The following is a 57,671-nucleotide window of genomic DNA, read 5'->3' on the forward strand; positions in this document are numbered from 1 at the left end:
TTCTTCAGTCGTTATGATTATTTCAAGGGAGGGATGCGGAATATCATTTGCATCCAATAATGCCAAAGCATACGCAACAGCAATTCCATTATCAGCCCCCAATGTTGTATCCGTCGCATACAACATGTCTCCCACAATCCTTAATTGAAGCGAATCTTTCTCGAAATCATGAAGCGTACCCTTGTTCTTTTCGCAAACCATATCCATATGCCCCTGGATAATGATGGTAGGGGCACTTTCATATCCAATTGTGGCAGGCTTTTTGATGATGACATTCAGCACTTCATCCTGGATCACCTCAAGGTCCCTATCCTTAGCAAAGTGAACCAGATAGTCACTGATCGCTTTTTCATTAGCCGATCCTCTCGGGATTTTGGAAATCGCTGCAAAATAATGAAACACCGGATGGCTCGATAATTCTTCTAAAGTGCTATACATGAAAAACATCCTTTCTTTTAAAATATTCTTACTGCCTCTCATCCTTTTACTTTTCCAGAACGGAACACTGCCACCCTCGTGAACAATGGATACAGAACGTACCCTAGATAAACACCAATCATATTCAGGATAAGGTCATCGACATCCAAACTTCCGCGTCGAAAAACGAACTGACAGATATCGATGCCCGAAATCGAAAGTAATGGATAAAGAAATTTCCTTTTATCGGAGGGCTCTTTCCCTTCTCTGGACAACAAATACAGCCCGAATGGAATGAACAGCCCCACATTGGCGCTAAGGTTATAAAATGACACAAGCCCGTTCATATCGTTCGATAAATATGAAAGAATCGTAGAAAAAGGAACTAAATTATACGAATATACCTGCCCTTCTGGTCGAAAGAACAGTAAAACCAATAATGATAAACTGTAGCCAAACAATACAGCCTGCCACAAAGGGCGCGGAATTCGGACCGTTTCACCTCGAAAAAAAAGTACCGCAAATGAAACGAAAAGAAGTATACAAAACCAGACAACGATGATTACCAAAGGATTCAAATATAATCGGAGCTGAAGGAAAAAAGGCAAACCGCACAAAAACAATGCTTGCGACAGCAAAAGGGAAAGCATGACCGATTTTAGAGACATATAACTCCCCGCTTCTATTTCTTTCCAAATCATTGCATATGCTTATATCCTAGGACAACTTTAAGAACCCGTCAACAAACTGCAGTCAGTAGAAAACCGTCGAGGGGGAGGCTTTTTCGAATAAATCAACCGATGGGAAGGATAATTCGGCCTTTTTCCGGTAAAACAAAAAAGCCGGTTCCCCATGTTCGGGAATCCTGCTTTTTTTGTTTAATGATAAGTTCATTTTAAAGTGCACGGTACTTTTTTAAACTAATAATATTGATGGTGATAAATACGGCTGCAAATGCAAGGAGAATGAGCAGATCCAGTAAGACCTCATTGAACGTGAAACCTTTGTACATAATGCCATTCATGGCATCCGATGCGTAATAGAGAGGCATGACCTTGCCGATTTTTTGGAGCCAGTCTGACATGCCATCCAAAGGGAAAATCCCTGTAAAGAAGACTTGCGGCACGATGACCAAAGGAATGAATTGTACCATTTGGAATTCGGATGTCGCAAAGCTCGAGAGTAATGTACCAAGGGATAATGCAACGAGCGCGACCAGTATATTCGTCAGTAAAACGAGCCAAATGGAGCCAACAAGGACGATATCCAATACATTGACAGCATATAGCACGACAATTATGGTTTGAATCAGAGCAAATAAGCCATATCCGATCACATAGCCCGCTACGATTTCGTATCTTTTGATCGGGGTGGCAAGCAGCCGTTCCAACGTACCACTTGTATGCTCCTTTAAAAGCGCAATCCCCGCTATTAAAAATACAAAGAAGAAAACGAAAAAGCTTACGAGCATCGGACTGAATGTATCAAAACCCTTTGTGTTGGCGTCTCCGTAAACATATTTCTCCTCAATTGAAGGAGTGTTTTTTTCATTCCCTTGCAAGCCTTGCATCATTTGCATTTGAACGGCCTTTGCCCGGGTCGGTTCGTCGTTCAAAAGTGTGAGTTTCATTTTGCCATTTTCAACATGCAGCCAGCCATCCGTATCCTTTTCAATCATCTTTTCCTGTGAGAATTCCTCAGCAGCTGTCACTTGAAAATCCGCTTTTTTCAATGCTTTAACGATCGTTTCATCACTGCCTGTAACAACGATTTTCAAATCACTTGCCTCTGTATCGAAAATAAAATACATGAGCGTTAAAATGAGCAATGGAGCCAGGAAAAATAAAGCGAGCGTCCTTCGATCCCGGCGCATCTGCTGGGTAATACGAGTAACAAGAGAGGCAATTCTCATTTTAGGCCGCCTCCAATCCTTAAAAAAACTTCATCAAGCGTTTCCGCGGCAAATTGAGTTTTTAAAGCTGCAGGGGTTCCTGCCGCGATGATTTCACCTTCACGCAGCATCGCCAGTTTATCGCATCGTTCCGCTTCATCCATCACATGCGTCGTGATGATGATCGTCTTATCATCTTCATTCCTTAAACGCTCAAGTTCCTCCCAAATCGATTGTTTCAGCAAAGGGTCTATTCCTACTGTCGGTTCATCCAATATGAGAATCTCCGGATTTTGGATGAGTGCAACCGCAAGTGAAAGACGGCGTTTCATTCCCCCTGAATAATGGGCAACCCGAACGTTCAAATCATTCGTCAGCTGTACGATTTCAGCTGCATATTGAATGCGTTCCCTTCGTTCCTTTTTCGAAAAACGGTATAGCTTCGCAAAAAATTCGAGGTTTTCAGCTCCCGTCAATTCTGTATATAAAGCATCGGACTGTGCCATATAGCCGACAACCATTAACAGGGATTCATTTGGCACTTCATGATCCAGAACCGTGACTTTACCCGCATCGGGTTTAATTAATCCGACAATCATTTTAATCAAGGTCGTCTTTCCGCATCCGGATGGACCTAGCAAACCAAAAATTCCGCTTTTTTCAATATTCAGGCTCATTGGCTGAATGACCTTCTTCTGCTGAAAACCCTTAGCAATTCCATCAATGGAAATCGCATTTTTCATTGCACACACATCCTCCCTCTTTAATTGACACGGTGTTGAGTGTATCATCATTCTAAGGTAGCATTCGGTCTAATACAATCAACACATTTGGAAAAATGTTCAGTGAAGGAGACATTCCATGGCATCGATTCATGAGGATATGGTACAAAAGACGAAAAAGCAGATACAACATCATTTTATAGCACTTATTGAAGCAGAGGGGTTCTCACATGTATCCGTGAAGAAAATCGCAGAGCGTGCCAATATTAATCGGGGCACATTCTATTTGCACTACACAGATAAATATGAATTGATGGATCACTTACAGCAGGAATTGTTACATGAACTTCAAACCCGCATTACTGCCATTTTGCCTAAAGAGGCTTTTTTGGCTCTTAATCAACAGCAACTTTATCCGCCTTTCATAGCGATTTTTCAATTCATCAGTGAACATGCTCACGCATTAAGGGCCATTCTTGGTGATCAGGGAGACCCTTCTTTTGCGAAAAAAATAAAACGGGTTTTCGGTGAAGTACTGTTGGAACGTTTGATCAGCCTGCATCCTGCAGCTAAAGATGAAGCATTCCGCATGTATATGCACGCCTTCCTGACATCGGCGATTTTAGGGGTGATTACTGAGTGGCTGGAGAACTGTGAGGAACAAACGGCGGAAGAAATGGCAAAAATCCATTTTAAAATCTTGAACTTCATCAGCCAATTGCGCACATTCATCCAATGAACGATTTTAGTTGGAGATACCTATTCCGCACAAAAGAATGGAAGGGTATTTCCAGGATACCAATGCATTTCTTAATGTCATCGCTTCTCCCCCTTTGACCATACATAAAAAACCTCGTCCCCAAGGAACGAGACCAATTTGCGATGCCCCCCATACATACCCAACAATCCTCGGCTGCTCTCGGAAAGTGGTCATTTCATTTTACTTTTCTCTTCTCTACGTCCACATTAGTAATTACTAAATTTTAACATTGATGGTTCAATACTGTAAATAACGCAAAAAAACTCATTAAATATAATGAGTTTAAAAGCAAAACAAGATATGGATTTTTCGCTCACCGTTCCTGGATAGAACACAGGGATTATAATAATTGAATACCGCTATGAATGTTGGAATCAGTTGATTTACCTTGGGGAAAACAGTTTTAAAAACGGATTCTTTTTCTTATCTGTTATCCTTAATTCATTCATGATGATTTGATCCTCATGATCGGCTATCCATTTCCTTAGTGCATCTTTATCCTGGCACTGTGTTAAATATGTTTGGCCACCCTTGCCTGTAGCATTAATAACATATCTATTGAACGTCTTCTCCATAATTGCCCGCCTTTTTAATAAAATGTATTGAATTTAACTAATAATGTACTGCTTTTCCCTTTATCTTTTACAAAAGAAACATAATATATCTATTACAAATTTTGATTGGCAATAGCATGTTCTGCTTGAAATTATTGAATAAAGTACATCGATGCCGGTTATCATAATTGGATTAATCGAACCTATCATAATGTGCTAACTAATATTTGTCAATACGTTTTTTTAATGTAAATAAAACGTAAATTTTCAGTTTTATTAAAGAAATATTTTTTTACGATTTAGGGGTTTACAACTGCTAAATGATGGGAGTAGAATACGTTTATCAATTTAATGCATTTCGGCCAAAACTCATGGTAAATGAGTACGGAGGACCCAATCATTTGGGGTTAATTCTGCCTTGCAGAAGGGATGAGATCAGCTCTTTCGCCATCCTACCCGTCAGCTAACTTCGTCGGCTAAAGCGAAGGAGGTCTTAAGACCGCCTATTTCGGAAGCTTTTTTTTGCTCGCTATTAGTGGCAATACAGCTATTCGATGATTTCGCAGGTCTTTTTATTATGCCTTTAAAAAGATTCGAAAAGCAGATTGTTGATTAAAAGTCATACAGTAGGGATGATCATTTGAGAATGACAAAAAATTTATTGGATCCGCCAAAAATACTTGTACTCGGCTTTGCCATCCTGATACTTATCGGGGCCTATTTATTGACCCTGCCGGTTTCCACCGAAAATGGCCATGGCCTTTCTTTTCTGGATGCTTTATTCACCTCGACTTCCGCTACATGTGTAACAGGGCTGGTCGTAGTGGATACGGGATCGACTTTCACCACTTTTGGTGAGTTGGTTATCTTAACACTGATTCAGATAGGCGGCTTAGGATTCATGTCATTTGCGACGTTTTTCTTTTTCCTTCTAGGCAAAAAGATTTCCTTAAAAGGCAGGTTACTCTTGCAGGAGTCCTTAAATAATCTATCCATGGCGGGTGTAGTCAGATTAGTGAAACGGCTGTTAATTTTCACGTCCATCATTGAAGGTGTGGGTGCCCTTATCTTATCGATTCGCTTTTCTTTTGACATGCCAACCGGCAAAGCGATCTATTACGGGGTTTTTCATTCCGTCTCGAATTTCAATAATGCCGGCTTTGATTTAATGGGGGAATTCAGGAGTTTGACCCCTTATGTATCGGATCCATTCGTAACCCTTACCGTCGCCTTCCTCATCACGTTTGGCGGGATAGGCTTTATCGTGATGAATGAACTATACGAATATCGTGACACCCATCGTTTATCCGTACATACGAAGGTGGTTCTGATGACTAGCTTGATCCTTACAATCACAGGTGCAATTTTAATCTTTTTATTCGAGTTCGGTAACGCTAAGACATTGCAGCCTTTATCTTTCATGGGTAAAATGCTGTCGTCCTTATTTCAATCGGTATCACCACGGACGGCAGGCTCCAACACGCTGAATATCCCTGATTTAACTCAGCCTACATTACTGCTCATCATTTTCTTGATGTTCGTTGGGGCATCACCCGGATCGACTGGCGGCGGGATTAAAACGACGACATTGGCGACGCTTGTAGGAACGGTTTGGTCACAGATCAAAGGTAAGGGTGATGTGGTCTTGTTCCGTCACCGCATCGTGAGTGAAACGATTTTTAAAGCATTATCCGTTACGTTCATTGGTGTATTCATGGTTTCCATCATCTCCATTCTGCTGACCATCACTGAAAGCGGAACTGATTTCTTGATGATTTTGTTCGAAGCCACTTCAGCATTCGCCACCGTGGGACTTTCAATGGGTTTGACCCCGGAATTATCACCGGTTGGCCGGATGCTCATCATTTTCACGATGTTTGCAGGCCGTGTCGGCCCTTTGACTTTGGCCTTTGCTATCGCCATGAGGCGCAAGCCAGATCCGTTCCGACGTCCAAAAGGGAAAATCATGATTGGTTAATAATGAATGAAGGAGTGTAAATGATGGGAAAACGACAATATGCCGTGATAGGTTTAGGCAGATTCGGAACCAGTGTGGCCCATAGATTATATACGGCAGGCCAAGAGGTTTTGGGTATTGATGTGAACGAGGAAAGAGTCGAGAATGCGGAACTGAACGTTACCCATGCAATCATGGCGGATACGACCGAAGAAGAGACATTGAAAGCAATCGGAATCCGTAATTTCGATTGTGTCATCGTAGCCATCGGAAATGACATGCAATCGAGCATTTTAACTACCTTGCTTTTAAAAGAGCTTGGGATCAAAAAGGTCATTGCCAAGGCACTTAATAAAAATCACGGTCAGGTGCTGACAAAAGTCGGTGCCGACTGGGTCATCTATCCTGAGAGGGATATGGGGGAACGGGTCGCGAACCAGCTCCTTTCCCCTAACATGCTGAACTATATCGAGCTTTCTAAAGAATACAATATCGAGGAAATCATCCTCCCCATGAGCATGAAGGGAAAAAGCCTCAGGGAGCTTGATTTACGGGCAAAATATAATATCAGCGTCATTGCCATCGTGAGTAATGGAGAAATTATCATAGCACCGTCACCGGATCAGGATATCCATGAAAAGGATATGCTTTTAGTGGTTGGCAATAAAGAAGATCTGGCCGTCTTTGCCAATATTGAATAAAATCCGGCAGGTTCCAGCTCTTGCTCCTTTTGAAGGCTAATACATACGAGAAGACCGCCATATGGAGGTCTTCTCGATGAAATTTATAACGAACATGCCCGAGCCCAGGGTATGTATGTATTATTTTATCGTACTGATCGCTTGGGCAAGAGTGGACTTTATCGTCACTTTATCAAAAGGCAGTTGAAGCTTAACGGCAGTCATGGCTATTTCCGGCCGAAGTCCTGAAAGGGTTGTTTGAATTCCGATCAAATGCAAGGATTCAATCAATTGAGACAGCTGGTGTGCGGATCCGCTATCTATTGAATGAACGCCGGATAGGTCAATGAAAAGTCTGGTGACATTTTTTTCAGCGCACTTTTGTAAGGTGTTTTCAAGCAAGGACATGCCCCTCGTCGTGTCAATATCGCCTATCAGGGGAAGCAATGCCGTGTTATCTTTAAGGGAAATGATGGGTGTGCTCAATTCATCGATCGTTGCCTGTTGGGCTTTCATGATTTTATTGGCATACCTATGATTCGCTTCCGTAAACCTCTCCATCACTTCACTGAACACCTTCACCACTATCCGATACCAGGAGTTTATTTCCTCCTGTGTATATTGATCTCCATGCAATTTCACAAACCGGTCAATATAATCCAGGTATTGCTCTTGCGTACGGAAAAACTCCCTCAATATAAAATAGATGGGTGTGTTTAAATGCTGCTCATCCTGACCGATCGCTTCAATCCAATCACCAAGCTGCTTAAAGAATTCCCTCTCCTCTGTATCAAAAACCTGAAAGAAACGTAAATGGAATTCATTATTTTGCTGCTTAAGTTTTTTAATCACTTTGGGATCGGTTGAGCAATATACACCAGTACTATCACTTTTATTCAAGGATGCGTACCAATCCTCAGTCAATTGTGCTGCCACACCCAATAAAAAGGCATATAATTCTTTATTTACGTGCATAAACTCCTCCTATTTAGTTTTTATAAAAAGCAATCGATAAATCTAATTTATCAACAAAGCAAGCATAGAAGACAACCTCTTCCATACTTAAAACCTTATGCTCTCTGATGCCTGATGGCTCCCTCTTTCCATATACCTTCCCAGCTGTTTTTGAAACCATGTTTTAAAAAAAAAGATCAGCAAAAGCCTTCATCTATCATTCTGGTAAATACCCGTTCCCAAAACTTTATAGTGTTGTTATAGTTTACCATTTTTATTTTTTGTTAACAATTTCCACGCAAAAAAGGACCTGATCCCAGATCCTTCGGTTTAAAACCATTTCTCCTTCTCATTTCATAAATAAAGCCGTCCATAAACCTTGCACCCCAAAGGTTTCATCCGATTGTTCCATTTTCCTCATTTTCCGTATTTCCACCACTTCGAATTCCTTGAAGATCATTCTGAGTTTTTCTTCAGTAAAACCTAAACCGCCTTTAAGGCTTCTTTGCCTATATACTTCCCAATCTGAAATATCGGCACCACCCAAAATGCCGCCTTCGACAAAACAAGTGATCGAATACAACCCCTTAGGCCTTAACGCGTTTTTCACCATCTCCAAATAATTCATCCTTCGATGTGGGGCAATATGGTGAAAACAACCTGAATCATATTACGAAGTCATATTGTCCTTTTGCAATATCCAAATCAAATATATTCCTTTGAATGAAGTTCACTTGGACATTTTTATCTCCTGCCCATTCTTTTCCCCATTCAACGGCTTCCTTCGAAAGGTCCACCGCATCAACAGAACAGCCCTTTTGAGCAAGGTAAATGGCATTTCTGCCAGGTCCGCATCCAAGCTCAAGAACCTTCCCTGGCCCAATTAACCCACCATCAAAATATGAAACCAAATTCTCATCAGGGAAATTTTCGAAAAGGGAATCCCTTTTGAGCGGTCTTCATAAAAACCATTCCAGAATCCAGTTGGTTCACGCAATAATGAGTCCAGCATGTTCAATAGATCTTCATAGGTTGTAATCGTCTCCGACAAAACCATCACCTCTTCCATTTTATCCCACGATTTAATTATACTGATTTCGCCCGATGCCTCTGTAACAGCCGCATAAAAAATTCGTTACATATGACGTTCAGACACCATTGGACCTTGTTGTTTATATAATATTCACTGGAATTTAAAGGTATCAATTATGCATGTAAACTGCCTTCTGATGGTATGATCCGTTCTTACTCAATAACCCGATGATCAGCTCATTAACCATGTTAGTGAAGACATGGGTTTTATACATGCATGTCAAATATTACATGCTCTTTACAGCGTATCCGGTTTAGCTTCCAAAAAGCAAAACTCAGCTCTATCTGGTATCCTGATGTCCTCATAACCGTTTACTGATGATTATCTTTCTATACATTCCATTCAGCATGATCGGCCGATCTTCTTCAATTTCCATAATATCCCCATGTCCACTGAACAAGTCTTCAAACCTCAAGCCAATATCCGTTCCTAAAAATTGAATGATCGGCCTCAGAAGCTTTTTGGGCACTGAAAGAATTTCATCTTTAGAAATAAACTTATCGAATAGTATTATTTTCCCCTCGCCTTTTACAACCCTGATCATTTCCCGAAGACATTCATTGGCATCAGGTACGACGGAAAGAACCAAACTTCCCACTACATAGTCAAACGATTCATTAGTGAATTCCATATGCTGTGCATCCATCTCGAGGAACTTGATCGATGCATCATCAAATTTCCCCATCGCTTTTTTTAACATATCCGCTGATAGGTCAATTGCCGTTATCTCAAGGTCAAGGTTTTTGATCAACTCCAAATCGGCCCCCGTACCTACGCCCACAAACAGGACCTTTGCATGATCATGAAAATCCAGCTCTTCAAACATACTTTTCCTGGCATCTAAAAAGAGATGAGAGTTGAAGATTTTGTCATAAACGGGCGACCAAAATTTATAAATCACTTTATTCCACGAATTATTCAACATGCCCACCCCCTTACATACTTCTTCCATGAAACATCATAAATCCCTTCCAAGCGGATGGAAAATTAGTACAATTAAAAAGTATGCGATGCAGTGATTCACGAAAATTGGCATGTTTCTTTTCATAAACCCTCCAAATCTGTATGATCCATAGTAACCAAACTACCTTGACTGTCATAGTAATATACTATAAGATATACCAAAGGAGGTGAGGATTTGGTTCAACGACAACTATCCTCTGACTTGCTTCGCGGACATGTAGATACGATGATTCTGAAACTCCTGCAAAGTGGCGATAAATATGGTTATGAAATCAGCAAACTGATATATACGAATTCCAACGAGCAATATGAAATTAAGGAAGCGACGATGTACTCCAGCCTAAAACGACTGGAAAAGGATGGATGCATCATCTCTTATTGGGGAGATGCCACACAAGGCGGAAGAAGGAAATATTACAAAATCACCCCAATCGGGGAAAACACATATATCCAAAATAAAAATGACTGGGAGCAGGCCAAGCGAATACTTGAGCGCCTTCTCTAAGAAGGGAAGATGAAAGGTGATTGAAAAACTGAATGCACATGTTCATAGCATTTTTGCTCCGTACAAAAGTGCAAAAACAGCAACGGAATTGGAAGAAGAACTGCTGCAAAACTTACTGGAAAAATACAATGACCATAGAAGGAATGGTGCCAGCGAGCAGGAAGCGTATAAACTGACTGTGGATTCGATTGGGGAGGTATCAGAGCTCATGGAATCACTCAATCTGCAATACAATGTGCTTGAGCAGGCGATAAACATGGACTATTCCAGGCAACGCTTATTGGATTCCGACTTCCGCTCGGTTTCGGTCCATGATGGGAAGTTTAATTTCTGCGATTTAAGCCGTTCTGACTTCAGCCATTCCGACCTGACGAACAGCACATTTAAAAACAGTAACTTAGATCATTGCATCTTTGAAAACGCCAATTTAACTGGCACCTTATTTAAAAGTGCAAATTTAAAAGGCGTAACTTTCAAGAACAGCATTTATAATAAAACCCATTTTAAAAGCTGTAATTTATCTGGTCTTATATTCGATGGGGAAACTTTCAAGTAAACCATTTTCGAAGGCTCTTCATTGAGAAAGGCATCATTCCGCGATGCCACCCTCATCAATGTTCAATTTCGGATGTCCGATTTAAAGAAAATCGACTTTACAGGAGCTTCGATGGATAAACTCACTTACAACTTTTTACATGGAGCAAAGGTTGATCTTAGCGGCGTGACCCTCATCTAAAGGACAGCGATTGGCGCTTCCACCCCGTGTTTCTGATTTACACGAAGCCGTGCTAAGACACGTAACGTCTTAGCACAGGTTTTTTTCAATATACTTTTTCAGGCTTGTATCTCATTATGTCTTTAGACTTCCACTTCAAATTCTTTAACGTAGACAGCATTCCCGGTGATTTCAATATCGTATGTGCCATCGTTCTTGGTAGCTGTAACGCGAACTCTGCCATCCTTTCCGATTTCATGTCCCTGTTCGATTAACAGATGCACCTCATCATCAAGATCATCCTTTATGTATTTTGCATAATAAGCGCCCATTACACCTGAAGCCGTTCCTGTAACCGGGTCTTCAAGCGTACCTGAAAAGGGCGAGGAAAAATGCCGGCCATGCATATGGGCATCATTATCGTACGCTTCCAGGCAAAAGGGATGAACGGAAGCTCTTGGCATTTCCTTTAATAATTGCGGAAACAGGCTATTGTTGGCCTTCATCCTTTTAAATGAACTTCTTTCCTTTACCGGAACCAGTAAAGTCCATAAACCTGTACTTCCATAAACAATAGGTAATTCACTTTCCAGATCTTCTATATCAAGGCCGAGGGAACTGGCTAAGCCAGCTTTATCTCCGTTAAACGCTTCAAACTGCGGCGCGGCCTGCTTCATCGTAATATATATATCAGGCCCCGCCGTCGCATGGATCTTGATTGGCAATATTCCCGCTCCTGTTTCAATCATCAGCTCATCTTTATCCAATAATCCCCTGGTCTTCAGTGCATGGATAGTAGCCATTGTCGCGTGTCCGCAAAGATTCATTTCGTGTCCCGGTGTAAAATAACGAATCCTAAGATCGGCAATATCGGATTCCATCGGAAAAGAGGTTTCATTGAACCCCACCTTCATCGCTATATCCTGCATTTCCTTTTCGGTCAGTCCATCCGCATCTAAAACCACACCTGCCGGATTTCCTTTATTCGGTTTACTGCTGAACGCATCGTAATGAAAAACCCTTACCGTTTTCAAATCTAACATCTCCTAATAAATGATGGTGCTTCACTTGAATAGTAATTCTATATCTCTATCCATATTCCCTTTTCGTCCTATAGTAAGTGAAACAACCATTGATTTTATTTTCTGACTATTATACAATTACTCAAATTCATCAAATGTAAAATTCCATGAAGGGAAGGAGTACGTTATCATTCTGTTCCAAAGAGAGCTGGTGCTTTGCTGAAAGCCAGTGTCCAGAATCTGACCGAATATCATCCCCGAGAAGTAAAGCCGAAGCTTCAGTAAGCTTTACCGGTTTCCCCCCGTTAAATGGGATGTGTGTTTAATTATTAAACAAGAGTGGTGCCGCGAGTTCAAATCTCGTCTCTTAATGAGACGGGATTTTTTGTATGTAAACCAATCAATGAAAATATCGGGAAAGCGGGTGCAGGAGTCATGCATACACTATTATTCGTAACGGATTTATACTATGAGGCAAAAGGAAGAAATTATTATGAGGAGGATTTGTTCCTTACCTCGAAGCTTAGGGAGGATTTTCAGTTACTGCTTTGCCATCCTGAAGACATTGAAACGTTTGAAAAGGATTTTGACTTGATCGTCTTTCGAAATGCCGGTCCAGTAGCCAATTTTAAAGACAAATATCTAGCATTCCGTAATAGAGTGGCTGCTGGCCATTTGAAAACATACAACTCATTTGTTGGAAAGGCTGATATGAACGGGAAGGAATACTTAATTGAACTGACGAATGCCCAATTCCCTGTCATTCCGACCATCGATACACTTGAATCTTTACATAAACTTCCCAATGTGGAAGCGTATATAGTGAAGCCTAAAGATGGAGCGGATTCCATCGGTTTGGAATTTGCCGCCAAAGAAGAATTGGGAGATAAAATGGATGCAAAATCAAAGAACACATTGGTACAGCCATTTATCAACTTTGAGTATGAAGTCTCTTTTTATTTTATCGATAAGGAATTTCAATACGCCCTTTATGCGCCTGATAAAGAGAAAAGATGGGAATTAAAAGAATATGTCCCTACTGAAGCAGACCTGGCTTTTGCTAAACGATTTATTGATTGGAACAATCTTGATTGGGGCATCCAACGAGTAGATGCCTGTCGGAATGAGCAAGGTGAACTTTTATTAGTAGAGCTGGAAGATTTAAATCCGTACCTTTCCCTATTGGAATTAGCCGAAGAAACACGTCAAAATTTTGTAAAAGCCCTGAAAAAATCAATCCGGAAAGCTCTTCAAGCTTAGAATGAAAACTGCCGTATTACTGGCTAGCCAAGACCCGAAACAGTTGGCGGAAAGGGGGCGGATTTCTGAAAACAGCTGGAACATTCTTCAAATAAAAAAACTGCAGGCAAACTCGTTTTTTTTCTTCGAGTTTGTCTACAGTCTGAAATGACTACCGAGCCCTAAGGGACCATTAATTCATTTGAGATTGATGCCATTTCCACGCACTTTCAATGATTTCTTCCAAATTTATCGATGCCTTCCAACCGAGTTCTTCATATATCTTGTCGGCCGAAGCAACCAGGCGGGCTGGATCTCCAGGGCGACGGTCTGCATACTCAACTGTCGGTTTAACTCCTGTGACTTTTTCGCAAGTGTCGATTACATCCTTAACCGAAAATCCTTTTCCATTCCCAAGGTTGTAGATGGCCGTATCCTTCTTCCCGGTTAATAGGGCTTGAAGCGCGATTATATGAGCTTGGGCTAGATCCGTTACATGGATATAATCACGAATGCATGTGCCATCTTCTGTGTCATAGTCCGTACCAAACACGGAAATCTTCTCACGTTGACCTAATAAATGCTGTAAAATGATTGGAATCAGGTGTGTTTCCGGATCATGGCTTTCACCGATTTCTGCTGACGCATGTGCTCCGGCCGCATTGAAGTAACGCAAGACGACATAATGAAGTCCATATGCCTTTGCAAAGTCCCCTAAGATCTGTTCCACCATCAATTTAGAGCGGCCATATGGGTTAATCGGATTCGTTGGCTGATCTTCATCAATCATATCCACATTTGGTATCCCGTACGTAGCTGCCGTTGATGAAAAAATGAAATTCTTAACATCATGCTTAAGCATGGTATTCAATAATGTAAGAGTTGCACCTACATTATTATCATAGTATTTATAAGGATCTTGAACAGACTCCCCGACCAAGCTATTAGCGGCAAAGTGCATGACCGCTTTAATCGGATACTTAAGGAAAATTTCATTCAAGACCGCTTCGTCCCCTAAATTCCCTTCCACCAAGGTGGCCTTCGAATCAACCAGCGAACGAAATCCAGTTGAGAGATTATCCAGAATGACAACCTCTTCAGTTTTCACTAACTCTTTTACAAGATGGCTTCCAATATACCCTGCACCGCCAACGACCAAAATCATATAGTATTACCCCTTTTACTTTAAGCTTGAATGAATCTTTAAATCTCGCATATGTCATTAGTGGGAGGTCTAATTATAAGGACCTCCCTCGTTTTATAAGCATTTATTGAAGGTTTCCATGGCCAATCCATTATATTGGGTGTAATCAAACTTCGCTAGTTCAGGATTATCATCACTAACGATGGTAGATAAGCCCTTTTCCAGTCCATCTATGCTATTTTCGACAAGCAAACCATATTTACCGTTTTCCAAAACGGTCCGGTTAGCCACTATATCAGTAGCCATGATTTTCATTCCTAAGGTCATTGCCTCCAATAATACCATAGGCTGGCCTTCATAATGTGAGGAAAGAACGAAGCAGTCACATTTTTCCATGAACGAAAATGGATTTTCAAGCTGACCCAAAAGATGAATGGAATGATTTAAGTCCAGCTCATCAATGATTGCCTGCAAATCTTCCTTTAAAGGTCCTTGTCCTAAAATATACAGTTTACTATTTTTATGTTTCCCATGAAAGCCTGCGAATGCACGAATCAAATTATCTTGCCCTTTTTCAGGGGATAACCTTCCCATATTGACAAAGTTAAAATCATTTTTATCAGGATATGGAACGAATTGATCATTCACTTCCAACCCATGGACCTCTTGTACGATTAACGCCTGTCTATCGATCCAGCCTATAGATACCCCATCCAATGATATATGGGCATACGTACCAAGTTGAGTAACCGCTTCTTTATCGAATTCAACGATCTGGCCATTAAAGGTTGGCCCATTCTCCAAGACCATGGCATCTTGCAGCCCATAAGGCTTATCCCATATATGATAATCGCCTAATTTAATTTCGGCAGTGCCGCGCACTTCCCGTTCCTTTAACACCATTGGCTCTTCTATCATTTCAAATGCTCCAGTATTTAGCCAGCCTATTATCTTATTGTCTATCTCAAAAAGGTAATAGCCGCCTTTGTTGGTTCTATTATACTTGATGATTCTGACGATTTGCCCTTCAAAATCGATTGCCTTGCTCACTCTTTTAGCCTTGTAGTTCGGATATGCCTTCGTCCAGATTGTATGATCTTCCGGGTTGGTTATTTTACCGTACTTCTGATTACCGGTGTTTATTTCCTTCAGCGTTCTATTCTCGATCTTATCGATGAACTTTTTATTGTTTTTATAGTTTCTCGATATTATATATTTTCTTTTCATCATGATTTGCAGCTTGTCATTATAGCTCATGTCTTCATTGATTGTACAATGTTCAAGCACGGATAAAGCCGAATTATCTATCCAGCCTATGATCTTGTCTTTTACTGATATTCTGCTATAAATCGAATGCTGGGTTTTTGCTTCCCTATCGACTTTTACAATGATCCCTTTAAAATCATGACTGCCGGAAACTTTATACGTTCCTTCAACTTTATATGGCAGGGACCAAATATAGTTCGATCGAGGTCTTACTAACCTTGCTATTTTATCCACTTCTTTTTCATAAATGATGCTGTCTGGCAGAAGCTCCACAGCTTCTTCACTAATCCAGCCTATTATTTGATTGTCATGACTGAATTTATAAAAGGTCTTTTGATCAGCATGGGTTTTCCTCGAAATCACGATTTCAGCACCTTCAAATCGTTCTTCCAATGGAAATTGAGCGGCATTCGAAATTCCCGGAAGGGTATTCCAAACAGGATGATCCTTGACATCCTTTAATATCGCCCTCGCTTTGAAGTTTTCTGTGATCATCGCCTTTTCATCATTTTCGCTACCTTCAGGCTCATTTGACTCGATTTGAAGGATTTTATCCGGGTTGATGGAATTCATTACATAATCAAATTTATCGAAGTCTGCATACTCCAATAGATTCTTTCGGTTTAATTCCATCGTTCCCTCAGACACGCTTACCAGTTTATCAAATCGATTGTATACCGAAAAAATCCCCCTTAGATTAATCCGGTGCGGTCTTTTTCCGTTAATGATGCGTTCACTATCAGAAAGCAAATCATTATGCATATAACAAACTTTCTTTTTTGCATCCGCCGCAAGCAGATATTTAGCCCAATAATGGCTATAACCGCTAAAATCGATAACAAAATCAAACTTTGTTTTGCCGAATAAACGTGCATGCTCTCTAATATAGGCATTTTCCGGGTAAAGCTTCTTCCCTAAGAAACCTCTTTCCCCTCTGTTATGGATGAATTTATCTTTATAGACTTCCAATATGTTATAAACAGGCAAGCCAGGTTTGAATAGAAAACGCACATTCTTATTAACCTTGCCCATATTTTTCAAAACCTCGTATGAGTGAGGAGTGCCCGTAAAACAGCTGACATCATATTTATCATAATCAATATTATTCATTAAGTTAAGGAAAGAGGATGTAATCCCGTTATCCCTCAAACCGCCCGGATAAATTAATATTTTTTCCTTTGCGGAATCCAGCCCGGTAATTGTGTTTAGTTGTTTCGTAGACTTATTGAATATATTTTTGACTATTCTCTCTGTTACTTTTCCATCTTCATGGTTCGTGAACTTTTCCTGCATTTTTTTATATTTATCGGAATATCTCAATTTCACATCTTTAATATCTTTAATGGCTAGCGCCAATTCTTTTGAGTTAAAAAGCATGGGTCCCGGAAGTTCGTCATTTTGGAGATATTGTCCCCTTTGCTCTGCATAAACGTCCGTATCCCAAGTGTAAAATAGAATGGGCTTATCGGTAACAAGGTAATCAAAGAAAATGCTGGAATAATCCGTGATAAGCAAATCGACTGCAGCAAGCAATTCATTTGTATCCACATGGTCTGGTATTAGCCGATCCTTGATTTCCGAATGCTTGGCCGCTTCTTTATATAGAAATGGATGCACCTTAATTAATAAGTTATATTGTTCACCGATTTGACTTTGTAAATAATGAATATCAGCAATGATTTGAAGAAGATCATTATCCACCTTGGCCAGGTTCGTCCCCTTCCAAGTCGGGGCATATAAAATATTTTCCTTAGCATCACTGATTTTCAAACCCAGGGTCCTTAAATAATCCTTATACTCCTCCGGATTCGTATTCAGCGTCAAATCGATCCTCGGATATCCTTCTTCTATTATTTCACCTTTATACAATCCATTTAACTTATAGCTATGTGTAAATATGTTGGTAGTATGGGCATTAGGGCTCAAAATGAAATCTGCACTCAAGAAGTTCCTGACCACGTTTTGAGAGACCGAAGGATTACCGGGTATATCAAAGCCCATATTCTTAAGGGGCGTTCCATGCCAGGTATTGATGTAAATCTGATCGCTTTTAGGGATGAAGAAAGACTGGAATGTGGAATTATTGATTAAATACTCACTTGTTGCCAACCACTTTAAATATTCCTTTGAATTACGTTGAACAAATTGAACATTCGGCATATCCTTATACTTCGCCATTACACCTGAGAGGACACTGAAATCCTGGATGGACCAAATGTGCACAAAATCTTGATAGTCCTGATTTTCCAGCATATATTTAAACATCGCGTATGGACTGTCGGTCATACTGTTTCCATCACGGCTCTCATATAGAATGGTGTTTTTTTGAATGCTTAATTTCTCATAATACTTTGCATATCTATTTACACGTTGATGATTTTCCTTTAATAGGAAATTAACAATAGGCTGTTTAAGGAAATCGACTTTTCTTTTTATTACCTTCTTATTCACTAAATAGGCATCCCCTTTTATGGATTTATATTCACCATTCAAAATTATGTTTGCATTTCAGTAACCAAAAATAACAACTATGAATGATCAATAGTTGGAGATTTTTTCTAAACTAATTACTCTATTAATTTAAAAGATCACTTATCCACTGCCTTGTGCATTTCGAGGATATTTTCCATTACTTTTAAAATGTCGTCTCTTAAATCGGGACGTTGCAGGGCAAATTCAATTGTCGTTTTCACAAAGCCATCGACAACTCCGACATCATAGCGTTTCCCTTCAAAATCATAAGCGAAGACACTTTGGATTTCATTCAGTTTTTGGATGGCATCCGTTAACTGGATTTCACCGCCAGCCCCTGTTTCCTGCTTGGCCAGGAAATCGAATATTTCCGGAGTCAGTATGTATCTTCCCATTATGGCTAAGTTGGATGGTGCCGTTCCTTGTTTTGGTTTTTCGACGAAACGGTTCACTTCGTATCTCCTGCCATCTTGCGTAAGCGGGTCGATGATGCCATATCTATGTGTTTCGTTCTCATTCACCGGCTGCACACCAATGATGGACGAACCTGTCGCATCATATTCGTTGATCAATTGACGCAGGGAGGGCACATCGCTTTCCACGATATCATCGCCTAAAAGGACGGCAAATGGCTCATCACCAATAAAGTTACGTGCACACCAAACAGCATGTCCGAGGCCTCTCGGTTCTTTTTGCCTAATGTAATGGATATTAGCCAAATTGGATGGGTATCGCACCTTCTCCAATAAATCGAATTTCCCTTTTTCACTTAAGTTATTCTCTAGTTCGTACGCATTATCAAAATGATCCTCTATCGCTCGTTTATTCTTTCCTGTGACAATGATTATATCTTCAATTCCCGCTTTCACGGCTTCTTCTATAATATATTGTATAGTTGGTTTATCGACTATTGGCAGCATTTCTTTAGGCATAGCCTTCGTTGCGGGCAAGAATCTGGTTCCCAATCCCGCTGCAGGTATAATGGCCTTTTTAACTTTTTTCATTCTTTGTAACTCCTTCATATTAGGATAAATCAACAAAACGACCCATTTTTTTCTGAGTCATCCTTTTTATAGTAACATAGACTCTCTTTTTGTAAATATATTAACAGAAAAAATTCCTTCATTTGTAAACGCAACCAAAATATTTAAGGCCTTTCCCCGATTTTAAGGAAAAGGCCTTATTTTCTTACTTACAACTCATAGATCTAAAGACTTATCAATTATTGATCATCTCACCCGCTTCAAATTTCCGCTTGGCTTCTTCCCTATCGGTGCCCACCGTCAGCTCTTTGATCGGCTTCCTTGGCGAGTATGGCGATTTCAGAAGTTACTATCGAAAAAAAAGACGTCACCCCAGAGGAGAGACGTCACTAAATTATTCAGCTTCGGCAACAACGGTAAAGCGCTGGTTGATGTGCTGCGGATTTTCAATTTCATCAAGTACTGCAAGGGCAAAATCGGCATAACTTACATAGCTTTCACCCTTTGAGTTTACAAGAAGGTTGTCTTTACCCAGTTTATACCTGCCTGTTCTATTTCCTTGCGGATCAAAGAAGGCGGAAGGGCTGATGAAGGTCCATTGTATATCAGTGGCGTTTTGCAGATCTCCAAGGTTCTTGGATTGATTAAACGCTGTTGCAAAGTATTCTTTAGGAAACTCAGGCGTATCCAGGACACGAATCGTTTTTGCTTCGTCAACAAAAAGGCTTCCAGCTCCGCCAACAACGATCAGTTTCGTTTGTGGAGCGCCTTTCATTGCTTCAATCAAGATTTTTCCTGCGTCCACATGCAGGTGTTCTTTCCCCGGAGCAGCGCCAAATGCATTCACTACAACATCGAATTCTATAATATCCTCTGCTTTCAGATCGAATATGTCTTTTTCCAATACGGAAGCTCCTTGAATTTGGACTCTAGCTTCATCCCTGACAATGGCCGTAACTTCATGTCCCCTAGTCAATGCTTCCTTTAAAATCAGACTTCCAGCTTTTCCGCTCGCACCAATAATACCGATTTTCATTTTACATTCCTCCTATATATTGTTTTTAAAATTAATTGTAACTAAATTACTTACATGTAATAATATAAGTTACAGGTTACCAATTTGTCAACTTTATTATTTAGAGATGTTTCGGAGATATATCCGAAGTTTCGGAGATATATCCGAAGTTTCGGAGATATATTGCTGATTTTCGTCGATATAGTCCGATTTTCGCTGATATATTGCAATTTTCGGAGATATATCCGCAGTTTCGTGGATATAATCCAGGTTTCGATGAATTATTGCTGTTTTTCGTCGATATAGTCCGAGTTTTGATGATATATTGCAATTTTCGGAGATATATCCGCAGTTCATCCAGGTTCCGCTGATATATTGCCGATTTTCGTCGATATAGTCCGAGTTTTGATGATATATCATGACTTTCGTCGATATTTTCATCCGATATAAATAAAAACGCACCATTCCTTTTAGAATGGTGCGCTTCATTACATGCTGATTTTCTTTTTCATTAGCAGTGCCATGCAGATTGTGATGAGCGTAAAGGCGATGAATGACAAAAACGGGATCGTGATGAATCCCAGCCAATTTATATACTCACCTGAGCAGGGAACACCGCTTTGGCACATTTCGAAATGCTGTAGTGCTGGAATTTTTTGCAGACTATAGTGATACCCTGACACCGCCATGCCCAAAATCGATAATGGGAGGATGTATCTATAGATTTTCAGGTCCTGTTCATAAAAGGCCCGGCCCAATAAGATGACGAGCGGGTACATCAGGATCCTTTGGTACCAACAAAAGGTGCAGGGTACATAATGGAGAACCTCACTAAAGTAGAGACTTCCGGCAGTGGCAATGATGGACAGGATCCAAGAAAATAATAGAGGCTTGTTCATCACTATTTCTCCTTCGCTGCATCATCAACCATTTTCACTAAATCATCGATTGTATTTCCTTCAAACTTCTTGCCATTGACAAATAAGGAAGGTGTTCCAGTAACGCCCAATTCGTCGGCCAACTCCATATCCTTGTTCCATTGGTCCTCGGACTTTTTGGCTTTAAACGAGGTAACGACTTTTTTCACATCTTTGTCATTTGCGATTTCTTTCAATGTATCTTCTAAGAACTTGTCCGTAAAGACATCTTCCTTTTCATATTTCAGGTCAGCTGGCTGCTTATCGAACAAAAGCTCATGAAATTCCCAAAAGGTCTCATTGCCTAATTCCTGATAAACACTTTCCGCGAATTTAGCGGATCTGGTTGAATCGACGTTAATGAACGAATAATTCATGAAATAAAATTGCGCTTTTCCTGTATCAATCAATTCACTTTGTATAGAAGGGAAGAATTGCTTCTCGAATGTCTTACAGACCGGACATTTATAGTCCCCAAATTCCACTATTTGGACAGGAGCCGATTTTTCTCCCAAATATGGTTGTGATTTATAATCGATTTCATTAACGGCTGTATCTTCGTCTTTTTTCCCATTTGCTAAAAATATAAAGCCAATAATGATTACAGCGATTAACCCGATGATCCAAAACGTGAATGCAGAAGATTGTTTTTGATTACCCTTTTTTTTATTAGCCATCATATACCTCCATCACTTGTAGTTGTGTCGATTCCTTATCCAGCCATGATGGCCGGTTTCAGTTCCCCCTTTCCTGTAACCTTTCACCTGTAACTGATTCATTTACACGTTATAATATAAGTTTCACCATGCTTGTTTGTCAATTACACATACCTTTTATTTTTGCCTTTGCAGCAACGGCGTGACTTGACAAGGACGGTTAATGGATAAATATTATTCTTGCAGGCCATTATAACTTGTAACCACTTGAATTACATGTTAAATAATTTATACTATATAGGAATAGAGATTTTAAAGGAGAGAAAAAAGAGATGTCCATCAGTACCCGCTTTTCCGTAGGAATCCATATATTATCTCTTTTAGAAATAAACAAAGAAGGCGTTAACACTTCCGATTTTATTGCAAAAAGTGTAAACACCAACCCAGCCTTAATCAGAAAAATCACTGGCATGCTGAAGAATGCAGGTTTAGTGAACGTTCGGCCGGGTATCGCAGGAGCGACATTGGCCAAGGAATTGTCTGATATCACTTTGCTCGATGTTTATCACGCTGTCAACATTGTCTCCGATAAAGAATTATTTGGAATTCACGAAAATCCTAATCCAGCATGCACCGTTGGAAGAAATATACAAGATACAATAGAACCCATCTTTTCCGTTGCTGAACTTGCCTTGGAAAAGGCGTTGGGAGCGGTGACGATCGAGGATGTCGTCAAGGGGATTCTGGAAAAGGATAAAACTGAGTAGCAAAAAAACACATGAGCCGGACTCATGTGTTTTTTTCCATTTCCTTATTTATACTTAGGAACCTCAATCGTCAATTTATACGAATCTAATAAACTATATAAATTATAAATCTGTTTCACTTGTTTTGTTGCCCAGCCAATATCAGTTGCATACTGGTGTGATGCATATCCATATTTCTCCGCAGCTGTAGGATTCCACCTCATTTTATAAAGCGTGTCCTGTCCAACAGAGATATATCCTTTGGCGATGAATTCAGCACCGCCTATGATGGCCGCTTCGGGAGTGAACCAGCCCGCATTATAGGCGTATTGAGCGCCGCTGCTTAGCGCCGTTCCGTCAAACGCCCCGACTCCATACATATTATAGACCGTTTTCCCGTTCACCTTTACGCCAGTCGCTAATGGAGAAGTGCCATTCCCGGTCTCAAGCAAAGCATGTGAAATCAGGTAGATTTCATTGACCCCGTATTTTTCCCCTGCCGCAGTGAAGGTTGCCGCTTTGCCTTGTAGTATCCCTTTGCCTGAAAGGATTCTATCATTCACTTCAGAAACGTTCATGTTGGTGACTTGGGAGAGCTTGACGAATTGGAATGAATGGACTGGATCATTCACGAAATTATTTGGGTTAAGATTATATTCTATATCTTCCGGACTGGCATTTACCCAAGTCTTGTTATAGTCCACCTCATACCAATAATATCCGTCAGAGCCCCTTACTTTTGATTTAATGGTCAATGATTGATAATTGCTTACAGGTCCGACTGCCCAATAATTCGATCCAGCTCCGCCCCTGACACGCCATCCGGTTCCTTTAACGGTACCTTTTGTTGAATTGATTAAAGTTAATCCATCTTCGCGTATGTAGGTTTTATACTTCTTATCCGTCTGACCGTTTACGGCCATTTGAATTTCAACCATCTTTTCCATCGTAAGATTATACTCTTTATCGATCCTGATTATCGATCCATTCGAGCTTCCCGGACCTTCCGGTACTTTGGCCGTTAAATATTGCGTACTGACATATCCGGTTTTTCCATTGGCCGTGACTCTTGACCAGCCATTAGACTCTGAATATACCGTTACGGTCGTATTATTTACGAGCTTGGCTATAATTGAAGCGGAAGCCGATGCTGCTGAACGCATATTTAGACTCGAGCCATCACTTACATTTACATATTTAACTAATGTGTTTGCTTCTCCATCTGGATTCAGTCCCGGTACAGAACCTGGCTTCGTTGCTGATAGATATTTCGTACTGACATAACCTTCTCCGCCATACGCTTTAATTTTTGACCAGCCATTTGATTCCGAGATGACTTCTACCTCTACACCCCTTGCCAATTTCACAATGACGGAAGCACTATCCGACGGCTTATTCCGCATATTCAGTGAACCCGAGCTGACATTTACATATTTGGTTGTCGTTATTTCAGGTATGGATGGTTTGGAGTCCGTTCCAGGCTTTGCCGTTGAGAGGTAGTCAGTACTGACATACCCATCCTTCCCATTTGCCTTGATTTTCGCCCAGCCTTTGGATTCCGAATACACCGTCACTTCCGTTCCTTTTGACAGCTTTGCGACTATGCTCGCACTTTCCGACCCGCTTTTTCTCATATTGAGCGTTCCAGAGCTTACGTTTACATATTTCGTCGTCGTTTTTTCAGGCGTGACTGCCGTTGATCCCGTTCCTGGTTTTGTTGTCGATAGATATTTGGTACTGACATGGCCGTCTTTTCCATTGGCTTTGATCTTCGCCCAGCCTTTAGATTCCGAATACACCGTCACTTTCGTTCCTTTTGACAGCTTTGCGACTATGCTAGCGCTTTCCGATCCGCTTTTTCTCATATTGAGCGTTCCAGAGCTCACGTTTACATATTTCGTCGTCGTTTTTTCAGGCGTGACTGCCGTTGATCCCGAGCCCGGCTTTGTAGTGGATAGATATTTCGTGCTGACATATCCGTCCTTTCCATTGGCTTTGATTTTCGCCCAGCCATTGGATTCCGAATACACCGTCACTTTCGTTCCTTTTGACAGCTTTGCGACTATGCTAGCGCTTTCCGATCCGCTTTTTCTCATATTGAGCGTTCCAGAGCTTACGTTTACATATTTCGTCGTCGTTTTTTCAGGCGTGGCTGCCGTTGATCCCGATCCCGGCTTAGAAGCAGACAGATATTTGGTGTTGACATATCCATCCTTTCCATTGGCTTTGATTTTCGCCCAGCCTTTGGATTCCGAGTACACCGTCACTTTCGTCCCTTTTGAAAGGATGGCAACTATGCTTGCGGTAGCTTTTCCACTTTTTCGCATATTGAGTGATCCCGTGCTCACATTCACATATTTCGCAGTCGTTTTAACCGTTGCCGCAGCTTTGGTCACTGTTCCAGGCTTCGTTGCCGATAGATACTTCGTGCTTACATATCCATCCTTTCCATTGGCTTTGATTTTCGCCCAGCCTTTGGATTCCGAATAGACCGTTACCTGTGTGCCTCTTGTCAGCTTTGCGACTATGCTGGTACTATCACTCCCGCTTTTTCGCATATTAAGTGAACCTGTGCTCACATTCACATATTTCGTTGTCGTTTTAACGGTCGCCGCAGCCTTTTTTACCGCTCCAGGCTTCGTTGCCGATAGATACTTGGTACTGACATATCCTTCTTTTCCATTTGCCTTGACCTTCGCCCAGCCTTTGGATTCCGAATACACCGTCACCTGTATACCCCTTGTCAGCTTAGCGACTATGCTGGCACTATCACTCCCGCTTTTTCGCATATTAAGTGAACCTGTGCTCACATTCACATATTTAGTTGCCGTTTTAATGGTTACTGCTGTTTTCGTTAAAGTCCCTGGCTTCGTTGCCGATAAATACTTGGTACTGACATATCCTTCTTTTCCATTGGCCTTGATCTTCGCCCAGCCTTTGGATTCCGAATACACCGTCACCTGTGTGCCATTTGCCAGCTTTGCGACTATGCTGGCACCTTCCGCCCCGGTTTTTCTCATATTGAGCGATCCGGAATTCACCTGCACAAACATGACGTCCTCAATATTGGCCTGTTCGGCATGTAGTGGAGCTGCAGATATTTTTTCTTCGAAAGCAACTGTGGACAACACTGCAAAACAGAAAGTTGGTATAATTAATTTCTTCATCCCATTCTCCCTACTAAAGAATTATATTTTTAACATTTATTTAAATATCGGTTAAAATCAGTATGATAATATAGGTAAATATGCTTATTCGTCTAAAATATAACATATTCCTTTAGATCTATAGGGAGATAAAAGTGATTGTAACACAATGGTAATCTAATAGAAATTTAAGTAATTATATAGAAACATTTGCAATGAAACTTATGCGACAGGCAAATGATGACTATTAAGTATATTGATATAATTACTTGCCGCTCAAATTAATGCTAATGAGACGAGCATCTTTCTGCCTAAATCGAATATATATAAAGGGTAGGCACACGATCCTTATATTTGACGGATCGAGGCAATGACCTATATAATTACTGTATATAACTTATAAGAATCCTTCTGTTAAGGGGAGTAGCTATACAATAAAGTCGTCAGTACAGGATTGAATCCTCGGCTTTATTGGCAACTGATTTTAGTTGTTTGCAAGACCTTGCCGATTATTTGGTGAGGTCTTTTAATTTAAGACGGTATAACCAATAATCGGTTATACCGTCTTTTTTGATTCGAAAAATTGCACAATAGAGGTGAAAAGTATGCAGAACTATAATGAATTAGCTCAAAGCGTTAAGATTTCCGATGATAAAAAGCATGTATTGCTCGATGCCGACCCATCTTTATCACTGATCGGAAAAGGCCGAAGCGCATATGTTTTCCGAATACATTCCACCAATAAAGCACTAAAAGTCTTTTTCCCGGATCATACTCACACCGCTAAAGTTGAAGCTGAAATATACAAAACCGTCCAATCCATCGAATACTATCCAACCCTATATGATGCGGGGGTAAATTACCTGGTTATAGATCACATTGAAGGCAACACTCTTTTTGAATGTTTAACATTGGGGATCCCAATAACGGAAGAAAACATTGCGGAGATAGACCATGCGCTGCAATTGGCAAGGAAAGAGGGATTGAACCCTTCGGATATCCACTTACGGAACATCTTCATCACTTCTGAAAAAAAGGTGAAGATCATTGACGTTGCAAGGTTTAAGCAAGTGAAATCCTGTAATCAGTGGCACGACTTGAAAAGTGCTTTTCACCTATTCTATTCGAAGTCGTTTTTTCCGAAGAAGATTCCCAGCTTCATACTCAATTCCATTGCAGCAATTTATAAAAAAAGATTTCTGCCCATCTGATCCTTACTATAAAAAAATCACATTGGAGGCACATATGAAAAAAATAATGACCATTGCTCTGCTGTCCATCCTTACATTAAGCGGATGCTCAGCTTTAGAAGAAGTCAATTCATCATTGGAGTATGCAGATGATGCGACGGAGTATGTAAATACCGTTCAGGATTTTGCCAATGAGGTTCCCGCCATGTCACAGGATGCCATCACGAATGCCGAAACAAGAGCAAATCTTGAAAAAGAACTGGAATTGATGAAAACGGAGATTGAAGAATTCAATGCAACTGAACCACCCCAAATCGCTGAAGGCATCCATGAGAAGATCGTCAGCTCAAATCAACAGCTGTCAGATGGAATTGAATTATATCTGAATAATATTGAAAAGGGCCAAATTGATCCTAAGGCATTGGAAGATTCAGAGATAATGAAATCAATCGATAATATAACGGGATTGGCAAAACAAATCGAAGAGTTGGGAAATTAAGCCTCCTGCAATGAATAAAAAGGAATCGCTTGAAACAAATTATTGACATGAAACCAAAAGGTTTTATATAATCAACAAAGCAAAACCAATTGGTTTCATATTTTCACTTACAAAGGAGAATCAGTATGGAAAATACATTACAGGATATCAAGAAGACGGTTATTCTTGAAGCACCTATCCAAAAAGTTTGGGATACAGTTTCCACTGCAGAGGGCATAGCTTCATGGTTCATGCCAAATGATTTTCAACCGAAAGTGGGACATGAGTTCCATGTGCAATCACCCTTTGGCCCATCTCCTTGTAAGGTAACGGAGTTAGATGCTCCTCATCGCCTTTCATTCAGTTGGGATACGGACGGTTGGTTCATTTCCTTCCTTTTAAAAGAAGTGGATGGCAAAACGGAGTTCACCCTTATTCATGGCGGCTGGAAAGAGCCTGATACGATTCTTACGAAACCGAACGAAAAAAGCTCAGTGATTCGCGATAGAATGAATCATGGCTGGGAACAGATCGTTAATCAAGGTCTTAAAAAGGCTGTTGAGGGCTAAGTGTCTGCATCAGAAAAACACGATGTATTCCAGGCTATCGCCGACCCAACCCGCCGAAAGGTCCTGCAATTGCTTGCTGAAGGGGATTTACCCATTTCAGAAATCACTTCTCACTTTTCCATGAGCCGTACGGCAATTGCCAAGCATCTTCATATCCTTTCTGAAGCTGAATTGGTCAGTGGCCGGAAGGTAGGAAGAGAGAAACGCTTTCGGCTTCAGCCGGAACCTTTAGCGGAATTGAAACAGTGGCTTTCTTTTTACGATCAATTCTGGGATAACAAATTATCCATCCTTAAACATGTGATTGAAAATTCAGGGGAAAATGGATTGAAAGTCATCGAAAAAGAAAAGGACACGACTGAACCATCATAATGAGAAAACCCCCGGCGCATTGCACCGGGGGTTTTTGTTTATGCATTCATCTCAATATTATGTGCTTTTCGCTTCTTGATGACCATCGTTAGCAATAGCAGCAGATTAAAGACAATGATGCATCCAGTAAGGAACACTATACTTGCTGTCAATGCATCCGCCCCAAGGCTCGTACTCATCGCCTGGCGGAAGCCCATGACAGAGTATGTCATCGGAATGAACGGGTGAACATGACTGAAGAAGTTATTTGTCAGTTCCACAGGGAACATTCCTCCGCTTGCACCTAGCTGTAATACAAGGAATATCATCGCCAATAAACGACCTGGATTTCCAAATCCTACGGTCAAGAAGGTAACGATGAACATGAACGTTAGGGAAGTCAGTATGGAAACCCCAATGAATTGCCCCATGTTCTCTACCTGTAAATCCATTCCCCAAATCATGATCGCATCCAACACTAATGCAGAAAGCGTCGCTTGGATGAATAGGACCGTAAATTTACTGAACCACCATGCCACTCCTGATGTTGGCCTAGTAGAAGGCAAGCCTGTCGGGAATCCCATATTGAAGGCAATGGCTCCAACAAATAACCCTAGAGACAAGACATAAGGAGCCAGTGCATGACCATAATTCGGCACGTCACTGCTTTTTTGTTCTTTGACCTGTGTCGGTTCAGCAATCATGCTGTAGTTATCATCGGTTGTTTTATTTTCACTAATTTCTTTTGCACCATCACTGAGTTTTTCCGAAAGCTCGACCGTTCCATCTTGAAGTGAGGAGATTCCCTCACCCAATTTACCGGAACCTTCAGCAAGTGCTGATGAACCTTCATTGATCTTACCCGCGCCATCAGCAAGCTGGATGACCCCATTGCTCAAAGTAGGCAGATTGCCTGCCAATTGTTCAGTTCCTTTAACAAGTGCTGATGAGCCCTCGTTCAAGGCCGCTGAGTTGGCATCCAGTTGATTGGCCCCATTAGCCAGTTTGCTTGCCCCTTCTCCAACTTGGCTAACACCAAATGCGTACTTCTCAAGACCACTCCCAAAGGAGGATGAACCTGCTTGCAGTTGTGAAACTCCATCAACCAATTGACCAGATCCCTCAGTTAGTTTTGAAAGGCCATTATTCAACGAGGAACCGCCTTGTGCTAACTGGTTGATCCCCTTCACTAATTCCGGTGTCCGTTCATTTAAACTTTGCGTTGCCGCCGTTAATTGATTGCTGCCTTCTACAGCTTCATTCAAGCCGCCATTTAATTGGGTCGCACCAGGAATCAATTGTTCTTCCAGTGCGTTCCTTATTGACGTATATCCGTTTAACGCTGAAACGGCGTTTGGATTGACTTTATTCACCGCATTATTTAAATGGGCCACTTGTTCCGGAAGCTGCCCTAATCCATTCAATACAGGCATTACCTTATCCGTTAATTGCGTTGATAAGTCTGATACACTTGCTGCAAGAGCCGATGCAATTCGTTTTTGTGCCTCCGCTTGGCTTTGAAGTTCATTTTGAATGGCTCCGATTACTTCTGATTGCTGTTCACTGGTCATGTTTTTGAAGGCTTCCGTGTTTTGAACGGCACTGATCGTGCTCTGACCATTATTCGCAATCGTTGATTGAAGTTCCGTTAACGCCGCTTGACTGTTATTGAGGTCTTCAGTAATGCCGGATACGGTACCGGACGCGCTGCTTCCTGCTGGAACCGCTTCTTGCAATTGATTTACACCGCTTTGAATGCTTGTCAGTCCTTGCTTAAGCTGATCCAGCTGTTCTTCTCCGGGCAATTGACCATCCATTTTTTTCAGCCCGTCATTTAGCGCCTGGCTTCCTCCTGCCAGTTTATTGATTCCATCATTTAAACTCTGCTGACCTGCTGCCAATTTTGGAATTCCTGTCGATTGATCCGTCAGCTGGCTTGCATTTTGTGATAATTGATTCAACCCATCATTCAAATTCGCACTGCCTGTTTGCGCTTGTGCCAATCCAGTATTCAAAGTTTGCGCTCCTGGAACCACTTTGGCCAGCCCAGTGGAAAGCTGGGAAGAACCTTCTATAAGTGCTTCACTATTATTAGTTAATTCCCCTGTGCCTGATGCGAGTTCGTTCGCACCCTTTTGCAACTGACCGACACCGGAGGTATATTGTGAAATACCCTTATTCAATTCCGACGCGCCACTTTCAAGCTTGTTGGCTCCTTCCAAAAACTCGCCAACGCCCACTTGGAGTTTATTCGCTCCATCTTTAAAAGTTAATGTGCTCGAAGCTAACTTATTCAGATTTTCCGTCACTTCTTTGTTTCCATCATGCAGTTTTTTTGCACCGTCATCCAGCTTGGATGCCCCATCTGCCGCATCGCCGAATCCTTCTCCGATTTCATCCAGTTGGGAGAAGATCGCTTCCGCATATTCTTTTGTGACACTTTCGGCAATTTCCGTTTTCAAATTATTCGTTGCCTGTTTCCCGACCGTTTCAGAAACGAAACTGCGTCCAGGATTCACATCATACGTCAGATTCATTTTTTTAGGCTCATCATCCATGACGGTAGAAGCATTTTTTGAAAAGTCCTCCGGAATGGTGACGACCATATAATATGTACCATCATCGAACCCTTTTTTCGCCGCTTTTTCCGTTACGAAATGCCATTCTAAATCATCATTGTCCTTTAATTGCTCGACTAGCTCATTACCGACTGTTAAGGTTTTCCCCTCATATTCCGCCTTTACATCCTTATTCACGACTGCAACAGGCAATTTGCCTGTTTTTCCGTATGGATTCCAAGCGGAACTAAGGAATAACCCCCCATAAATAATCGGGACGAACAGTAAAACGATTGCGACACCGACCAATTTTCGATTCGTAAGGAAAAGCTTCCATTCTTGTTTAAGCATATTCACTTCTTTTCACCTTTCTTTTCACGCAGTACATCACTCAATGACGCGGTATTCCAATTAAGGGTCGGTATGTCCGTGGTGCTAAAGCTTTCTTTAAGCAAATCCGCCACTGTTTGGCTGGAAAAGAACTCTATTAAAAGTTGATCCGCCCGAGAAAACATCCGACGAAGGACGTCCATTCCCTTCTCTGCATACTCTCCATCTTTAAACGCTTTTTCTATAAGTCCTGTATCCGGAAACATCGAAATGGGACCTTCCATCGCCTCAATAATTTCAAGGTTTTTAATCTTATCTACACTTTTGGCAAGAGTAAGGCCGCCGTTATTACCAGGAACAGAAGTGATTAACTGCTTTACGACCAATTTCCTTATGATTTTTTTCAAATAAGAAGGAGACACCTCTAATCGCCTGCTGATCTCATTTGACGAAAGCGGGACATTTTTATCCTGGGTAGAGAGTATAACGATGATGCATATAGCTTGCTCGACCCCTTTTGTTAATTGCAAATCATTTCACCTCTTTTAGCATCTATGTGGATATTATATATCCATAATGGATATTCGGTATCTATAATTAAACCCCGTTTCACCTTAGAAATCAAGTCATTTCCAGAAAAAATTTCTAAAAAAAAAGATGAACCCCTCATTACAGCACCATGGGGTTCACCTTTTCTTTTATAGGTCTTTTAAAAATTCATTGACCGCTTCTGGAGTTTTAGCATTTGCACTGTGCAGGTGCGCAACCTTTTCCCCATTTTTAAATACTAAAAGTGATGGAATTCCCATTACCGTTTGCTCTTCGGAAATCTCAGGGAACTCGTCACGATCGATTGTAAACCACTGTTTGTCTTGATGTTCTTGAGTGATCTCATCGATGAACATGTCTAAACGTTTGCAGTCCGGGCACCATGTAGTTGTAAAAATCCCGACCGTCAGTCCCTCTTGGTTGATTTGTTCACGATATTCTTGTTCAGTATTGATATTTTTCATGATTGTCTCCTCCGGGCTTTTCTTATCATCATACTTTAATCCATGAATTAATGTACTCAAGGATTAATATATAATTAATTCCTTCACAGCACAAACGGTTTATCCTAAAAGTATCTAACTCTTGCCCGGATATGATGCCTCGTTTTCTTTGTGTCCAAATCTCTCTTTAATGAAAGAAGAAATCCTCGAAATGAATTCCCTATTTTCATCAATGAAAAGATAGTGGCAGCTTTTTTCAAAAATGATCAATTCACTGTCAGGAATCTTTTCGACGATGTGAATCGATGCCTCTACAGTCTGAAAAAATATTCAGTTGATTTCAGAAATCCGCTCCCTTTCCGCCGACTGTCTGCCAAGCCTCCTCACCGCAAGCGGCTGTGGGGTCTTGGCTAGCCAGTTATTCGGCAGGAGTGTCGCAAATTTCTTCAATCTAGCGGGTGGATTCATAAAACACTAAAAAACATAATCAAGGTTCAGGATGAGGCCAGCCTACAGTTCTTTCTTAAAAAAACATTCCAGTTGATTGGAACGGAAGGTGCGAGACTCCTGCGGGAAAAACGTGTCCAAGGGAGACCCCGCAGGCGCAAAGAGCGCCGAGGAGGCTCCCAGACCGCCCGCGGAAAGCGAGTGCCTGGAGTGGAAATCATATAGTTATAACCAGGTCTTGTTTATGTTTTTTCGTTGTTAACGCACTTTTTTCGATCCGTCCGCTCCTCATGGTTCGGGGTGTCACTTACGGACCCCCTTTGGTCAATGAAATGAAAAAGCCACTATCCAGTGGCCTTTTCATTTCATTCATATTGGGAGAGTAAGCTGCCAGGAAACACCAAACTTATCGGATACCCAGCCGAACTTCTTACTAAAGAAATAGTCACCCAATGGCATCATCACTTGTCCTCCATCAGTTAAGCTCGAATAAAGCCTGTCAATTTCCTCTTCACTATCACATGTAAGGAAAATTGAAAACGATGGTGTAAATGTAAATTGATGCTTAACATTGCTATCGATGCACATGAATTCCTGATCCTTCAAGGTAAAGGTAGCCTGCATGCTACTCCCTCTGTACCTGATTCATTTGCACCATACCGGACAATGCTGTTTATTTTCAATCCTTCGATTAAAGATGTGTAATAATTCATCGCTTCCTCCGCATTACCTTCGAACATCAAGAAAGGTGTGACCTTCATCATCCTCATCAAACTCCTTTTCATCTTTAATTGGTTTCTTCCATTGAATCATGGCGCCCACCAGTTACCCGAAGCCACGATCATTGTCTGTAATTTTATCGTATTGGCAAAATAGTCATCATCATCTTGTTCCTGTATCGTCCGGTTCCATAAGCGGTTAATCCATTGCTGATTGGAGGAATCCACCATGGCACCCACCATGAATGGAGCGACGAAGCTTGTACTATTCCCTTCTTCCACGGCTTTTCCGCTTAGCGTATAACCGGATTGGATATTTTCAGGGTTGCCATCCGTTTCCGCTTTAATCCAATCATTCATCTTCTTTAATTGCGGCAGCGCTCTTTCATCACCAGTCAGTAAGTAATCGATCGTATAGCGCCATGGGATCCTGCTGCTGTTCCAGCTATAATTGCCGTCATTCTCCCCTTCTAAAAAGTCTGCTTCTGCCGGCTGATATTCTCCCTTGGATTGTACAATGAAGTCCGGGATGAGGCCAGTATTGCCGCTTTTCTCCTTATAAATAGATAGAATGACCTTATAGGCCTTATCTCTTACATCTTTCCATTCGTCATTCCCAGTCGCCGCCTCAAATGTCTTAAAATGATTGAGAAGAAGGTCAGAGGAACGAGTCGATTGTCCGTATACGTCATCTTCATCTTCCGCCCAGTCCCCTAGTTTAACAAGGGACTGCGACCGATTTATTTCATTCGACATGATCGCATCCAAGATGTCCTTTGCACTTGCAAGATAGTCGATCTCCCCTTCACTTCCCCACTGGCGGTGAGCCAATAATAATGAATAGGCGATATCCATATCGCCATCAGTTGCTGAATCGGCATCCCCTGGCGTATTGATGATTTTACCCGATTTATCCTTTACTTGCTGCCACGCCATCAATGAAGGGTCATGATCACTTCCATGCGCCTTATAAAAACGATAAAGCCCATCAAAGTACCTCTTGTCCTCGCTGCCTGCCATGATTGCCGTTATCATCATCCCATAACCATGCGCTTCAGAAACGGTCACTGCATTCTTGGGCTCTGCATATCCTTTATCATTGTAAAAAATATAATATTCATCATTTTTATCGGCAGGCTGCTTAAGATAGTTATCTTTCCAGGTTTCATAAAAAGTCGTCACGGCAGCATCCATTTCCTTCTGTGACGGATTGTCAGGTTTTATCGTCCCCGCTTGATAGACTGTATGCTGGGGAAATGCCCTCTTACCGGCGACCTCTTTCTTTTTGGTTTGAGAAACCAATGCTATCGAGGCAATGATCCCAAAAACGATCACGCCCATCGCTATCAATAAACTTCTTTTTTTCATGGCTTTGCTCCTTGGGTTATGTAATTCAAAAAGCCAAAAGGACTTTTGGAAATTTATGTTAAAATAAATCGAATTGTGGTATTCCTACTTAAGTAATTTTTAAATGAAAAAGGAGTGTTTTTTAATGAAAAGAATTTGTAATCAGTGCCAAACTAAAATGATAGATGATTGCAAAGTAAATGTACAAGGCGGTATGAATGGAATTAAGATTAGCCAAAAGAAAGGACTTTTCAATAGTGTTTCTGCAAACCCTAAAGTATCTGTATGCCCAAATTGCGGTTATGTAGCTTTCTATATTGATAATTTTAGAGAATTTATTAAGTAATAATATAAATATATACAGCTAATCGACATTTGTAAGCAGAAGACTGGCAGAATGAATGCTGGTTTGGAAATACGTCAATGACAGGCAGCCCTGCTTCTGCTTTATTGCCAAAATATAAATTTACATCATTCCCCCTTTTTCATTTCCATAAATCCTTCGCCATCCAATGAAATTTCCAGATGCTGATTTATGACTAGCGAAAGCGGAAAGGTTTCCGACTCTTTATCCGAGAAAATCCAACGCCGTTTCCTTGGACCTAAAAGTAAAAACGAACCTGCTTCATGTTCACCCATGAAATTCAATCCATCTTCTCTTATCGCTTCACCATTCCTTACAGGCACACCATTGCTGATCAACCGATTTCCCAAAGCCCTGACTTCATCTGTCGTAATGTTTATTTCACTGATGCACAGGACGTTGTGAGCCGAAAAAGAATCAGCCGCGGATTCGGGCGATACGGAATATCTCGATATGAACTCGACAATGTTGCCTGAAGGGTCTAAAAAATAAAAAGACCGTGCGTCTAAAAAGCTGAAATAAACTTCGTCATCATCCTCTTCCCTGGTCAATTCCACTTTTGATTTCGCCCATGCTTTTGCCGAAGTAAATAAATTGGTCGGAATGTTCATGGCAAAATGGTAAAAGGGCTTATCTTTGTAATGATATTTTTTGATTTCAAGCACACTTTCCCCTGCCTTAATTTCAAAACCTTCATCCGTTTGCGATAGTAACTCAAATCCTAACACATCAACATAAAAATTCCGCATTTCATTCCAGGCATGACCATACAAAGTGACCTTATTGATAATCAACATTCAATCCCCCTTTCACTTAACAAATATTGTAAAGTAATACTGCATTTGTGCAAAGATTCCGTACTTTTCTATACATATCATTTTATTCACTCTGCCTATATTCACCAAAAATAACTCAAAAAAGACCGCCAAATTCGGCGGTCCCTCGCTTCAGCCTTATTGAAAGGTTCACTCTTTAATTTTCAGTCCGAGCATGGCTGCAAAGACTATCGCTTGGTCCGGGGAAACTTCGCATCCTTTTAAATCTTCCGGGGATACGGTAATCCTTTGAAATGCAGAACTGCTAATATCAATTCCCTTGAGCGGTGTCCGGGAAAAGTTCACTTCATTTAATCTGCATGTTTCGAACTTCACTTTAATGAATTTACACTCATAATAATCAGCACTTTCCAATGAGCAATGATCGAACCTCACTTGCTTTAAACTGGAATAACCAAAGGCACTTAAATTCAGGTTGCAATTCTCAAAGAAGACATTCCCTAAGCTTGCGTCAGAAAGGTTAATGCCTAAAAGTTTGGACTCTTTGAATTCCACACGATGAATCGAGCCGCCCATGAAATCGGCATTCGTTAAATCGCAATGATCAAAGATGACATCCGTCAGCTCGATATTCCTGAATGATACATCACTGAATGTCACATTTTTAAAAACAACCTGTGATAATACGATTTTGTCCATTTTTTCTCTATCGATCGTGCAGTTGGTTATGATACAGGACTCAAGATAAGGCTCATCTTGATAATATATTTCCTGAAAGTTCGCTTGTGTTAAGTCTTGGGGGATCTTTGGCTGTTCAATTTTGATTTTGCCTGACATATTATCACCTTTTCGCTTTAGTCTTCAATCACTGGTTTATCCAATCGATAGGGGTTCATCGCCGGTATTATAACAACTGGTCTACTAAATTTCGACTTAACTATAAACTACATTACAGTGAAGTTCAATCTAAGAATTTCGCGAAAATGACTATTATTTTTCGTTATTTTGTGTCAACAATTTGCACAAAAAAAAGCTGCCTCATCGGCAGCTTGTTTACTTCATGAGCGTATTGAATCCTCTTGGCATCCGATAATAATAGAGAGCTGCAGCCATTATCGCTATCATTCCGCCTATCAGAAAAAATGCTTGAAAGATATTTCCTCCAACAGTTGGGGAATTGGATACATAACCGCTAGAAAACAGAAAAATGACTCCAAATCCCAATAAGAATAGGGCCATCTTTTTAATCCTTCTTTGGAACAGGATATATCCCATAAGAATGATTAAGTACGATGCGGCTAGGACCATAAGAAATGGAAATAACGGTTTGAATTTTGCGGCATACACGAAATGATCGAAATTCGAAATATCATCTGCCTCTATCGCCTGTTCATCATTTATGTGTGTGAAATGCGTGGAATGCTTCCATTCCCAAGGTCTATCCAGAATTTCGCTTCCTTCATACCAGGTACAAAAGGTAAAAACCATAAAGAAAAGTGCTGCGATAATCATTTGCAAAAAATTGTTAAAAGTCAATATCATCTCCTCCAGCTGTCATTATACCAATAAATGGGTAACTTACAACCTGAGCCCAAAGTGATAAAGCATTAAGTAAACAAACACTGTTTCCTGAATAATATAATCTAACCACTTATAAGGAGCGTTTAAGATATGATCACTCATGGAAATGGAGATGACCTCCTTATTTCAGCAGCATGGTTACTTGGCATCGGCACTCTTGTTGGTGCAATCGGGCAAACCCGGCAAACTTTAACGAGCACTAATCTCGGAAAAGATCTCATCCTCAAAGGGAATGGCATTGAAGCCGTTGCAAATTCCCTGCAAGCGATCGGCCGTTCAAAAATGCTGAACCCGGAAAACGAACGTTCGGAATCTTACTTTATATTCGGCAATTGGCTTGAGGCCATTGGCAATACCGCAAATGTAGTTGGAATAGATATGCAGTTGAGTGGTTCAGAGAAGGAAGGCACGAGAACCGATGCAATCGGCAGTGGAATCCAAGGCCTGGGTGCCGCTTTTGAAACATTCGGTGCAACGCTGACTGATGAGGCCATTTCACCTTTTGAGATCAAGGGAAATGGCCTCATTGCAGCCGGTTCATTTTTGGAATCGGTCGGAAATATTTTCATTTTAAATGAAAAAGTACGGATGGGAGAACAAATTCTTTTACTAGGCAGCTGGACCCAGGTTTTCGGTGCATTCATATTGATCGAGGCCTTTTCACTTGGCCCAGAGCCCGAACCTGAGAATGGGAAAGATGGAAATAATGGTTATAGCTATGCCAACTATTGTTAAGGGGCCGCGAGTTCGACCTTCATCGGATCTGGATCTTCGAAATATACCGCATAATGATCCTTTCCGCCGGCAAAAGGATGCTTGTCGGCATAAAGGATTGTAACTCCTCTGCCCCTTAACTTTCTGGTGATCTCATCAACCTGTTGCCGGGAAGTGGCGTGAAAGGCTAAATGGTTAAGACCCACTCGTCCCCTATGATAGGGAATGTCAAGAAACCTTGTTTCCGCTTGTACAAAAACAATGTACACCTCACCCAATCTCCAACTCCTCCCGCTTTCCCACTTCTGAAATGGCTCATAGCCCATCTCGTCCAAAAACCAGCCCCAAAAATCAATGCTCCTCTTTAAATTTGAAACATACAGCTCAATATGATGAAGAAATCCCTTTGACACCTGTAATCCTCCTCTTATGATCACTTTTTGGAGCGTTTACTCGTGAATTGGCACCTTTCTCGTGAGTTTGGTGCTTTTACTCGTGAGTTTAGGCATTTTACTCGTGAATTTGGGCGTTTTACTCGTGAGTTTCCGACTTTTACTCGTGAATTGGCGCCTTTCTCGTGAGATTGGGCCTTTTACTCGTGAATTGGGTGCTTTTACTCGTGAGTTTCCGACTTTTACTCGTGAATTGGCGCCTTTCTCGTGAGTTTGGGCCTTTTACTCGTGAATTTGGTGCTTTTACTCGTGAGTTTGGGCCTTTTACTCGTGAATTTGGTGCTTTTACTCGTGAATTGGCGCCTTACTCGTGAGTTTTGGCATTTTACTCGTGAGTTTTCGACTTTTACTCGTGAATTTGGTGCTTTTACTCGTGATTTCTGCCGTTCTCTCCCTTATTTTTTTATCAAAATAACAACACAAATCCGAGTGGACAGAATGGATTTATTTTGGTATTATAGTTACTCAGGGTAACGATTACTCATGATAACTATATATTGATAAGAGGTGTTTCTCATAAAGACTTTCCAAAAATTCTTTCAGCAATTATTGCTGCTGTACCGGCCTTTTGAAAATAATCTTAATATCCAGCTGAACAAGCATGATTTACACAGGGCGCAATGGTCCATTTTGTATTACTTGAACAATTATGGTTCGGCTACGCTTGTAGAGCTTGCCAATTACCAAAGCGTGGAGAAACCCACGATTACGAGGACCATTGCCCGCTTGGAAGAGCTGGGGTATGTCGAGCATGTGCCAAGCAAAGATAAACGCGAGAAAAGGATGCGGCTTACGGAGCTTGGCAAAAAAGTCTACAGCGAAGTCCGCGTGACAATCGATCAATATGAACAGGAAATCTTGAAAGGGATCACGGAAGAGGAACAACTCGCTGCCATACGCATCATGGGCGAAATTAGAAATAACATTATAAAGTAAGGAGATAATAACATGGATCAATCCAGAACCAGACTGTGGACGAAGGACTTTGTCATCGTTTCGTCCATCAATTTTTTCATAACATTAATCTTTTATTTACTGATGGTGACACTTGCCATCTATGCTGTTAATGAATTGGATGCTTCTACAAGCGAAGCCGGACTCATTTCGGGAATTTTTATTATCGGGACGTTGATCGGACGTCTGTTCATTGGCCGTTTCATTGATTCAATCGGCCGCAAGAAAACGTTATTCATAGGTTTGATCTTTTTCACTTTAACAACAATTCTTTATTTCGTGGACCTTGGAATCGGCTTCCTGCTTGTTAACCGCCTGATCCATGGGATGGCAATGGGGATGGCAAGTACTGCGACAGGCACAATCGTCGCGCAGATCATTCCGCCGACACGAAAGGGTGAAGGCATCGGCTATTACAGCATGAGCGCAACACTTGCGACGGCTATCGGTCCTTTCATCGGTCTGTTTATGGCCCAACATACAAGCTTCCAAATCATTTTCAGTTTCTGCCTGGCTTTAGGTGTGATCTCCCTGATTACAGCATTCTTCCTGTATGTCCCGGCATTGAAAGTGACGGCAAAAGTTACGGAAAGCAAAGGATTCAAGCTTTCCAATTTCATTGAACCTAAGGCACTGCCCATTTCAATCATCACTCTGTTATTGGCTTTCTGTTATTCCAGTGTCCTTTCTTTCATCAGTTTCTATGCCATCGAAATCGATCTGGTCAATACGGCAAGCTTCTTCTTTGTAGTGTACGCAGTAGCCGTATTGATATCACGGCCTTTCTCAGGACCATTGATGGACCGGAAAGGATCGAACTTCATTATGTATCCGGCTTTCATTATTTTCGGAGTCGGCTTGCTGCTTCTAAGTATGACAACCAATAGTTTCACTTTACTGGCAGCTGGTTTCCTCATTGGCCTCGGATTCGGTAATATGCAATCAAGCTCGCAGGCGATTGCCGTTAAACTGACACCGCCTCACCGAATGGGGATGGCAACGTCCACCTTCTTTATCATGCTTGATGCAGGACTTGGATTCGGCCCTTATATTCTGGGATTCATCATTCCGATAACAGGTTACAGCACACTTTATGTCATCCTTGGCGTTGTGGTCATCGCAACCTCTGTCCTTTACTACTTCTTGCACGGCAAGAAGGAACGTGCAGCCAGAACGAACTTGGCTTCCATTTAAATGAAAAAGGGATATCCTATTGGAGGATATCCCTTTTCATTTAACAGCTTCTAGCTATAGTAAATCCTTATTTTATTTCCAGGTCATCGAAATAAAGTTGATAACTTTTGCTATTCTTTTTATTAATGACTGTTTCACCTTTATATAAAGTCTTTCCAGTCTTTAGATCTGCAATCAGAAGTTTGGCAGGCTTGTTTGATTTGCCCTCTTGATTCATTCCATTTAATAGGAAGTACACACGCCCGTTTTTAAAGGCAGCGGTATATTGTTCTTCCTCATTAGCAGCTATATCAAGCTCCGTATCATTCCTTAACGTTTGACTGCTGAGGTCAAATGTTTTAATGCGATATTTACCTGACTTCATTTCAACTGCATAAAGGTTTTTACCGTCTGCATATCCTGATCTAGCCATGTCCAGGCTAAGTGATCCTTTTTTAACCGTTTCTAATTTTTCCGTTTCATAATTATAAGATAAAAGCTTGCTTTCCTTTAGTTTTTCCTTAAAGCCATCCTCATGATTTACCCCTTTATTTACCGAAATGAATACTATGTTGTTTGGCTGTGAGGGGGCAACATCGATTGGCATCTCAAAATCAACTTGATTAGGGTCAGTAAAGGTTTCAGATACAAGGGTTTTATCGCTCAAGACTTTTTTATTGGCTACATCGATCGTATACAGATGAACCTCTTTTGTCTGCTTCTCATTGTTGGAATTCACATCATTCATCGTTAAAACCTGTAGTTTTGAATGGACCAACTGCACATCCCTGACATCAGCATTCATGATTCTCTCTTGATTCGGAAGTTCAATTTGGAATGAAGTTTCCTCTTCGTCCTTCTTCTCCAGTAAACCGATATCAAACTCTGCATCCATATTCCCGCTCTTTGTATATTTGCTATTCACCCAAGCGTAAGCAAGAAAATCATCGTCTTCATATAAAGAACTAATGGAATCCTTGCCACGCATGAATGAACGATGTTCTTTTACCAATCTTTCAATTAGATGATCTTGTCTTCCAGTTAAGTTCTCCAAGTAAGACCTTTCGCTGGCATATGTCGTTGTATTGGATTCAATTGTTAATGGTTCATAAAATGTACTGTCGCTTTGAAGCGTAGCATTTATGATAACCGGTTCAAGCTCTTTATCGCTGCCCTCCAGTGTCTTGAACGTATACTTTGGAAGGCTGGAAGCGGAAGAAGCTACTTTGACATAATAGGTCCCGATGCTTAAGATGACAACCATTCCAATAATGATGCTGCATAAATAACGTTTCACCTTGCTCACTCCTTTAAAGTTGTTGTTATACGGTCACGCGATTTTTTAATAACCAAGCACCAAGCCAAACTGATAATCCTGTCAAAATGATTCCTAATGCGAGCAGCAGGCCAAATAATTCATTAGGATAAAAATAGAAATTCCCGATTTCCATTAAAACTGGGGCTAAAAATAACACAGCAGCGATTCCGCAATATAACAAGCCCATTATGATTCCTTTTATGCGGAAACTTCTTTCAAACATGATCGCCGTGAATAATATCGACATGATCATAAGACCGATGCCATAGGAAAGCAGGAATTGCGTGAATGTGCTTGGGATGATCAATGACAAAATCGGATTGGCTATCGTGATAGTAGAAATTGACATTTCATTCAAGAGCGCTTCCGGCACATTCGAATTAAATAGTGCATTTTCCATAGGTAAAATGATGATTTGGAAAGCAATCAACCCTAATACCATCAGGAAGATGGACGTAGCTTTTGAAAGGTAGATCGATAATCTCGATGTCGGTAACATCAATAGACGATAAATGAACGTATTCTTTCCAAACCAATCACGATACCAAATAAGGAAAATGTAAAAAATTAGGGCAACCGCACTCAGCGCTATCGGTCCTACAAACAAGAGGCTATTGGCGATATGGTTAAAATCAATGGCTCCATAATTGGTAATATAAGCGGCTTCAGATAGTCTTTCTTCTTTCATGATATCCCTGGCATCATTAAGAAGGCTCTTCGTTACGATGATCACTCCGGCAAATTGCGAAACCAAGGTGATCAACAATAAGCTAAGATAGATTTTACTGAAACGATTGATTTCAAAGTTCACTAGTTTTATATATCGCATCATGATTGATACACCTCTCTCATTACGTCGACTACCGATTTCCCTTCCTCTTCCCGCATTTCTTCTGTATTGAACTCTTTAAGCACCGAACCGTTATCCAATAAAATGACCTTATCGATCAAATGTTCAATATCACCGATTTCATGGGTCGTGATGATGACTCCTCTATCTTCAATCAGGTGGCTCGCAAAGACATCGGCAATTTGCTCGCGGCTAAACATATCGATTCCCGAAAATGGTTCGTCCATCAGTACATAATCGACGTCAAGGGACAAACCAAGCATAAGGTTGAGCTTAGCTGTATTCCCTTTTGACAATTCCGAAATGCGATTCTCCTCTTTAAGCTTGAAAAACCCCATTAGCTGGTTAGCTCTTTCCGGATTCCATGACGTATAGAAATCCGACATGAAAACCATGGCCTGTTTAATGGTCATTTGCGGAAGCATGGTTGGTGCGTCCGGAATGAAGGTGATTTTTTCATAACTGTCCTTTGTCATCTTTTGATCATCGATCAGGATTTCACCTTTATATGGCGTCAATCCCATGATCGCTTTGAGTGTAGTCGTTTTACCGACACCATTTATCCCGATCAGACAAGTGACTTCTCCTTTATTGGCTGTAAATGAAACATCATCCAAGATCTTTTTCCGTCCATAATTCTTGGAGATCTTTTTTACTTCTATCATTTTTCTTCCTCCTCCCTTATTTCTTCCGAGTATTTTTCTTTAACCACACGAAGCAGTTCATCAACCGGTACATTAATCGGACGAATCGCATCGACAAATGTATCAACGGCCGCCAAAATCAATTCCTGCCTTACAGCCTGTAAAATCGTTTCATTCGTCGTGATTTGACTGGGGAAATTTCGTTCTGTATGAATCAAGCCCTGTTCCTCCATTTCTTTATACGCTTTTTGAGCGGTATTGGGATTTATATTGAGTGAAGCCGCCAGTTCTCTTCGTGAGGGAATTTCCTGCCCCGCCACGAAATTACCAATGGCTATTTGTTCTTTGAAATGCCTAACGACTTGCAGATATACCGGTTCCCGGGTATTTACGTTCATTAAAACCACCCCCTATTTATTTAAAAAAGTCTGATATGCGTGTATGTACTAAGTGGTTCATACACCTTATAGATGTACTATACCCGTAATACACCTAAGCTGTCAACAACCAATTCCAAAAAAATGAAAACCCCGAATGCGCAGTGCAGACGGGGTTTTTCGTTGGAGATGCTAAAATCTCATTGAAACAGATGATGAAGCAGCCGATCTTTATCCTCGAAAAACTGTTTCATTAACAAATAGTGATTGGACTCCTCTAATGCCACCTCACTCATTCCCTCATCTGAAATTTGGAGGATTTTAGCATCCGGGTAGGCCATGATGATCGGGGAATGGGTGGAAATGATGAATTGGGATCCTTGTTGAACAAGCTCATTTATCCTGGCCAACATCGATATTTGTCTCAATGGGGATAAAGCAGCTTCAGGCTCATCGAGAATATACAATCCATCGCCTTGAAATCGTTCTACAAAAGCAGAAAAAAACGATTCCCCATGAGATTGCTGGTGTAGCGATTTTCCACCGAAGGAATCGATGATTTTCGACCCAAACGATGACTCCCTGTCCAATTCCTCTATATTCGTAGCTAAATTATAAAAGGTTTCCGCCCTAAAGAAGAAATGATCCTTCGGTTTGTATACGCCTTTTTTCAAACGGAGGTATTCGTCCAAATTGGAATGTGAATCATAATTGGAAAAATTGAAATTCAACGTTCCGCCTTCTGGATTGAAGCCATACGCTATCGCAATACCTTCAAGCAAGGTGGACTTCCCCATTCCATTTTCCCCGATGACATAGGTAACACTGGGATGAAAAGCCACTTCCTGAAGGTGCCTGATAACCGGAAGATCAAGAGGGAAATGGTCATACGAAGATATGCGGTCTCTATTGAGGTAGATGCCCCTGATATACTGTGAATCATAATCTAGTTTCATTTGTTATCCCCTTCTGTAAAAAATGTATTTAGTGCCATTCCATTAAGAAAGCAACAATCCAAGACGCCATAGATTATTCAAATTGATAGATTGATAATGTTTGATTCTAAATGAACATCCACTTTGGATGCAATTCAATTAAACTTACTGAAATTCGCTGGGTTGAATCTTTCACTCCCGATTCTTTTATCAATGCAGGCAATTCCTTATCCGCATACCGTTGATGTGAATATGCATTGTCCCATATGATGCAGCCAGATATCTGCCGTTTTGCCTTTTACCGAATGCGCCTGACAGCATGCCCGGTATCATCCCCCTGTTCCCTGCATCTTTTAGCACCTGCTCAAAACGGGCTTGTTTAACATTTTCAACAGAACATTCAGCCACTCGAAGTAATTTTCCCTTGTCAACAAAATCCGTAATGTCCGTTCTTCCCATATTGGATATGCTTTCGAATATACGACAGAAATATTTGTATACGTACTCCCCTGGTCACTCTTGGCGCATGCTGATGCAGCATGAAACGTTGATAACAATGGAGATCTTTCCAAACGGAGAGAATGCCTGCTTCACAGGGTTCATTTCTATTCCACCTTCCGATTTGACCGATGAAGCCATCACAATGGCGCATCTGTCCCCATCTCTCTTGTGCTTTTGAAAATGAACGCTTGTTTTCCTCATTCACTTGGCATTTGATCCACTTCATTAACATGATGACCACCACGCTTCGCCCAATGTTTCGCTTTTTCATCGACCTTTTTGATAAAATCATTTTTCCCGTTTACATATCCTTTAATATCATCTGGAAATTCCGCTGCCAAGCGTTGCTTCAGCCTACTATACTCTTGTGCTTCATCAGGGTGTGATAGCAAATAATCCCGAAAAGCGAGGTGTCGGGCAATTTCTTCATGTCCTTTTTGGAACATGTGAATATGGTGCGTCCTCTCATCCCCGCCTTTTCGAAAAAACCGTCGTCCAGCGATTCCGTTCTCCCCCTTGGCATCATACCCCAGCTCTTCCATCTCTTTATTAAAGTCAGCGACACATTCCACATCTTTCACCACTGCCAAAATATCTATTACAGGCTTGGCATGGATGGCCGGGATGGCCGTACTGCCAATATGGTATACATTCATCATTTCTGGCCCGAAAATATCCTCTAATTTTTGGCATTCATCATGAAATAGCTTGGACCATTCTTTCTTATATGGTACGACCTCTACCTTTCTCATGAAAGCCTCCTTGATAGGAATTCGCGTTTACACATTCCGTTTTACCATTTCCTAATTTTAACACCAATGTGCATGCATCACAAAAAAGCAGCCGGGATAATAACCCAGTTGCTTTTTGGATAACGCTTACATTTCATTTGTTTTACTTCGCTTTTTGTATGGAAGCCACATTTTAATCTTTCCCCCCAACCCCATGAAGGATGTACTTCCAATATGCTCAACACAAAGGGAATCGTTCTTTAAAATCTCCATTATCCTCGCTTTTTCCTGATGGAATTCACTGACCCAATCAGGGTTATATTCCTCGATTTTCACTGTTTTTTCCATTTAATCACTCAACTTTACATGAAATCGTATGACCGCCATCATTTTTCATCACGCGACCATTTTACGATGGGATCTTGCGTGCTCGGCTCATAGTAAGTTCCGGCATACACCTTTTCTTTTCCCGTTATTTTATTCGTTCGGATGACTGTATATCTTCCTTTATCATAATTTTTGGTAAGATGATATGTCCGGTATGAAAACCCCTTTTCGGGCCCGGTTAACTTTTCTTTAGTTTTATACACTTGGGGTTTATTCAAGTGCTCTTTCACTACACTTTTAATATTCAGCGGCGTGCCCTCAAGCTTGACATCACTTCGGAAATCGGCATCCCTGGTCTCTGTTTTCCCTGAAGGAACGGATGCCATTTCGATCGTATCATGGGTTTGTTCCGAGAATGTTTTTGTGACACTGTATGAATAAAGGATATTCATGGAACTTATATTATGCTTCATTTTGCCAGCAAACTCAGGCATGGCAACATTCAATAGAAAAGTGATCGAAATACATGCGATTAATATGATAAGTGAAATTTTCTTCATATTTCCTCTTTCTCAACTATGTATTCTTGTAATTCAACTTGTTCATTTTCCTTAGGAATAATCCCAAATTTGGCGATTAATAGAATGGCAAGAAAACTGAAACTGCAAAAACTTGTATTATCACTTGTAACTAATGAAGCCTGTATAATTCGTGATGCCAATAATGAATTCAAAATATAAGAAAAAAGAAACCCTGAATAGGATAGGCAAACCAGATAGTTTCCAACCAATGCCCTCTTGTAATGTACATACTCCGACTTATTTCCCTTCCTGATACTGACACAATGTCTAAATTGCCTAATGAGACCGTATGTGAAACCAATAATTAATATGACCGAAATGACAAAATCAATTATTGCTTCCTCCACTGTTTTACCCCTCCTTGGTAATTCGAACAAAAAATATAGTAAATTATTACATTAAACTCATCATATACCATTTATGATAAAATGATAAATATTTCCCACTTTAATATTGGAGTTGTATCATGAAAATTTTTGTGGAAATAGTATTATCGTTATTTATGTTTCTGTATCTATTAATCCTTACAAAGCTCATTTTATTTAAAACCTTCTCGATAACCGAAATGAATGGTCATATAAGTTTTTCCCATGGCCGCTATTGGGGGTCCCATAACTTCATCCCTTTTAAAACCATTGCCCATTACCTGTTCTTAGCGGATGTTAACCCATCGATCCGGATTGAAAATATAGCGGGGAATATCATCGGCTTTGTACCTTTCGGCTTGATGCTTCCCTTACTGTCAAAAAGGTTTTCCCAACTCAAATCGATCTTGATTGCAACATTCTGTCTTAGTTTCACCTATGAGATTCTTCAGCTTTTATTTGAATTAGGAAGTTTTGATACCGATGATTTGATCCTGAATACTCTCGGCGGGGTTATAGGATACCTGCCTATTAAACTGTTTTACATCGTTTTCAAAAAGAATGGTACCATTCGCAGTCAAGCCAAAGGACAGTAATGTGCTGTCCTCCTTTTGTCCCAAGGTCCATATTACGCAGCGATTTAAAAACGATTACATGCATGTCCTTATTCTTACGTGTAAGGCAAGAAGAGGTTTTAATATAAAAGAAAATATACCTAATATTACTGCGGATGAATAAAAAAAAGACCACCAGATTGGTGGTTAGAGTTTGTGGACAAAAGGATTTCGCCTAAAGTTTAAAAACAAATTGAAGATTGGAACGAAAGGTGCGAGACTCCTACGGGAAAAGCGTGTCGAGGGGAGACCCCGCAGGCGCAGGGCGCCGAGGGCCGACCGCCCGCGGAAAGCGAGTGCCTGTAGTGGAAATCAACGTTCATTGTACAAGTCCTAGTTAAACTGTTGACAAAAGGATTTCGCCTAAAGTTTAAAAACAAATTGAAGATTGGAACGAAAGGTGCGAGACTCCTGCGGGAAAAGCGCGTCTAGGGAGACCCCGCAGGCGCAAGCCGAGGAGGCTCCCTGACCGCCCGCGGAAAGCGAGTACCTGTAGTGAAAATCGACGTCCATTGTACAAGTCCTAGTTAAACTGTAAGCCACCGGATTGGCGGTTATTTCAAATTCTTAAATCCGTATTTTTCAAAGATTTTCATGGAGGCTTCCGTTTGGAGATAGTCATAGAATAGCTTGGCTTCCTTGGCATGATCCAGGTTATTGATCATTCCCACGGGATATATGATCGGATCATGTAAATCTCCCTGGGCTGCTGCAATGACCTCAACTTTTGATGAGTTGAGCGCATCCGTTTTATAAACGAGGCCTGCGTCCACATTTCCCGTTTCCACATATGTAAGCACTTGCCGCACATCCTTGGCATATACCAACCGATCTTCCATCTCTTTGAAAAGGTTCATGTTTTCCAAAGTTTGTTTCGCATATTGCCCTGCCGGTACAGACTCTGGAGTGCCAATCGAAATTTTATCGGCCTTTGTGAGGTCTTCCAGTGATCCGATTTCCTTTTTGGAATCCTTTGGCACCACCAGCACCAGGTCATTGCCGACTAAATCGATTCCATTCTTCTCTTCAATAAGATCTTCCTCTATTAATTTATCAAACTTATCTTCTGCTGCTGAGAAAAACAGGTCAACAGGTGCGCCTTGAGATATCTGTTGCTGAAGAGCTCCAGAGGCCCCAAAGTTATAATGAACTTCCACATTTGCATTCTCTTTTTCAAAAGACTTCTTTATATCATTCAAGGCATCTTGTAAACTTACAGCTGCGGAAACCGTCAATTCCACTTTTCCTCCGGCTTGCGGCTTCATTTCCGTTTCATCACTTGAACACCCTGCCCCCGCCATCACAAGCATCATCATCAAAAAAATCATAAGGTATGTTTTTTTCAAAGTCACTCTTCCTTCCGACCTTTCATTATAGGATGGCTGCTAATTCAGCAGCCTTCCGTATCCATTCTGGAACACCATGCATTTAGCTATAAAGAAGTTTGGGCTGTCGGGCTAGATAGGAAGGCGTACCATTTTGATTAAGATCAAGGATCAATTTCATGACCTCCACTATTCCCTCGGGTTTCTCCAACTCTATTTCCTTATGATAGGACTCTATGGATGTGTTCCATTTTTTCATTTTTTTCTGATCCTTCAATATACTCAGCAATTGTTTTTCAAATGGCGTTTTCTGATTAAGTTTAAATACAAGGCCTTGCTGTTTTAGATACTGCAGATTGATTTCCTCCTGCCCCGGAAGTCTGGAATGAACAAAGATCGGAAGCCTTTTTCGCAATGATTCACTGATCGTGACACCGCCCGGTTTTGTAACGATTGCGTCAACTTCTTCATAAAGCTTATTCATTTCAGACCTTGATGAGATATAGGGCAATGGTTTGATATGAGGTAAGTTCCATGTATTGATTTCTTCATAAAGCTTGTTGTTATTTCCGCAAAGAACTAAATAATCAAAGTCGGTTGAGTTCTTTAACTCATCACCTAAGTTCAAAATCCCTCCCAGACCGCTATTTCCTCCGGATATCAAAATTTTTGGCCGTTCTGTGTTTCTTTGGACACGGGCATTTTTTGTGATTTCCTCGTGCACGGGAATGCCAGTGACCATCATCGTTTGTTTTGGTATTTGGCGCTTACTCATCAGCTTTTCTTTCACTTCTTGACTAGGAAGAAAGTGGGCATCTATCCCTTCGCTTCCCCACACATTATTAATAAAAAAGTCCGTGTACACGTTTATTACCGGTGTGCTGCACTTCCCTTTCATCTTTAACTGACTCAAAAGATATGAAGGGAAACCGTGTGTACACACAATTAAATCAGGATTTTCTTCCGCTATCAATCGTTCCATCTTATTCATGAATAATTGCTGATACCATTTACATACACTTTCCTTTTGCGAGTGAACATAAAACAGGTTCTTGTAGGCAAGATTATAGGTTTCCGGCGCATAACGGATCCATGTCAGATAACTATTTGCAATGAATTTTTCTAGAGAGGTATTGGTATAGCTGATTAAATCTATTTTTTTATAAGTAATCCCATTCGAATGCTTTTTTAACATATCCATCAATGCCTCTGCAACTTGATGATGTCCCGACTGCATTCGAAAGAGAGGTAAAAACAAAATCTTCTTCATATGTGTCATCTCCTAAGAAATCATTCTGAAAATACAAAATATATAGTTCATGATATCTTTCTCTTACAATATCGTTGAACAAATTCCTTAAATCGATTTTTTATTTCCGACGTTTTTTAATAAGGAGCCGACTCAACTTTTGGATCTTTGTTTTCTCTTTTTAATGTATTTGATAGTAACATAGAGTACAAAAATAACTAAAAATACAACACCTAAATATGGAACATATTTGGGATTAACATTAAAAGCATCCCCCACATAATAACCGGCCACTATAAAAGGGACGGTCCATAGTATAGTGCCTAATAGGGAAAAGAGGAAGTATTTCCGAAAGGGTATAGAAGAGATTCCTGCAAAATATGGACTTATTTGCCTCATCCCCGGAATATAAAATCCCAACACTAACGTTTTACGTACATTATCCATATAGTTTCTCTTTGCTTTCTCCCAGCGTTCAGCCGTAATCCCAATGAATCTTCCATATTTATTTATAAATGGATACCCCACATATTTTCCGCATGCATAAGCTGCAAGCATTCCGATAAAGGCGCCGAGAATTGCACACAGCATCGCTAAACCCATAGAGAGCTTACCTTGGACAACCAGCACCCCAATTAGAAATAGAAGTGATTCTTCTGGAGCAGGCACGCCCACGATGCCGAAGAATAAAAAAAGAAAAATGATCAGGTATCCATATGAATCAATAAAATGTATAAGCGTATCTATATCCATAATACCCCCAGAATTAGTTATAAGTCTTTTAAAGAAATAAAGTGTGTTCCTTTTTCCTTACTCTCCTGCAGGTAAATTTTTAACATTTCAATCATATAGCCTGGTGCCTCTTTATCCGCACCCAAGGTTTCGCCACAGTCATGAAGCAACAGGATGGAACCTTCTGTCGAAGTGCTTTGAAGCTGATCAAGCAGAGTACTTTTGCAATGTTCGACTTTCCAATCCCCAAAGATGCCGGACCACATAATCACTTTATATTTCCTACTGAATAGTGGGGTGAAGATATTGAAATGGCCCCATGGCGGTCTATAAAATATCACCTTTTCATTCGTGCATTCCGTTATCGCCTTTTCAGTCATTTCCAACTGTTTTCGCAGATGAATTGGTGATAGGACCCAACTTGAAACATGATGAAAATGATGGATACCTATCGTATGTCCCTCTTCATGCATTCTTTTAATGATCCCAGGATTACTTTTCACTTTACTGCCCACAACAAAAAATGTGGCCTTTATCTCATATTCTTTTAAAAGATCAAGTAATTTTATGGTATATTCAGGGTTTGGGCCATCATCGAAAGTTAGCGCAATCCCATTATTCGAATTGATTTTTTTGGTTATTCCCAAGCTGCATACACGAATTAGCACCGTTGGGATAATAGTATAAAATATTAATAGCAATAATAAAATAATAAAACTAATCAGCCATATATGCATCACACAAAACTATCCTCTCATTATTGATATTACCAATACTGATCCTTTCCCTATATCATGATCATTTACTACAATGCAGCAAATGTTATAGTATTCAGGTAATTCATTATAAAACCTCACTAACAATTTAGCATTTTTTTTTCATTATTTTCACTTATCATTATTTTTTTATTTTTGTAAAGGTTGAAGGACATTAGTTCTATTACTGCAATGTCTGCAGTTTTTTTCTTTGAAAACCGTTCCAGTTGATTCCAGAAATCCGCTCCCTTTCCGCCGACTGTCTGCCAAGCCTCCTCGCCGGTAAACGGCTGTGGGGTCTCGACTAGCCAGTTATTCGGCAGGAGTCTCGCAAATTTCTTCCATCCTTTAAGGATTACTGTAAAAAACTATGAAGAATCCCCTATCTTAAGCTTGCTTCGGGATGTGTCCGAGCCTTCAGTTTTTTCTTGAAACTACATTCCAGTTGATTTCAGAAATCCGCTCCCTTTCCGCCGACTGCCTGCCAAGCCTCCTCGCCGCAAGCGCCTGTGGGGTCTCCGCTAGCCAGTTATTCGGCAGGAGTCTCGCAAATTTCTTGCACCCTTTTAGGATTACTGTAAAAACATGAAGTATTCCCTATCTTTAAACTTGCTTCGGGATGTATCCGAGCCTTCAGTTTTTTCTTGAAATTACATTCCAGTTGATTCCAGAAATCCGCCCCCTTTCCGCCGACTGCCTGCCGAGCCTCCTCGCCGGTAAACGGCTGTGGGGTCTCGACTAGCCAGTTATTCGGCAGGAGTCTCGCAAATTTCTTCCATCCTTTTAGGATTACTGTAAAAAACTATGAAGATCCCCTATCTTAAGCTTGCTTCGGGATGTGTCCGAGCCTTCAGTTTTTTCTTGAAATTACGTTCCAGTTGATTCCAGAAATCCGCTCCCTTTCCGCCGACTGTCTGCAAAGCCTCCTCGCCGGTAAACGGCTGTGGGGTCTCGACTAGCCAGTTATTCGGCAGGAGTCTCGCAAATTTCTTCCATCCTTTTAGGATTACTGTAAAAACATGAAGGATCCCCTATCTTAAGCTTGCTTCGGGATATGGCCGAGCCTACAGTTTTTTCTTAAAATTACATTCCAGTTGATTTCAAAAATCCGCTCCCTTTCCGCCGACTGTCTGCCAAGCCTCCTCGCCGCAAGCGCCTGTGGGGTCTCGGCTAGCCAGTTATTCGGCAGGAGTCCCGCAAATTTCTTCCATCCTTTAAGGATTACTGTAAAAAACTCTGAAGGATAAACTAGTTATGTTTAAGATTATGGTTCGGGGTGGGACCAGACCCCCCCTTTAGTCGACAAACTAAAAAAACACCCTAAGGGTGTTTTTTTTAGTTTCTCTCAATAATCTTCTTTATCAATTAAAGGGCACATTCTTCAATTTCAAATCCCAGGTCTTCAATGATTCCCCAATCCGCTGTGGGTTCTTGACCAGCTGTCGTTAAATAATCGCCGACGAAGATGGAATTGGCAGCATAAAGTGCCATGGGCTGCATGGAACGGAGATTGACCTCCCGGCCCCCGGCCAGGCGGATTTCTTTACTAGGATTAACGAATCTCATCATCGAAATCAATTTCAGGCATTTAGTGGGGGTCAGCTCGGAAGTTCCCTCTAGCGGCGTTCCGTCAATTGCATTGAGAAAATTACAAGGAATGGAATCTGCATCAAGGCTGCGTAAGGATAGAGCGACTTCCACCGCTTCCGCCTCAGATTCACCCATTCCGAAAATGGCTCCAGAGCATGGGGACATTCCGGCTTCTTTCACAGCTTCCACTGTATCTACCCGGTCTTCATATGTATGTGTCGATGTAATTTTACTGTAGTTTTCCTGTGATGTATTCAAGTTGTGGTTATAGCGATGAACGCCTGCTTCCGCTAGTTTACCGGCATGTTCCTCATTCAGGAAACCTAAACAGCAGCAGATTTTAAGATCCGTCGTTTCGCGGATTTCTTTTACCGCTTCAATGACATGATCGATTTCCCTGTTGGTCGGACGACGGCCAGAAGCGACAATGCAATAAGTACCCGCTTTCCGGCGAATTGATTCTTGCGCTCCCTCGACAATCTTTTCTTTAGTCAGCCAAGCATATTTATCGATCGGGGCTTCCGAGACGATCGACTGCGAGCAGTAGCCGCAATCTTCGGGACATAATCCTGATTTCGTATTGATGATCATATTCAATTTTACCTTTTTCCCATAATGATGTTTACGTATGAGATAGGCTGCATTCAGAATTTCCAAAACCTCTTCGTCTGGGGCTTGGACGATGGATAATGCCTCTTCCTCCGTCACTTTATATCCTTTGATAACGTTCTCCGCTAACATCTTCCAATCCCTTACCAATGTTTCCAAACCTATCCCTCTTTTCTTTTATTTTGTGCCGAATCGCCATTCCTTGAAAAAGAACATATCCTGTTCCGGTTCTCCGCACATAAAACGGAAGATATCCAGTAATAGACCCGCTTCCTGCAACCTGCTGCTCCAGCCGCGAGTTTACCTAAATCACTTTCCCCTCCAACCAACCGGTTGCATGTGCACCATCAGCCTCAATGGGCAATTAACATTTAGCAGTATCAATGGAGCGATAATATTTGTTAACCTAAATTACAACAAGTTAACATATCGTTAGAATAATAACATACATACAAAATATTATTCAATGGCCTTTTTTCAATATTTTCCTAGTTGTCCTTTAAATCCTAAGAAAACTGGCACTTTATATGTTAACCAAATAACAAATTAGTTGACATATAAAATAGGAATCAGGCAAACTAATAGTGGGCATTCTGCCAACACTTTCAAAAAAAGGGGGGGTAAAAACTTGAAAGCAAGGACGATTTCTTATGTGGCCCTTTTTACCGCGCTAACTGCCATTGGCGCCTTTATTAAGATACCTATCCCTTACATACCATTCACGCTGCAAATTCTGGCAGTCTATTTGGCAGGCGCATTGTTGGGGCCCCGGCTTGGGATGCTCAGTCAGTTATGCTACGTCCTGATCGGACTTATCGGGGTGCCCGTGTTTGCTGAAGGCGGGGGATTCGGCTATATATTCAAACCCACTTTCGGCTATTTGCTCGGATATATACTGGGAGCCTATGTAAATGGATGGCTGATCAACCGGTTTTCCCTCTCCACGATTCGTTCCATATTCTTTGCTAATGCCGCCACTTTGCTGACCGTTTACCTTTTCGGCTGCATCTGGCTGTATGGTGCCATGAAGTGGATTGTGGAAACGCCGCTTTCCATCAGCCAAACGATTCTTTACGGCTTTTTGTTACCTGTACCCGGTGATTTAATGCTATGCATTCTATGTGCTGTCATCATTCAGCAAGTACGTCCGCGTATTGCAAGATATATAAACGTAAAGGAGCTGAATCACCCATGGGCCAAGCCTACTTTATAACCGGAACTGGCACGGATATTGGAAAGACCATCGTCACGAGTGCACTTTATCTTTCTCTTCAAACATTGGGAAAAAGCGTTACGATATTCAAACCATTTCAAACTGGTATCAATGAAGAAAATCATACATACCCGGATATATCTTGGTTTGAGCAGGAACTCGGTGTAAAGGAATCGGGGTTTTACACACTGGAACCCGAAACCTCCCCACATTTGGCGATTAAATTAACCGGCAGTCTCATCGATGAGAAGAAAGTCGTGGAAAGGGTTCATGAACTTGAGGAAATGTATGACATCGTATTAGTCGAGGGCGCTGGAGGATTGGCTGTGCCGCTTATTGAACGAACGGAAGGTTTCTATATGACGGCCGATTTCATAAGGGATTGCGGGATGCCTGTCCTCTTCGTATCCACAAGCGGTTTAGGGGCGATTCATGATGTCGTGACGACCCATTCTTATGCCCAAGTCCATGATATAAACGTGAAAACCATTTTGTATAATCATTACCAGGCAGAAGATCGGATTCACCAAGACAATATCGAAACCATTGAAAAGCTGACTGGGATGAATGGCCTCGCCTGCATCCCGACACTGGCCGATGTTAGAAAAGACTTGAGGATCTGCATCCTTGATTTGCTTGGTGATCAAGAATATACCCAACAACTGAAAGAGGTGTTCGAAGCATGAACAGTCAGGATTTAGAACAATGGGATAAGGAATATGTATGGCATCCGTTCACACAAATGAAAACGTATCGGGAAAGTAAACCGCTTATCATCGAACGCGGCGAAGGCAGCTACCTGATTGATGTGGATGGCAAACGCTACCTCGATGGCTATGCTTCTTTATGGGTGAATGTTCACGGGCATAACGAGCCGGAATTAAACGGCGCCCTAATTGAGCAAGTGAATAAAGTCGCGCACTCGACGCTGCTCGGATCTGCGAATGTACCATCGATCTTACTGGCGAAAAAACTGGCAGAGATCACTCCTGGTTCTTTATCGAAAGTCTTTTACTCCGACACGGGATCAGCCGCTGTGGAAATCGCCCTTAAAGTCGCTTATCAATATTGGCAGAATATCGATCCCGTCAAGCATCGGAATAAAAACAAATTCGTCTCCCTTGACGAAGCATACCACGGCGATACTGTCGGTGCCGTGAGTGTGGGCGGAATGGATCTATTCCATAGAATCTTTAAGCCCCTCTTATTTCAAAGGATTTCAGCCCCTTCACCATATGCCTATCACATGACTGAATATGGAGATCCAGAAGCAGTGAAAAACCATTGCTTGAAGGAACTGGAGAAGTTACTGCAGAAACAATCCGAGGAAATTGCAGGATTGATCATCGAGCCGCTCGTGCAGGGAGCAGCAGGCATCATTACCCATCCCCATGGCTTTTTGAAAGAGGTCGGGCAATTATGCAAAAAGTACAACATCCTCTTAATTTGTGACGAGGTGGCTGTAGGGTTCGGTCGCACCGGTACGATGTTTGCCTGCGAACAGGAAGACGTCGTCCCCGATATCATGTGCATGGGTAAAGGGATCACTGGGGGATATATGCCACTCGCCGCCACCATCATGAACGAGCAGATCTTTCAATCCTTCTTGGGGGAACGGGAAGAACATAAAACCTTCTATCATGGTCACACCTATACAGGAAATCAGCTTGCCTGTGCCCTGGCCCTGAAGAATATCGAGCTAATGGAAAGCCGCAATCTCATTAAAGACATCCAGAAAAAATCAAAATACCTATCAAAAAGACTGCAAGCGCTATACGAACTTCCGATAGTCGGCGATATCCGCCAGCGCGGCTTCATGATTGGAGTGGAAATCGTTAAAGACCGTGAAACAAAAGAAACGTTCACCCTCCAAGAAAACGTCGTTTCCGGAATCATCCATACAGCACGGGAAAATGGCCTGATCATCCGGGAACTTGGTCCAGTCATCACGATGATGCCAATCCTTTCCATGTCAGAAAAAGAACTCGATTTCATGGTCGAAACCGTCTACCGTGCCATTCAGGAAGTCTCCATTCATAAAGGATTGATTCCAGCAGCAAACTGATGCACAAAGAACCGGAAGAGCAGAGCTCATCCGGTTTCTTTCCTTTCTTCACAAAACACTTTGGAAATTCGGAGTACA

General features: G+C 41.2%; 61 protein-coding genes, 2 pseudogenes, 1 riboswitch and 1 other annotated feature (1 of these 65 cut by a window edge). Of the genes and pseudogenes, 22 read left to right on the forward strand and 41 right to left on the reverse strand.

The features are described 5' to 3' along the window. From ACJ9PY_RS23180 to ACJ9PY_RS23195, 4 genes are all read right to left on the reverse strand, one after another. On the reverse strand, positions 1-438 hold the start of the coding sequence (locus ACJ9PY_RS23180) for an aminoacyl-histidine dipeptidase (RefSeq protein WP_411739108.1). The gene continues 1,029 nt to the left of window position 1, outside the view; 438 of the gene's 1,467 nt are visible here — the first part of the coding sequence; it begins with the start codon at positions 436-438; its stop codon lies off the left edge, out of view. 38 nt (positions 439-476) lie between these two features. Continuing rightward, positions 477-1,118 carry a VanZ family protein gene (locus tag ACJ9PY_RS23185; RefSeq protein WP_411739109.1) on the reverse strand — a complete coding sequence of 214 codons (642 nt, stop codon included), beginning with the start codon at positions 1,116-1,118 and terminating at the stop codon, positions 477-479. Between the two features lie 194 nt (positions 1,119-1,312). After that, positions 1,313-2,329: an ABC transporter permease gene (locus ACJ9PY_RS23190; protein ID WP_411739110.1), complete on the reverse strand. Its 1,017-nt coding sequence runs from the start codon at positions 2,327-2,329 to the stop codon at positions 1,313-1,315. Then, positions 2,326-3,051, reverse strand: coding sequence for an ABC transporter ATP-binding protein (locus tag ACJ9PY_RS23195; RefSeq protein ID WP_411739111.1), 726 nt, complete (start codon positions 3,049-3,051; stop codon positions 2,326-2,328). The genes ACJ9PY_RS23190 and ACJ9PY_RS23195 overlap by 4 nt, the downstream gene beginning before the upstream one ends. A gap of 118 nt (positions 3,052-3,169) precedes the next feature. On the opposite strand from ACJ9PY_RS23195, the gene ACJ9PY_RS23200 reads away from it, so the two are divergent. Continuing rightward, on the forward strand, positions 3,170-3,769 hold the full coding sequence (locus tag ACJ9PY_RS23200) for a TetR/AcrR family transcriptional regulator (protein ID WP_095679272.1): 600 nt from the start codon (positions 3,170-3,172) through the stop codon (positions 3,767-3,769). A 404-nt stretch (positions 3,770-4,173) separates the two neighbouring features. Here the strand turns inward: ACJ9PY_RS23200 and ACJ9PY_RS23205 are convergent, their stop codons facing one another. Next, positions 4,174-4,365 carry a hypothetical protein gene (locus tag ACJ9PY_RS23205; RefSeq protein ID WP_034310797.1) on the reverse strand — a complete coding sequence of 64 codons (192 nt, stop codon included), beginning with the start codon at positions 4,363-4,365 and terminating at the stop codon, positions 4,174-4,176. A gap of 329 nt (positions 4,366-4,694) precedes the next feature. Beyond that, positions 4,695-4,837: riboswitch (cyclic di-AMP (ydaO/yuaA leader) on the forward strand. A gap of 153 nt (positions 4,838-4,990) precedes the next feature. On the opposite strand from ACJ9PY_RS23205, the gene ACJ9PY_RS23210 reads away from it, so the two are divergent. Then, on the forward strand, positions 4,991-6,322 hold the full coding sequence (locus ACJ9PY_RS23210) for a TrkH family potassium uptake protein (RefSeq protein WP_411739112.1): 1,332 nt from the start codon (positions 4,991-4,993) through the stop codon (positions 6,320-6,322). Positions 6,323-6,345: 23 nt separating this feature from the next. Beyond that, positions 6,346-7,002: a potassium channel family protein gene (locus ACJ9PY_RS23215; RefSeq protein ID WP_268592093.1), complete on the forward strand. Its 657-nt coding sequence runs from the start codon at positions 6,346-6,348 to the stop codon at positions 7,000-7,002. Between the two features lie 120 nt (positions 7,003-7,122). Here the strand turns inward: ACJ9PY_RS23215 and ACJ9PY_RS23220 are convergent, their stop codons facing one another. The 3 genes and pseudogenes from ACJ9PY_RS23220 to ACJ9PY_RS23230 form a co-directional block, all read right to left on the reverse strand. Continuing rightward, a complete protein-coding gene (locus ACJ9PY_RS23220) occupies positions 7,123-7,956 on the reverse strand; it encodes an STAS domain-containing protein (RefSeq protein WP_063574916.1) in 834 nt (277 codons plus the stop codon). Between the two features lie 328 nt (positions 7,957-8,284). After that, positions 8,285-8,986 (reverse strand): annotated as a pseudogene (locus tag ACJ9PY_RS23225) (class I SAM-dependent methyltransferase). A gap of 343 nt (positions 8,987-9,329) precedes the next feature. Continuing rightward, on the reverse strand, positions 9,330-9,950 hold the full coding sequence (locus ACJ9PY_RS23230) for a class I SAM-dependent methyltransferase (protein WP_411740318.1): 621 nt from the start codon (positions 9,948-9,950) through the stop codon (positions 9,330-9,332). A 267-nt stretch (positions 9,951-10,217) separates the two neighbouring features. Between ACJ9PY_RS23230 and ACJ9PY_RS23235 the strand changes: the two genes are divergently transcribed. Genes ACJ9PY_RS23235 through ACJ9PY_RS23245 form a run of 3 tightly spaced genes read left to right on the forward strand, consistent with a single transcriptional unit; the run spans position 10,218 to position 11,232 of the window. Further along, on the forward strand, positions 10,218-10,496 hold the full coding sequence (locus ACJ9PY_RS23235; RefSeq protein ID WP_222620182.1) for a PadR family transcriptional regulator: 279 nt from the start codon (positions 10,218-10,220) through the stop codon (positions 10,494-10,496). Positions 10,497-10,512: 16 nt separating this feature from the next. Continuing rightward, the gene (locus ACJ9PY_RS23240) at positions 10,513-11,052 is read left to right on the forward strand and encodes a pentapeptide repeat-containing protein (RefSeq protein WP_411739113.1); all 540 of its coding nucleotides are present in this window, start codon (positions 10,513-10,515) and stop codon (positions 11,050-11,052) included. 3 nt (positions 11,053-11,055) lie between these two features. After that, the gene (locus ACJ9PY_RS23245) at positions 11,056-11,232 is read left to right on the forward strand and encodes a pentapeptide repeat-containing protein (RefSeq protein WP_411740319.1); all 177 of its coding nucleotides are present in this window, start codon (positions 11,056-11,058) and stop codon (positions 11,230-11,232) included. A 122-nt stretch (positions 11,233-11,354) separates the two neighbouring features. Here the strand turns inward: ACJ9PY_RS23245 and ACJ9PY_RS23250 are convergent, their stop codons facing one another. Further along, positions 11,355-12,245 carry a PhzF family phenazine biosynthesis protein gene (locus ACJ9PY_RS23250; protein WP_411739114.1) on the reverse strand — a complete coding sequence of 297 codons (891 nt, stop codon included), beginning with the start codon at positions 12,243-12,245 and terminating at the stop codon, positions 11,355-11,357. Positions 12,246-12,391: 146 nt separating this feature from the next. Further along, positions 12,392-12,604 (forward strand) — a binding site (T-box leader). A gap of 64 nt (positions 12,605-12,668) precedes the next feature. Here ACJ9PY_RS23250 and ACJ9PY_RS23255 point away from each other — a divergent pair. Next, on the forward strand, positions 12,669-13,493 hold the full coding sequence (locus ACJ9PY_RS23255; RefSeq protein WP_187050160.1) for a hypothetical protein: 825 nt from the start codon (positions 12,669-12,671) through the stop codon (positions 13,491-13,493). Positions 13,494-13,665: 172 nt separating this feature from the next. Here ACJ9PY_RS23255 and galE read toward each other — a convergent pair whose 3' ends face one another. From galE to ACJ9PY_RS23285, 6 genes are all read right to left on the reverse strand, one after another. Beyond that, positions 13,666-14,637 carry a UDP-glucose 4-epimerase GalE gene (galE, locus tag ACJ9PY_RS23260; RefSeq protein ID WP_411739115.1) on the reverse strand — a complete coding sequence of 324 codons (972 nt, stop codon included), beginning with the start codon at positions 14,635-14,637 and terminating at the stop codon, positions 13,666-13,668. Positions 14,638-14,730: 93 nt separating this feature from the next. Then, on the reverse strand, positions 14,731-18,333 hold the full coding sequence (locus ACJ9PY_RS23265) for a CDP-glycerol glycerophosphotransferase family protein (protein ID WP_411739116.1): 3,603 nt from the start codon (positions 18,331-18,333) through the stop codon (positions 14,731-14,733). A gap of 137 nt (positions 18,334-18,470) precedes the next feature. Further along, positions 18,471-19,358 (reverse strand): UTP--glucose-1-phosphate uridylyltransferase GalU, encoded by an 888-nt coding sequence (galU, locus tag ACJ9PY_RS23270; protein ID WP_098864690.1) that lies wholly within the window; start codon positions 19,356-19,358, stop codon positions 18,471-18,473. 373 nt (positions 19,359-19,731) lie between these two features. Beyond that, positions 19,732-20,373, reverse strand: coding sequence for an NAD(P)-dependent oxidoreductase (locus ACJ9PY_RS23275; RefSeq protein ID WP_411739117.1), 642 nt, complete (start codon positions 20,371-20,373; stop codon positions 19,732-19,734). A 467-nt stretch (positions 20,374-20,840) separates the two neighbouring features. Continuing rightward, on the reverse strand, positions 20,841-21,251 hold the full coding sequence (locus tag ACJ9PY_RS23280) for a disulfide oxidoreductase (RefSeq protein ID WP_063574908.1): 411 nt from the start codon (positions 21,249-21,251) through the stop codon (positions 20,841-20,843). A 2-nt stretch (positions 21,252-21,253) separates the two neighbouring features. Beyond that, on the reverse strand, positions 21,254-21,946 hold the full coding sequence (locus tag ACJ9PY_RS23285) for a DsbA family protein (RefSeq protein ID WP_411739118.1): 693 nt from the start codon (positions 21,944-21,946) through the stop codon (positions 21,254-21,256). A gap of 311 nt (positions 21,947-22,257) precedes the next feature. On the opposite strand from ACJ9PY_RS23285, the gene ACJ9PY_RS23290 reads away from it, so the two are divergent. Then, positions 22,258-22,692 carry an Rrf2 family transcriptional regulator gene (locus ACJ9PY_RS23290; protein ID WP_057279116.1) on the forward strand — a complete coding sequence of 145 codons (435 nt, stop codon included), beginning with the start codon at positions 22,258-22,260 and terminating at the stop codon, positions 22,690-22,692. A gap of 44 nt (positions 22,693-22,736) precedes the next feature. Here the strand turns inward: ACJ9PY_RS23290 and ACJ9PY_RS23295 are convergent, their stop codons facing one another. Next, entirely contained in the window at positions 22,737-25,838 is a 3,102-nt protein-coding gene (locus tag ACJ9PY_RS23295) for an SH3 domain-containing protein (protein ID WP_411739119.1), read from the reverse strand. Between the two features lie 584 nt (positions 25,839-26,422). Between ACJ9PY_RS23295 and ACJ9PY_RS23300 the strand changes: the two genes are divergently transcribed. From ACJ9PY_RS23300 to ACJ9PY_RS23315, 4 genes are all read left to right on the forward strand, one after another. Beyond that, positions 26,423-27,028, forward strand: coding sequence for a protein kinase family protein (locus ACJ9PY_RS23300; protein ID WP_057279117.1), 606 nt, complete (start codon positions 26,423-26,425; stop codon positions 27,026-27,028). Positions 27,029-27,062: 34 nt separating this feature from the next. Continuing rightward, entirely contained in the window at positions 27,063-27,506 is a 444-nt protein-coding gene (locus ACJ9PY_RS23305) for a DUF6376 family protein (RefSeq protein ID WP_054399099.1), read from the forward strand. 119 nt (positions 27,507-27,625) lie between these two features. Beyond that, positions 27,626-28,054 carry an SRPBCC family protein gene (locus ACJ9PY_RS23310; protein ID WP_095391274.1) on the forward strand — a complete coding sequence of 143 codons (429 nt, stop codon included), beginning with the start codon at positions 27,626-27,628 and terminating at the stop codon, positions 28,052-28,054. Continuing rightward, positions 28,055-28,426, forward strand: a complete 372-nt coding sequence (locus ACJ9PY_RS23315) for an ArsR/SmtB family transcription factor (protein ID WP_063589905.1) — start codon at positions 28,055-28,057, stop codon at positions 28,424-28,426. 38 nt (positions 28,427-28,464) lie between these two features. Here ACJ9PY_RS23315 and ACJ9PY_RS23320 read toward each other — a convergent pair whose 3' ends face one another. From ACJ9PY_RS23320 to ACJ9PY_RS23340, 5 genes and pseudogenes are all read right to left on the reverse strand, one after another. Continuing rightward, positions 28,465-31,314, reverse strand: coding sequence for a YhgE/Pip family protein (locus ACJ9PY_RS23320; RefSeq protein WP_411740320.1), 2,850 nt, complete (start codon positions 31,312-31,314; stop codon positions 28,465-28,467). 2 nt (positions 31,315-31,316) lie between these two features. Further along, positions 31,317-31,823, reverse strand: a complete 507-nt coding sequence (locus tag ACJ9PY_RS23325; RefSeq protein WP_057279121.1) for an Rrf2 family transcriptional regulator — start codon at positions 31,821-31,823, stop codon at positions 31,317-31,319. A 168-nt stretch (positions 31,824-31,991) separates the two neighbouring features. Continuing rightward, entirely contained in the window at positions 31,992-32,354 is a 363-nt protein-coding gene (locus tag ACJ9PY_RS23330) for a thioredoxin family protein (RefSeq protein ID WP_371748549.1), read from the reverse strand. A 747-nt stretch (positions 32,355-33,101) separates the two neighbouring features. Beyond that, a pseudogene (locus tag ACJ9PY_RS23335) lies at positions 33,102-33,496 on the reverse strand (VOC family protein). A gap of 45 nt (positions 33,497-33,541) precedes the next feature. Then, positions 33,542-34,819, reverse strand: coding sequence for a glycosyl hydrolase family 8 (locus ACJ9PY_RS23340; protein WP_411739120.1), 1,278 nt, complete (start codon positions 34,817-34,819; stop codon positions 33,542-33,544). Positions 34,820-34,943: 124 nt separating this feature from the next. Between ACJ9PY_RS23340 and ACJ9PY_RS23345 the strand changes: the two genes are divergently transcribed. Further along, positions 34,944-35,144 (forward strand): hypothetical protein, encoded by a 201-nt coding sequence (locus tag ACJ9PY_RS23345; RefSeq protein WP_411739121.1) that lies wholly within the window; start codon positions 34,944-34,946, stop codon positions 35,142-35,144. Positions 35,145-35,269: 125 nt separating this feature from the next. On the opposite strand, the gene ACJ9PY_RS23350 is transcribed toward ACJ9PY_RS23345, so the two are convergent. The 3 genes from ACJ9PY_RS23350 to ACJ9PY_RS23360 form a co-directional block, all read right to left on the reverse strand. Further along, positions 35,270-35,959: a VOC family protein gene (locus ACJ9PY_RS23350; protein ID WP_411739122.1), complete on the reverse strand. Its 690-nt coding sequence runs from the start codon at positions 35,957-35,959 to the stop codon at positions 35,270-35,272. A gap of 168 nt (positions 35,960-36,127) precedes the next feature. Continuing rightward, positions 36,128-36,775, reverse strand: a complete 648-nt coding sequence (locus ACJ9PY_RS23355) for a pentapeptide repeat-containing protein (RefSeq protein ID WP_082854505.1) — start codon at positions 36,773-36,775, stop codon at positions 36,128-36,130. A gap of 216 nt (positions 36,776-36,991) precedes the next feature. Next, complete coding sequence (locus ACJ9PY_RS23360; protein WP_197483615.1) at positions 36,992-37,474, reverse strand: DUF4306 domain-containing protein; 483 nt, start codon at positions 37,472-37,474, stop codon at positions 36,992-36,994. Between the two features lie 135 nt (positions 37,475-37,609). Between ACJ9PY_RS23360 and ACJ9PY_RS23365 the strand changes: the two genes are divergently transcribed. Then, the gene (locus tag ACJ9PY_RS23365; protein WP_098864699.1) at positions 37,610-38,254 is read left to right on the forward strand and encodes a DUF6944 family repetitive protein; all 645 of its coding nucleotides are present in this window, start codon (positions 37,610-37,612) and stop codon (positions 38,252-38,254) included. Here ACJ9PY_RS23365 and ACJ9PY_RS23370 read toward each other — a convergent pair. Next, positions 38,251-38,646 carry a VOC family protein gene (locus ACJ9PY_RS23370; protein WP_411739123.1) on the reverse strand — a complete coding sequence of 132 codons (396 nt, stop codon included), beginning with the start codon at positions 38,644-38,646 and terminating at the stop codon, positions 38,251-38,253. The two genes, ACJ9PY_RS23365 and ACJ9PY_RS23370, sit on opposite strands and share 4 nt — an antisense overlap. 42 nt (positions 38,647-38,688) lie before the next feature. On the opposite strand from ACJ9PY_RS23370, the gene ACJ9PY_RS23375 reads away from it, so the two are divergent. The 4 genes from ACJ9PY_RS23375 (at position 38,689) to ACJ9PY_RS23390 (ending at position 40,833) form a co-directional block, all read left to right on the forward strand. Next, positions 38,689-38,814 carry a hypothetical protein gene (locus tag ACJ9PY_RS23375; RefSeq protein WP_411739124.1) on the forward strand — a complete coding sequence of 42 codons (126 nt, stop codon included), beginning with the start codon at positions 38,689-38,691 and terminating at the stop codon, positions 38,812-38,814. A gap of 38 nt (positions 38,815-38,852) precedes the next feature. Then, entirely contained in the window at positions 38,853-38,999 is a 147-nt protein-coding gene (locus ACJ9PY_RS23380) for a hypothetical protein (protein WP_411739125.1), read from the forward strand. Between the two features lie 202 nt (positions 39,000-39,201). After that, positions 39,202-39,621, forward strand: coding sequence for a MarR family winged helix-turn-helix transcriptional regulator (locus ACJ9PY_RS23385; RefSeq protein ID WP_048686687.1), 420 nt, complete (start codon positions 39,202-39,204; stop codon positions 39,619-39,621). 12 nt (positions 39,622-39,633) lie between these two features. Further along, complete coding sequence (locus ACJ9PY_RS23390) at positions 39,634-40,833, forward strand: MFS transporter (RefSeq protein ID WP_411739126.1); 1,200 nt, start codon at positions 39,634-39,636, stop codon at positions 40,831-40,833. A 67-nt stretch (positions 40,834-40,900) separates the two neighbouring features. On the opposite strand, the gene ACJ9PY_RS23395 is transcribed toward ACJ9PY_RS23390, so the two are convergent. From ACJ9PY_RS23395 to ACJ9PY_RS23445, 11 genes are all read right to left on the reverse strand, one after another. Then, positions 40,901-42,109 carry a hypothetical protein gene (locus ACJ9PY_RS23395; RefSeq protein ID WP_411739127.1) on the reverse strand — a complete coding sequence of 403 codons (1,209 nt, stop codon included), beginning with the start codon at positions 42,107-42,109 and terminating at the stop codon, positions 40,901-40,903. A 25-nt stretch (positions 42,110-42,134) separates the two neighbouring features. Beyond that, positions 42,135-42,962 (reverse strand): hypothetical protein, encoded by an 828-nt coding sequence (locus ACJ9PY_RS23400; protein ID WP_411739128.1) that lies wholly within the window; start codon positions 42,960-42,962, stop codon positions 42,135-42,137. Continuing rightward, positions 42,959-43,645 carry an ABC transporter ATP-binding protein gene (locus ACJ9PY_RS23405; RefSeq protein ID WP_057279131.1) on the reverse strand — a complete coding sequence of 229 codons (687 nt, stop codon included), beginning with the start codon at positions 43,643-43,645 and terminating at the stop codon, positions 42,959-42,961. The genes ACJ9PY_RS23400 and ACJ9PY_RS23405 overlap by 4 nt, the downstream gene beginning before the upstream one ends. Further along, the gene (locus ACJ9PY_RS23410) at positions 43,642-44,022 is read right to left on the reverse strand and encodes a GntR family transcriptional regulator (protein ID WP_034310706.1); all 381 of its coding nucleotides are present in this window, start codon (positions 44,020-44,022) and stop codon (positions 43,642-43,644) included. The genes ACJ9PY_RS23405 and ACJ9PY_RS23410 overlap by 4 nt, the downstream gene beginning before the upstream one ends. A gap of 179 nt (positions 44,023-44,201) precedes the next feature. Beyond that, positions 44,202-44,957 carry an AAA family ATPase gene (locus ACJ9PY_RS23415; RefSeq protein ID WP_034310704.1) on the reverse strand — a complete coding sequence of 252 codons (756 nt, stop codon included), beginning with the start codon at positions 44,955-44,957 and terminating at the stop codon, positions 44,202-44,204. A gap of 189 nt (positions 44,958-45,146) precedes the next feature. Further along, complete coding sequence (locus tag ACJ9PY_RS23420) at positions 45,147-45,344, reverse strand: hypothetical protein (protein WP_411739129.1); 198 nt, start codon at positions 45,342-45,344, stop codon at positions 45,147-45,149. Positions 45,345-45,363: 19 nt separating this feature from the next. Continuing rightward, on the reverse strand, positions 45,364-45,663 hold the full coding sequence (locus ACJ9PY_RS23425) for a DUF4937 domain-containing protein (protein WP_411739130.1): 300 nt from the start codon (positions 45,661-45,663) through the stop codon (positions 45,364-45,366). Beyond that, positions 45,635-46,189 carry a GrpB family protein gene (locus ACJ9PY_RS23430; protein WP_187050175.1) on the reverse strand — a complete coding sequence of 185 codons (555 nt, stop codon included), beginning with the start codon at positions 46,187-46,189 and terminating at the stop codon, positions 45,635-45,637. The genes ACJ9PY_RS23425 and ACJ9PY_RS23430 overlap by 29 nt, the downstream gene beginning before the upstream one ends. A gap of 126 nt (positions 46,190-46,315) precedes the next feature. Continuing rightward, positions 46,316-46,516 carry a GrpB family protein gene (locus ACJ9PY_RS23435; RefSeq protein WP_145504266.1) on the reverse strand — a complete coding sequence of 67 codons (201 nt, stop codon included), beginning with the start codon at positions 46,514-46,516 and terminating at the stop codon, positions 46,316-46,318. A 38-nt stretch (positions 46,517-46,554) separates the two neighbouring features. After that, positions 46,555-47,055 carry a hypothetical protein gene (locus ACJ9PY_RS23440; RefSeq protein WP_095679297.1) on the reverse strand — a complete coding sequence of 167 codons (501 nt, stop codon included), beginning with the start codon at positions 47,053-47,055 and terminating at the stop codon, positions 46,555-46,557. Then, complete coding sequence (locus ACJ9PY_RS23445) at positions 47,052-47,423, reverse strand: hypothetical protein (RefSeq protein WP_250160961.1); 372 nt, start codon at positions 47,421-47,423, stop codon at positions 47,052-47,054. Before ACJ9PY_RS23445 ends, ACJ9PY_RS23440 begins: the two co-directional genes overlap by 4 nt. 119 nt (positions 47,424-47,542) lie before the next feature. Between ACJ9PY_RS23445 and ACJ9PY_RS23450 the strand changes: the two genes are divergently transcribed. Beyond that, entirely contained in the window at positions 47,543-48,037 is a 495-nt protein-coding gene (locus ACJ9PY_RS23450) for a VanZ family protein (RefSeq protein ID WP_411739131.1), read from the forward strand. 572 nt (positions 48,038-48,609) lie between these two features. On the opposite strand, the gene modA is transcribed toward ACJ9PY_RS23450, so the two are convergent. The 5 genes from modA to bioB all read right to left on the reverse strand — a co-directional run bounded on the left by modA (position 48,610) and on the right by bioB (position 54,447). Then, positions 48,610-49,401, reverse strand: a complete 792-nt coding sequence (modA, locus tag ACJ9PY_RS23455) for a molybdate ABC transporter substrate-binding protein (RefSeq protein ID WP_063574886.1) — start codon at positions 49,399-49,401, stop codon at positions 48,610-48,612. Positions 49,402-49,483: 82 nt separating this feature from the next. Further along, entirely contained in the window at positions 49,484-50,650 is a 1,167-nt protein-coding gene (locus tag ACJ9PY_RS23460) for an MGDG synthase family glycosyltransferase (protein ID WP_063574885.1), read from the reverse strand. Positions 50,651-50,782: 132 nt separating this feature from the next. Then, positions 50,783-51,382, reverse strand: coding sequence for a DedA family protein (locus ACJ9PY_RS23465; protein ID WP_411739132.1), 600 nt, complete (start codon positions 51,380-51,382; stop codon positions 50,783-50,785). Between the two features lie 17 nt (positions 51,383-51,399). After that, positions 51,400-52,098: a polysaccharide deacetylase family protein gene (locus tag ACJ9PY_RS23470; RefSeq protein WP_187050755.1), complete on the reverse strand. Its 699-nt coding sequence runs from the start codon at positions 52,096-52,098 to the stop codon at positions 51,400-51,402. Positions 52,099-53,481: 1,383 nt separating this feature from the next. Beyond that, on the reverse strand, positions 53,482-54,447 hold the full coding sequence (gene bioB, locus ACJ9PY_RS23475; RefSeq protein WP_218013321.1) for a biotin synthase BioB: 966 nt from the start codon (positions 54,445-54,447) through the stop codon (positions 53,482-53,484). Between the two features lie 496 nt (positions 54,448-54,943). Between bioB and ACJ9PY_RS23480 the strand changes: the two genes are divergently transcribed. Genes ACJ9PY_RS23480 through bioA form a run of 3 tightly spaced genes read left to right on the forward strand, consistent with a single transcriptional unit; the run spans position 54,944 to position 57,593 of the window. Further along, the gene (locus tag ACJ9PY_RS23480) at positions 54,944-55,528 is read left to right on the forward strand and encodes a biotin transporter BioY (protein ID WP_034310656.1); all 585 of its coding nucleotides are present in this window, start codon (positions 54,944-54,946) and stop codon (positions 55,526-55,528) included. Beyond that, on the forward strand, positions 55,507-56,214 hold the full coding sequence (bioD, locus tag ACJ9PY_RS23485; RefSeq protein WP_063574883.1) for a dethiobiotin synthase: 708 nt from the start codon (positions 55,507-55,509) through the stop codon (positions 56,212-56,214). Before ACJ9PY_RS23480 ends, bioD begins: the two co-directional genes overlap by 22 nt. After that, a complete protein-coding gene (gene bioA / locus ACJ9PY_RS23490) occupies positions 56,211-57,593 on the forward strand; it encodes an adenosylmethionine--8-amino-7-oxononanoate transaminase (RefSeq protein ID WP_400449001.1) in 1,383 nt (460 codons plus the stop codon). Before bioD ends, bioA begins: the two co-directional genes overlap by 4 nt. The last annotated feature ends 78 nt before the right edge of the window (positions 57,594-57,671 follow it).

Source organism: Peribacillus sp. S4 (assembly GCF_046715815.1).
Taxonomy (GTDB): domain Bacteria; phylum Bacillota; class Bacilli; order Bacillales; family DSM-1321; genus Peribacillus; species Peribacillus frigoritolerans.

Bases quoted from the DNA above. Each gene is read 5' to 3' on its own strand.
- ACJ9PY_RS23185 (WP_411739109.1), bottom strand. From the start codon at position 1,118: ATGATTTGGAAAGAAATAGAAGCGGGGAGTTATATGTCTCTAAAATCG.
- ACJ9PY_RS23190 (WP_411739110.1), bottom strand. From the start codon at position 2,329: ATGAGAATTGCCTCTCTTGTTACTCGTATTACCCAGCAGATGCGCCGG.
- ACJ9PY_RS23195 (WP_411739111.1), bottom strand. From the start codon at position 3,051: ATGAAAAATGCGATTTCCATTGATGGAATTGCTAAGGGTTTTCAGCAG.
- ACJ9PY_RS23200 (WP_095679272.1), top strand. From the start codon at position 3,170: ATGGCATCGATTCATGAGGATATGGTACAAAAGACGAAAAAGCAGATA.
- ACJ9PY_RS23205 (WP_034310797.1), bottom strand. From the start codon at position 4,365: ATGGAGAAGACGTTCAATAGATATGTTATTAATGCTACAGGCAAGGGT.
- ACJ9PY_RS23210 (WP_411739112.1), top strand. From the start codon at position 4,991: ATGACAAAAAATTTATTGGATCCGCCAAAAATACTTGTACTCGGCTTT.
- ACJ9PY_RS23215 (WP_268592093.1), top strand. From the start codon at position 6,346: ATGGGAAAACGACAATATGCCGTGATAGGTTTAGGCAGATTCGGAACC.
- ACJ9PY_RS23220 (WP_063574916.1), bottom strand. From the start codon at position 7,956: ATGCACGTAAATAAAGAATTATATGCCTTTTTATTGGGTGTGGCAGCA.
- ACJ9PY_RS23235 (WP_222620182.1), top strand. From the start codon at position 10,218: ATGATTCTGAAACTCCTGCAAAGTGGCGATAAATATGGTTATGAAATC.
- ACJ9PY_RS23255 (WP_187050160.1), top strand. From the start codon at position 12,669: ATGCATACACTATTATTCGTAACGGATTTATACTATGAGGCAAAAGGA.
- galE (WP_411739115.1), bottom strand. From the start codon at position 14,637: ATGATTTTGGTCGTTGGCGGTGCAGGGTATATTGGAAGCCATCTTGTA.
- galU (WP_098864690.1), bottom strand. From the start codon at position 19,358: ATGAAAAAAGTTAAAAAGGCCATTATACCTGCAGCGGGATTGGGAACC.
- ACJ9PY_RS23275 (WP_411739117.1), bottom strand. From the start codon at position 20,373: ATGAAAATCGGTATTATTGGTGCGAGCGGAAAAGCTGGAAGTCTGATT.
- ACJ9PY_RS23280 (WP_063574908.1), bottom strand. From the start codon at position 21,251: ATGAACAAGCCTCTATTATTTTCTTGGATCCTGTCCATCATTGCCACT.
- ACJ9PY_RS23285 (WP_411739118.1), bottom strand. From the start codon at position 21,946: ATGGCTAATAAAAAAAAGGGTAATCAAAAACAATCTTCTGCATTCACG.
- ACJ9PY_RS23290 (WP_057279116.1), top strand. From the start codon at position 22,258: ATGTCCATCAGTACCCGCTTTTCCGTAGGAATCCATATATTATCTCTT.
- ACJ9PY_RS23295 (WP_411739119.1), bottom strand. From the start codon at position 25,838: ATGAAGAAATTAATTATACCAACTTTCTGTTTTGCAGTGTTGTCCACA.
- ACJ9PY_RS23300 (WP_057279117.1), top strand. From the start codon at position 26,423: ATGCAGAACTATAATGAATTAGCTCAAAGCGTTAAGATTTCCGATGAT.
- ACJ9PY_RS23305 (WP_054399099.1), top strand. From the start codon at position 27,063: ATGAAAAAAATAATGACCATTGCTCTGCTGTCCATCCTTACATTAAGC.
- ACJ9PY_RS23320 (WP_411740320.1), bottom strand. From the start codon at position 31,314: ATGCTTAAACAAGAATGGAAGCTTTTCCTTACGAATCGAAAATTGGTC.
- ACJ9PY_RS23340 (WP_411739120.1), bottom strand. From the start codon at position 34,819: ATGAAAAAAAGAAGTTTATTGATAGCGATGGGCGTGATCGTTTTTGGG.
- ACJ9PY_RS23345 (WP_411739121.1), top strand. From the start codon at position 34,944: ATGAAAAGAATTTGTAATCAGTGCCAAACTAAAATGATAGATGATTGC.
- ACJ9PY_RS23350 (WP_411739122.1), bottom strand. From the start codon at position 35,959: ATGTTGATTATCAATAAGGTCACTTTGTATGGTCATGCCTGGAATGAA.
- ACJ9PY_RS23355 (WP_082854505.1), bottom strand. From the start codon at position 36,775: ATGTCAGGCAAAATCAAAATTGAACAGCCAAAGATCCCCCAAGACTTA.
- ACJ9PY_RS23365 (WP_098864699.1), top strand. From the start codon at position 37,610: ATGATCACTCATGGAAATGGAGATGACCTCCTTATTTCAGCAGCATGG.
- ACJ9PY_RS23390 (WP_411739126.1), top strand. From the start codon at position 39,634: ATGGATCAATCCAGAACCAGACTGTGGACGAAGGACTTTGTCATCGTT.
- ACJ9PY_RS23400 (WP_411739128.1), bottom strand. From the start codon at position 42,962: ATGATGCGATATATAAAACTAGTGAACTTTGAAATCAATCGTTTCAGT.
- ACJ9PY_RS23405 (WP_057279131.1), bottom strand. From the start codon at position 43,645: ATGATAGAAGTAAAAAAGATCTCCAAGAATTATGGACGGAAAAAGATC.
- ACJ9PY_RS23410 (WP_034310706.1), bottom strand. From the start codon at position 44,022: ATGAACGTAAATACCCGGGAACCGGTATATCTGCAAGTCGTTAGGCAT.
- ACJ9PY_RS23415 (WP_034310704.1), bottom strand. From the start codon at position 44,957: ATGAAACTAGATTATGATTCACAGTATATCAGGGGCATCTACCTCAAT.
- ACJ9PY_RS23425 (WP_411739130.1), bottom strand. From the start codon at position 45,663: ATGAAGTGGATCAAATGCCAAGTGAATGAGGAAAACAAGCGTTCATTT.
- ACJ9PY_RS23430 (WP_187050175.1), bottom strand. From the start codon at position 46,189: ATGAGAAAGGTAGAGGTCGTACCATATAAGAAAGAATGGTCCAAGCTA.
- ACJ9PY_RS23435 (WP_145504266.1), bottom strand. From the start codon at position 46,516: ATGGAAAAAACAGTGAAAATCGAGGAATATAACCCTGATTGGGTCAGT.
- ACJ9PY_RS23440 (WP_095679297.1), bottom strand. From the start codon at position 47,055: ATGAAGAAAATTTCACTTATCATATTAATCGCATGTATTTCGATCACT.
- ACJ9PY_RS23450 (WP_411739131.1), top strand. From the start codon at position 47,543: ATGAAAATTTTTGTGGAAATAGTATTATCGTTATTTATGTTTCTGTAT.
- ACJ9PY_RS23460 (WP_063574885.1), bottom strand. From the start codon at position 50,650: ATGAAGAAGATTTTGTTTTTACCTCTCTTTCGAATGCAGTCGGGACAT.
- ACJ9PY_RS23465 (WP_411739132.1), bottom strand. From the start codon at position 51,382: ATGGATATAGATACGCTTATACATTTTATTGATTCATATGGATACCTG.
- ACJ9PY_RS23470 (WP_187050755.1), bottom strand. From the start codon at position 52,098: ATGCATATATGGCTGATTAGTTTTATTATTTTATTATTGCTATTAATA.
- bioB (WP_218013321.1), bottom strand. From the start codon at position 54,447: ATGTTAGCGGAGAACGTTATCAAAGGATATAAAGTGACGGAGGAAGAG.
- bioD (WP_063574883.1), top strand. From the start codon at position 55,507: ATGGGCCAAGCCTACTTTATAACCGGAACTGGCACGGATATTGGAAAG.
- bioA (WP_400449001.1), top strand. From the start codon at position 56,211: ATGAACAGTCAGGATTTAGAACAATGGGATAAGGAATATGTATGGCAT.